Source organism: Streptomyces sp. NPDC006487 (assembly GCF_042870555.1).
Lineage (GTDB): Bacteria > Actinomycetota > Actinomycetes > Streptomycetales > Streptomycetaceae > Streptomyces.
Map to the genome: position 1 here is coordinate 1 of NZ_JBIAHN010000018.1, position 57671 is coordinate 57671.

General features: G+C 70.5%; 47 protein-coding genes and 1 pseudogene (1 of these 48 running past the window's edge). 30 read left to right on the forward strand and 18 right to left on the reverse strand.

Going from position 1 to position 57671, the window contains the following annotated elements; all coding sequences use genetic code 11:
- Nucleotides 1–126 precede the first annotated feature (126 nt).
- Nucleotides 127–936, reverse strand: a complete 810-nt coding sequence (locus tag ACFYM0_RS29245) for a GNAT family N-acetyltransferase (RefSeq protein ID WP_388506815.1) — start codon at nt 934–936, stop codon at nt 127–129.
- A gap of 108 nt (nt 937–1044) precedes the next feature.
- Here ACFYM0_RS29245 and ACFYM0_RS29250 point away from each other — a divergent pair, with 108 nt between their 5' ends.
- The 6 genes from ACFYM0_RS29250 (at nt 1045) to ACFYM0_RS29275 (ending at nt 8772) form a co-directional block, all read left to right on the forward strand.
- The gene (locus ACFYM0_RS29250) at nt 1045–1536 is read left to right on the forward strand and encodes a signal peptidase I (RefSeq protein ID WP_388506817.1); all 492 of its coding nucleotides are present in this window, start codon (nt 1045–1047) and stop codon (nt 1534–1536) included.
- Between the two features lie 200 nt (nt 1537–1736).
- Nucleotides 1737–3986, forward strand: coding sequence for an MMPL family transporter (locus tag ACFYM0_RS29255; protein ID WP_388506555.1), 2250 nt, complete (start codon nt 1737–1739; stop codon nt 3984–3986).
- 39 nt (nt 3987–4025) lie between these two features.
- Nucleotides 4026–4580 (forward strand): GNAT family N-acetyltransferase, encoded by a 555-nt coding sequence (locus ACFYM0_RS29260; RefSeq protein ID WP_388506557.1) that lies wholly within the window; start codon nt 4026–4028, stop codon nt 4578–4580.
- Between the two features lie 125 nt (nt 4581–4705).
- Complete coding sequence (locus ACFYM0_RS29265; protein WP_388506558.1) at nt 4706–5287, forward strand: hypothetical protein; 582 nt, start codon at nt 4706–4708, stop codon at nt 5285–5287.
- A 185-nt stretch (nt 5288–5472) separates the two neighbouring features.
- On the forward strand, nt 5473–5640 hold the full coding sequence (locus ACFYM0_RS29270) for a hypothetical protein (RefSeq protein ID WP_388506559.1): 168 nt from the start codon (nt 5473–5475) through the stop codon (nt 5638–5640).
- Nucleotides 5641–5721: 81 nt separating this feature from the next.
- Nucleotides 5722–8772 carry an AAA family ATPase gene (locus tag ACFYM0_RS29275; protein WP_388506819.1) on the forward strand — a complete coding sequence of 1017 codons (3051 nt, stop codon included), beginning with the start codon at nt 5722–5724 and terminating at the stop codon, nt 8770–8772.
- A 32-nt stretch (nt 8773–8804) separates the two neighbouring features.
- Here the strand turns inward: ACFYM0_RS29275 and ACFYM0_RS29280 are convergent, their stop codons facing one another.
- The 3 genes from ACFYM0_RS29280 to ACFYM0_RS29290 form a co-directional block, all read right to left on the reverse strand.
- Entirely contained in the window at nt 8805–8987 is a 183-nt protein-coding gene (locus ACFYM0_RS29280) for a DUF6191 domain-containing protein (RefSeq protein WP_388506561.1), read from the reverse strand.
- A gap of 33 nt (nt 8988–9020) precedes the next feature.
- Nucleotides 9021–10184 carry a PQQ-dependent sugar dehydrogenase gene (locus ACFYM0_RS29285; protein WP_388506821.1) on the reverse strand — a complete coding sequence of 388 codons (1164 nt, stop codon included), beginning with the start codon at nt 10182–10184 and terminating at the stop codon, nt 9021–9023.
- Nucleotides 10185–10510: 326 nt separating this feature from the next.
- Nucleotides 10511–11512, reverse strand: a complete 1002-nt coding sequence (locus ACFYM0_RS29290; RefSeq protein ID WP_388506563.1) for an aldo/keto reductase — start codon at nt 11510–11512, stop codon at nt 10511–10513.
- 79 nt (nt 11513–11591) lie between these two features.
- On the opposite strand from ACFYM0_RS29290, the gene ACFYM0_RS29295 reads away from it, so the two are divergent.
- The 6 genes from ACFYM0_RS29295 to serA all read left to right on the forward strand — a co-directional run bounded on the left by ACFYM0_RS29295 (nt 11592) and on the right by serA (nt 21399).
- Complete coding sequence (locus ACFYM0_RS29295; RefSeq protein ID WP_388506565.1) at nt 11592–12548, forward strand: 2-hydroxyacid dehydrogenase; 957 nt, start codon at nt 11592–11594, stop codon at nt 12546–12548.
- A 282-nt stretch (nt 12549–12830) separates the two neighbouring features.
- Complete coding sequence (locus tag ACFYM0_RS29300) at nt 12831–15719, forward strand: putative bifunctional diguanylate cyclase/phosphodiesterase (RefSeq protein WP_388506566.1); 2889 nt, start codon at nt 12831–12833, stop codon at nt 15717–15719.
- A gap of 215 nt (nt 15720–15934) precedes the next feature.
- Nucleotides 15935–17824 (forward strand): acetolactate synthase large subunit, encoded by a 1890-nt coding sequence (locus ACFYM0_RS29305; protein ID WP_327255089.1) that lies wholly within the window; start codon nt 15935–15937, stop codon nt 17822–17824.
- A gap of 31 nt (nt 17825–17855) precedes the next feature.
- Nucleotides 17856–18380 carry an acetolactate synthase small subunit gene (ilvN, locus tag ACFYM0_RS29310; RefSeq protein ID WP_266904165.1) on the forward strand — a complete coding sequence of 175 codons (525 nt, stop codon included), beginning with the start codon at nt 17856–17858 and terminating at the stop codon, nt 18378–18380.
- A gap of 141 nt (nt 18381–18521) precedes the next feature.
- Nucleotides 18522–19523: a ketol-acid reductoisomerase gene (gene ilvC, locus ACFYM0_RS29315; RefSeq protein ID WP_243337812.1), complete on the forward strand. Its 1002-nt coding sequence runs from the start codon at nt 18522–18524 to the stop codon at nt 19521–19523.
- A gap of 286 nt (nt 19524–19809) precedes the next feature.
- Nucleotides 19810–21399: a phosphoglycerate dehydrogenase gene (gene serA / locus ACFYM0_RS29320; protein ID WP_388506568.1), complete on the forward strand. Its 1590-nt coding sequence runs from the start codon at nt 19810–19812 to the stop codon at nt 21397–21399.
- Nucleotides 21400–21476: 77 nt separating this feature from the next.
- On the opposite strand, the gene ACFYM0_RS29325 is transcribed toward serA, so the two are convergent.
- Nucleotides 21477–23027: an MFS transporter gene (locus tag ACFYM0_RS29325; protein ID WP_388506569.1), complete on the reverse strand. Its 1551-nt coding sequence runs from the start codon at nt 23025–23027 to the stop codon at nt 21477–21479.
- Nucleotides 23028–23130: 103 nt separating this feature from the next.
- On the opposite strand from ACFYM0_RS29325, the gene ACFYM0_RS29330 reads away from it, so the two are divergent.
- The 4 genes from ACFYM0_RS29330 to ACFYM0_RS29345 all read left to right on the forward strand — a co-directional run bounded on the left by ACFYM0_RS29330 (nt 23131) and on the right by ACFYM0_RS29345 (nt 25582).
- A complete protein-coding gene (locus ACFYM0_RS29330; protein WP_388506571.1) occupies nt 23131–23745 on the forward strand; it encodes a TetR/AcrR family transcriptional regulator in 615 nt (204 codons plus the stop codon).
- An 85-nt stretch (nt 23746–23830) separates the two neighbouring features.
- Nucleotides 23831–24052, forward strand: a complete 222-nt coding sequence (locus tag ACFYM0_RS29335; RefSeq protein ID WP_388506573.1) for a hypothetical protein — start codon at nt 23831–23833, stop codon at nt 24050–24052.
- Between the two features lie 44 nt (nt 24053–24096).
- Complete coding sequence (locus tag ACFYM0_RS29340; protein WP_388506575.1) at nt 24097–24363, forward strand: hypothetical protein; 267 nt, start codon at nt 24097–24099, stop codon at nt 24361–24363.
- A gap of 412 nt (nt 24364–24775) precedes the next feature.
- On the forward strand, nt 24776–25582 hold the full coding sequence (locus ACFYM0_RS29345; protein WP_388506577.1) for a type II toxin-antitoxin system Phd/YefM family antitoxin: 807 nt from the start codon (nt 24776–24778) through the stop codon (nt 25580–25582).
- A gap of 460 nt (nt 25583–26042) precedes the next feature.
- Here ACFYM0_RS29345 and ACFYM0_RS29350 read toward each other — a convergent pair whose 3' ends face one another.
- Both ACFYM0_RS29350 and ACFYM0_RS29355 read right to left on the reverse strand, forming a co-directional pair.
- The gene (locus ACFYM0_RS29350; protein WP_388506578.1) at nt 26043–26504 is read right to left on the reverse strand and encodes a hypothetical protein; all 462 of its coding nucleotides are present in this window, start codon (nt 26502–26504) and stop codon (nt 26043–26045) included.
- A 172-nt stretch (nt 26505–26676) separates the two neighbouring features.
- Nucleotides 26677–27360 (reverse strand): hypothetical protein, encoded by a 684-nt coding sequence (locus tag ACFYM0_RS29355; RefSeq protein ID WP_388506580.1) that lies wholly within the window; start codon nt 27358–27360, stop codon nt 26677–26679.
- 139 nt (nt 27361–27499) lie between these two features.
- On the opposite strand from ACFYM0_RS29355, the pseudogene ACFYM0_RS29360 reads away from it, so the two are divergent.
- Nucleotides 27500–28056 (forward strand): annotated as a pseudogene (locus tag ACFYM0_RS29360) (DUF4240 domain-containing protein).
- 258 nt (nt 28057–28314) lie between these two features.
- Here ACFYM0_RS29360 and ACFYM0_RS29365 read toward each other — a convergent pair.
- From ACFYM0_RS29365 to ACFYM0_RS29385, 5 genes are all read right to left on the reverse strand, one after another.
- On the reverse strand, nt 28315–30657 hold the full coding sequence (locus ACFYM0_RS29365) for a TniQ family protein (protein ID WP_388506582.1): 2343 nt from the start codon (nt 30655–30657) through the stop codon (nt 28315–28317).
- Nucleotides 30654–31724 (reverse strand): ATP-binding protein, encoded by a 1071-nt coding sequence (locus ACFYM0_RS29370; RefSeq protein ID WP_388506583.1) that lies wholly within the window; start codon nt 31722–31724, stop codon nt 30654–30656. The genes ACFYM0_RS29365 and ACFYM0_RS29370 overlap by 4 nt, the downstream gene beginning before the upstream one ends.
- Nucleotides 31721–33904, reverse strand: a complete 2184-nt coding sequence (locus tag ACFYM0_RS29375; protein WP_388506584.1) for an integrase — start codon at nt 33902–33904, stop codon at nt 31721–31723. Before ACFYM0_RS29375 ends, ACFYM0_RS29370 begins: the two co-directional genes overlap by 4 nt.
- Nucleotides 33901–34605: a TnsA-like heteromeric transposase endonuclease subunit gene (locus tag ACFYM0_RS29380; protein WP_388506586.1), complete on the reverse strand. Its 705-nt coding sequence runs from the start codon at nt 34603–34605 to the stop codon at nt 33901–33903. The genes ACFYM0_RS29375 and ACFYM0_RS29380 overlap by 4 nt, the downstream gene beginning before the upstream one ends.
- A 209-nt stretch (nt 34606–34814) precedes the next feature.
- Nucleotides 34815–36053 carry a PucR family transcriptional regulator gene (locus ACFYM0_RS29385; RefSeq protein WP_388506587.1) on the reverse strand — a complete coding sequence of 413 codons (1239 nt, stop codon included), beginning with the start codon at nt 36051–36053 and terminating at the stop codon, nt 34815–34817.
- A 201-nt stretch (nt 36054–36254) separates the two neighbouring features.
- Between ACFYM0_RS29385 and ACFYM0_RS29390 the strand changes: the two genes are divergently transcribed.
- Together ACFYM0_RS29390 and pruA are read left to right on the forward strand one after the other, a co-directional pair.
- The gene (locus ACFYM0_RS29390) at nt 36255–37181 is read left to right on the forward strand and encodes a proline dehydrogenase family protein (RefSeq protein ID WP_388506589.1); all 927 of its coding nucleotides are present in this window, start codon (nt 36255–36257) and stop codon (nt 37179–37181) included.
- A 33-nt stretch (nt 37182–37214) separates the two neighbouring features.
- Complete coding sequence (gene pruA / locus ACFYM0_RS29395; protein ID WP_388506591.1) at nt 37215–38846, forward strand: L-glutamate gamma-semialdehyde dehydrogenase; 1632 nt, start codon at nt 37215–37217, stop codon at nt 38844–38846.
- Nucleotides 38847–38937: 91 nt separating this feature from the next.
- On the opposite strand, the gene ACFYM0_RS29400 is transcribed toward pruA, so the two are convergent.
- Complete coding sequence (locus ACFYM0_RS29400) at nt 38938–39639, reverse strand: nitroreductase family protein (protein ID WP_388506592.1); 702 nt, start codon at nt 39637–39639, stop codon at nt 38938–38940.
- 129 nt (nt 39640–39768) lie between these two features.
- On the opposite strand from ACFYM0_RS29400, the gene ACFYM0_RS29405 reads away from it, so the two are divergent.
- Entirely contained in the window at nt 39769–40338 is a 570-nt protein-coding gene (locus ACFYM0_RS29405) for a GNAT family N-acetyltransferase (RefSeq protein ID WP_388506594.1), read from the forward strand.
- Here ACFYM0_RS29405 and ACFYM0_RS29410 read toward each other — a convergent pair.
- Nucleotides 40335–42365, reverse strand: a complete 2031-nt coding sequence (locus ACFYM0_RS29410; RefSeq protein ID WP_388506596.1) for a phosphocholine-specific phospholipase C — start codon at nt 42363–42365, stop codon at nt 40335–40337. The genes ACFYM0_RS29405 and ACFYM0_RS29410 overlap by 4 nt on opposite strands.
- 119 nt (nt 42366–42484) lie before the next feature.
- The gene (locus ACFYM0_RS29415) at nt 42485–43516 is read right to left on the reverse strand and encodes an NADP-dependent oxidoreductase (protein WP_388506598.1); all 1032 of its coding nucleotides are present in this window, start codon (nt 43514–43516) and stop codon (nt 42485–42487) included.
- 100 nt (nt 43517–43616) lie between these two features.
- Between ACFYM0_RS29415 and ACFYM0_RS29420 the strand changes: the two genes are divergently transcribed.
- The 4 genes from ACFYM0_RS29420 to ACFYM0_RS29435 all read left to right on the forward strand — a co-directional run bounded on the left by ACFYM0_RS29420 (nt 43617) and on the right by ACFYM0_RS29435 (nt 47392).
- Nucleotides 43617–44498 (forward strand): LysR family transcriptional regulator, encoded by an 882-nt coding sequence (locus ACFYM0_RS29420; RefSeq protein ID WP_388506600.1) that lies wholly within the window; start codon nt 43617–43619, stop codon nt 44496–44498.
- Between the two features lie 260 nt (nt 44499–44758).
- On the forward strand, nt 44759–44893 hold the full coding sequence (locus tag ACFYM0_RS29425; RefSeq protein ID WP_388506602.1) for a hypothetical protein: 135 nt from the start codon (nt 44759–44761) through the stop codon (nt 44891–44893).
- A 138-nt stretch (nt 44894–45031) separates the two neighbouring features.
- On the forward strand, nt 45032–46072 hold the full coding sequence (locus tag ACFYM0_RS29430) for a 3-isopropylmalate dehydrogenase (protein WP_250742445.1): 1041 nt from the start codon (nt 45032–45034) through the stop codon (nt 46070–46072).
- Between the two features lie 231 nt (nt 46073–46303).
- The gene (locus ACFYM0_RS29435) at nt 46304–47392 is read left to right on the forward strand and encodes a branched-chain amino acid aminotransferase (protein ID WP_388506604.1); all 1089 of its coding nucleotides are present in this window, start codon (nt 46304–46306) and stop codon (nt 47390–47392) included.
- Nucleotides 47393–47484: 92 nt separating this feature from the next.
- Here ACFYM0_RS29435 and ACFYM0_RS29440 read toward each other — a convergent pair whose 3' ends face one another.
- Both ACFYM0_RS29440 and ACFYM0_RS29445 read right to left on the reverse strand, forming a co-directional pair.
- Nucleotides 47485–47637 (reverse strand): hypothetical protein, encoded by a 153-nt coding sequence (locus tag ACFYM0_RS29440; RefSeq protein ID WP_388506606.1) that lies wholly within the window; start codon nt 47635–47637, stop codon nt 47485–47487.
- Between the two features lie 93 nt (nt 47638–47730).
- Nucleotides 47731–49152: a cytosine permease gene (locus tag ACFYM0_RS29445; RefSeq protein ID WP_388506608.1), complete on the reverse strand. Its 1422-nt coding sequence runs from the start codon at nt 49150–49152 to the stop codon at nt 47731–47733.
- 165 nt (nt 49153–49317) lie between these two features.
- On the opposite strand from ACFYM0_RS29445, the gene ureA reads away from it, so the two are divergent.
- The 6 genes from ureA (at nt 49318) to ACFYM0_RS29475 (ending at nt 57061) form a co-directional block, all read left to right on the forward strand.
- Entirely contained in the window at nt 49318–50043 is a 726-nt protein-coding gene (gene ureA / locus ACFYM0_RS29450; RefSeq protein ID WP_388506610.1) for an urease subunit gamma, read from the forward strand.
- A complete protein-coding gene (locus ACFYM0_RS29455) occupies nt 50040–51782 on the forward strand; it encodes an urease subunit alpha (RefSeq protein ID WP_388506612.1) in 1743 nt (580 codons plus the stop codon). The genes ureA and ACFYM0_RS29455 overlap by 4 nt, the downstream gene beginning before the upstream one ends.
- 47 nt (nt 51783–51829) lie before the next feature.
- Entirely contained in the window at nt 51830–52870 is a 1041-nt protein-coding gene (locus tag ACFYM0_RS29460) for an agmatine/peptidylarginine deiminase (protein WP_388506614.1), read from the forward strand.
- A 32-nt stretch (nt 52871–52902) separates the two neighbouring features.
- Nucleotides 52903–53523 (forward strand): TetR/AcrR family transcriptional regulator, encoded by a 621-nt coding sequence (locus ACFYM0_RS29465; protein ID WP_327255114.1) that lies wholly within the window; start codon nt 52903–52905, stop codon nt 53521–53523.
- Nucleotides 53524–53885: 362 nt separating this feature from the next.
- Complete coding sequence (cimA, locus tag ACFYM0_RS29470; protein WP_327255115.1) at nt 53886–55523, forward strand: citramalate synthase; 1638 nt, start codon at nt 53886–53888, stop codon at nt 55521–55523.
- 158 nt (nt 55524–55681) lie between these two features.
- Nucleotides 55682–57061 carry a hypothetical protein gene (locus tag ACFYM0_RS29475; protein ID WP_388506617.1) on the forward strand — a complete coding sequence of 460 codons (1380 nt, stop codon included), beginning with the start codon at nt 55682–55684 and terminating at the stop codon, nt 57059–57061.
- A 31-nt stretch (nt 57062–57092) separates the two neighbouring features.
- Here the strand turns inward: ACFYM0_RS29475 and ACFYM0_RS29480 are convergent, their stop codons facing one another.
- Nucleotides 57093–57671, reverse strand: partial view of a YceI family protein gene (locus tag ACFYM0_RS29480; protein ID WP_388506619.1) — the 3' portion only. The gene runs 39 nt beyond the window's last position; 579 of the gene's 618 nt are visible here — the last part of the coding sequence; its start codon lies off the right edge, out of view; it ends in the stop codon at nt 57093–57095.

Genomic DNA, 57671 nt, shown 5'->3' on the forward strand with positions numbered 1-57671 from the left:
ACGCCGAAAGAACACTGGACTACCGGGACGCCCCCCGAACCCCTGTCAAAGCCACCACCCCACCCGCAGCACAAGCCGGCCCACCCCCACACCCCACCTCCTCCTTGCTCCCCGCACCCCCTACCCCTATCCCTCCCAAACCCAAGGCACCGTCACCCCCAACACACCGAAGCCCAGCCGTTCCAGGATCGGGCGGCTGTCCTCCGATGCGTCGACCTGGAGGTAGCGGATGCCTCGGTCCGCCGCCACGCGGGCGCGGTGAGCCACCAGGAGGCGGTAGATGCCGTGGCCTCGCCATTCCGGGACCGTGCCGCCGCCCCACAGGCCTGCGAAGGGGCTCCCCGGGCGCATCTCCATCCGGGCCGCGCTCACCGGGGTGTCGCCCGCCATCGCGACGACGGCTTCGATCGTGTCCGGCTCGTCCCGCAGTAGGTTCAGCATCAGGTCTTTGATGCGCGGGCGATCCGCGCCGAAGGCGCGGCGGTGGGCCTCCATCATCAGGTCCACGCCCGCCTCATCGGTCACCACCCGCAGCGTGATGCCCTCCGGCGGTTCCACCGACAGGGTGGCGAGGTCCGTCACCCGTCCCACCAGCAGTGTTTCCGCGGGCTCCGCCACGAAGCCCGCCGCGCGCAGCCGGTCCCCGAGGTCGGCGGGGTGGTCGTGGCCGTACAGCTTCCACTCGAACTCCGCCGACGGGATCTCGCCCCGATCGGCCAGCTTGGTGAAGAACGCCACCTGCTCCGCGATCGCCGCGTCCGCCGTGTGCTCGTCGAGGTCCGACCAGAGCACCATGTTCCCTCCGGTGCCGGGCACGATCTGCCGTACGACCGCGCCCACCCGTTCCACGCGCGCGTCACTGGTGTCGGGCCGGGCCTCCCGTCGCATCACGGAGTCGAACTCGGCGCGCACCTTCAGCAGGTCGTCTGGATCCATAGTCATCCGGCCAGCTCACCAGCCGCCGACGGGTCCGACAACTGCATTAGCCTCACCCCCGTGAGCGACCCCACCAACCCCACCAAGCCCACCAACCCCACCCACCCGATCCATCCCACCCACCCGTCCACCCACCCCTCCGTCTACACCGGCAAGGCCACCCCCGATGCCGCCGCCGACCGGGGCTGGCTGCTGGGGCACTTCAAGGAGCCCGGGGATCCCCGTCACAGCGAGGACGTGGAGATCAAGTGGGGCGTCCACCCCAAGGGTGAGGAGCGGGCGCAGTGGGTGCGGGGGGAGTCCCGTACGGCCTTGCAGGTGCTGATCAGCGGCCGGTTCCGGCTGGAGTTCCCCGGCCGAAGCGTCGTCCTGGCCGACCAAGGGGACTACGTCGTGTGGGGGCGCGGAGTCGACCACTCCTGGTGCGCGGAGGAGGACTCGGTGGTGCTCACCGTGCGCTGGCCCTCGCTGCCCGGCTACCGCACCGACGCAACACCTGATGGCCACCCCGATAGTCAGTCCGACGATCACCCAGACGGCCACCTCGCCAACCACCCAGACGACCAGTCCGGCCGGACCTCCGCTCCGAACCCCGTGTGACCATGGTCCCGCGTCTGCCCGCACGCCTGTGACGCTGCCCACGATGGCCGCCAACGATCACGCGGCGCTGCGATCGTGGAGGTGTAGACCAACCGCCGCACCAAAATTCCAGACGCCCAGCGTTCAGTTTTCAGTGTTCACGCGTTCTTTCCGACGGGCCGTTCCCCGGTAAAGATCCGAACCACCAGGGAGCCCGTCCGTTGTCAGCCCTCGCACGCTGGTGCATGCGGCACCGACTCGTTGCCGTCCTGCTCTGGCTCCTCGCCCTCGGCGGGACCGCCGCTGCCGCGGTCGGCGCCGGGGCGGCGTTCTCCAATGACTACGAGGTACCCGGCACCGAGTCCGCCAAGGCGCACGCCCTGCTGCGGGAAGGCTTCCACGGGCAGGGCGGCGATACCGACACCATCGTGTGGCGGGCCCCGGACGGGCAGAGCGTGCGGACGCCGGCCGTGCAGCAGCGCATGACGCGGGCCCTCGACTCCATAGCCGGGCTGCCCGGTGTCGGTTCGGTTGCCGGTCCCTATGGTCCCGGGCCCGACAGCGGGGCCCGGATCAGCCCCGACGGGCGTACCGCCTACGCCGTGGTCACCTTCGACCGGCAGGCCGACTCGGTGCCGAAGGGCGAGGCGAAGGCCGTCGTCGACGCGGCGAGGAACCCGGCGACCCAGGCGGACGGCCTTCAGGTCGAGCTCGGCGGGCGTGCCATCGGCCTCACCGAAGCTCCCTCCGCGCACCTCGCCGAGGTCATCGGGGTGGCCATCGCCGCGCTGGTGCTGTTCCTGGCCTTCGGGTCGCTGGCCGCCAGCCTGCTGCCCATCGCCACCGCCCTGGTCAGCGTGGGCACCGCCTATTTCGGCATCACCCTGCTCGGCCACGCGATGCCGGTCGCCGACTTCGCTCCGATGCTCGGCACCCTCGTGGGCCTCGGGGTGGGCATCGACTACGCCCTGTTCATCGTCACCCGCCACCGCAAGGGCCTCAAACGCGGACTCCCGGTCGAGGAAGCCGCCGAGAGCGCCGTCGCCACCACCGGCCGGGCCGTGGTCTTCGCCGGGGCCACGGTCTGCATCGCACTGCTCGGCATGCTGGTGCTCCGGCTGAACTTCCTCAACGGCGTCGCCATCGCCGCCTCCCTCACCGTGGTCCTGACCGTAGCCGCCTCGGTGACCCTGCTGCCCGCGCTCCTCTCGTACATCGGCATGCGCGCGCTGTCCCGCCGCGAGCGCCGCAAGCTGGCCGCCGAGGGTCCGCAGCCCGACGCGGTCACCGGCTTCGCCGCCCGCTGGTCGGCCTTCGTCGAGCGCCACCCCAAGCTGCTCGGCCTGGTCGCCACCGCGGTCATGGTGGTGCTGGCACTGCCCACGCTCTCCCTCCACCTCGGCACCTCCGACCAGGGCAACAATCCGGCCGCGTCCACCACGCGCAAGGCCTATGACCTGCTCGCGGAGGGCTTCGGCCCGGGAATGAACGGCCCGCTGACCGTGGTGGCCCGCCTCGGCGGGGCCGGCGACCGGGTCGCGGTGGACGCGCTGGCCGAGTCGCTCCGTACGACCAGGGGCGTGGCCGCGGCCGGGCCGGCGGTCTTCAACCGCAGCGGCGACACCGCCGTCCTCACCGTCGTACCGGACTCCTCTCCGCAGTCCCGGGCCACGAGCGAGCTGGTCGACAGGCTGCGCGAGGACGTCATCCCGCGCGCCGGCCACGACAACTCCATGCAGGTGCACGTCGGCGGCGTGACCGCCGGGTACGACGACTTCGCCGAGGTCATCGTCGGCAAACTGCCGCTCTTCGTCGGGGTGGTCATCGCGCTCGGCTGCCTGCTCCTGCTGCTGGCCTTCCGCTCCATAGGCATCCCGGTCAAGGCGGCCGCCATGAACGTCGCCGCCGTCGCCTCCTCCTTCGGAGTCGTCGTCGCGATCTTCCAGTGGGGCTGGGGCAGCGAACCGCTGGGGCTGGGCAGCGCGGGGCCGATCGAGCCCTTCCTCCCGGTGATCATGGTCTCGGTGCTCTTCGGGCTGTCCATGGACTACCAGGTTTTCCTCGTCAGCCGGATGTACGAGGAGTGGCTGGAGACGGGGGACAACAAGCGGGCGGTGCGCGTCGGCCTCGCCGAGACCAGCCGGGTCATCAACTCGGCGGCCGTCATCATGATCTCCGTCTTCCTGGCCTTCGTACTCAGCGGCGACCGGATCATCGCCATGTTCGGCATCGCGCTCGCCGCTGCCGTCGCCCTCGACGCCTTCGTCCTGCGGACCCTCCTCGTCCCGGCCCTGATGCACCTGCTCGGCGGAGCCAACTGGTGGCTGCCCGCCTGGCTGGACCGCAGGCTCCCGAAGATCAGCATCGAGCCCCCGGAGCGCCGTCCGCATGCGAAACTTCCCCTGCAGCGGCCCGGCGCGGACCACGCCACGAGCGAGGACGCGGCCGAGCCCGCGACCAGCTCCCGGTGATCCGGCCACCCGCCGCTCGATAGCCAAGGAAGAACGCGCATGTTCTCGATAGACCTCGCCGACGACGCCCAGCTGTTCCCGCTGGAAGCCCGGCACGCGGAGGAGTTCTTCGCCCACATCGAACGCGGCCGCGAGTTCATCGGCCGGTACGTCGGCTTCCCCGACCGGTCCGCCGACCTGGAGTCCGCCCGGGCCCTGCTGGCCAAGTACGCGGTCACGGCCGGGGAGGACGGCGCGCGGTTCTTCGGGATCAGGCTCGACGGCACCCTCGTGGGCGGGGTCCTCTTCCCGGCGTTCGACGCGGGGACGGGCAACTGCGAGATCGGCTGCTGGCTGGAGCCCGCCGCGGCCGGCCGCGGCCTGGTGACGAAGGCCTGCCGCGTCCTGATCGACTACGCCTTCGGCGAGCGCGGCATGCACCGCGTCGAGTGGCACGCCGCCTCCGGCAACAAGAAGAGCCTCGCCGTGGCCGAGCGCCTGGGCATGACCCGTGAAGGCGTCATGCGCGAGAACCACCTCCACCGGGGCGTCCGCCAGGACACCGAGATCTGGGCGCTCCTCGCCCACGAGTGGTCCGCGGCCCGCCCCGCGTAACCACCCCCCGCGGCCGCCCGCCCCCGCCCCGCCCCGGCTCTCCCCGGGGGACCGGGACGGGGCGCTGCCCGCTGCCCGGCCGGATTCTCAGGAACCTCTCAGAAAAGCCGCCTACGGTGCCCCGCATGGACACCACCAAGACCCCCGCCCCGACCGCTCCCGAGGCGGACTCCCCGGCCGACCTGAAGAAGGCCGCCACCGACGAGACGACCGCCCCGGCCGCCGCGGACGCCGCCTCCACCGAGGAGGTCCAGGGCGAGGAGCTCGCCACCGACCTCGACGACGAGTTCGACGCCGCGGCCGACGAGGAGCAGAGCAGTGGTGTCGCCTCCGGAGCCTCCGCGATCGTCGCCGCCGGTCTCGGCCTGATCGCCCTCAGCGGCAGCTGGACCTCCCGCGTCATAGGCGAGCGGGAAACCCTCAAGGGCCAGATCAGCTCCGCGACCGCCACCTCCACCGAGGACAAGATCGAGGCGCTGTACGGCAACGCCTGGCACATGACCGCCCTGGTCAACGGCGTCCTGTCGACGATCGCGCTGCTCATCGCCGTCTTCGTGCTGGCCCGCCCGGCCTTCGGCGCCTCCGGCCGCACCCTCCCGGCCTGGGTCCGCTCCGTGTCCTGGGCCGCCGTGGTCGTCGCCGTCATCGGCGTGATCGCCTTCCTGTTCATGTACCTGCTCGCCCTCCCGGTGGCCCCCGCCGCCTAGGCCGCGGCCGCCCGGCGGCCCGTCTAGGTACTGCCTTAGGCCACCTCAGGGACCCCGGGTCCCGGCCTAAGGCCCCACGGCTCCCGCAGATGCGGCATGCTCCCGATGTGCCGGCACCCCCTGGGGCGCGAATCTTGGATCACACCGAACGAGGTGTCCGAGAAAAGCGAACCAGGGAGCACGAGATGTTCGAGTACGAGATCGCCACCGCCCGCCGCGCCGACCTCATCCGCGAGGCCGACGCCTACCGTCTGGTCCGGGAAGCGAAGAAGGCCCGCCGCGTCTTCTCCCGGAGCCAGGAACCGGAGGGGTCGGTGAGAGGGCAGCGCGGCCGGTTCACCCGCGCCGCGTAACCCGCGTCGCGAGACCGTGCGAACCCCCACGTGATGAGAAGCGCACCAATATCCAGTGCCGGTGAGCAGGGCCTCTGTGCGATGCTCGGCGGCGTGGAGACCAGATCTGTCAGCCCGGTGTTCGTCGGCCGAGCCGACGAACTGGCCGTACTCACCGACGCCCTGACGCGCGCCGCCGGCCAGGAGCCGCAGGCACTGCTCATAGGCGGCGAGGCCGGGGTCGGCAAGACCCGCCTCACCGAGGAGTTCCTCTGCGAGGCCGACCGCCGCGGCGCGGTCGTAGCCGTCGGAGGCTGTGTGGAGATCGGGGCGGAGGGACTTCCCTTCGCCCCGTTTTCGACGGCGCTGCGCACCCTGCACCGCCTGCTCCCCGACGAGCTGGCCGCGGCCGCCGTCGGCCAGGAGGACGAACTCGCACGCATCCTCCCCGAACTGGGCGAGACCCCCCGCGGCCCGCACGACGAGGAAAGCACCGCCCGGCTCTTCGAACTGACGGCCCGGATGCTGGAACGCCTCGCCGCCGACCGCACCGTCGTCCTCGTCCTGGAGGACCTGCACTGGGCGGACACCTCCACCCGGCACCTGCTCTCCTACCTCTTCCGCGCGCTCGGCAGCGGCCGGCTCGTCGTGGTGGCCACCTACCGCGCCGACGACGTCCACCGCCGCCACCCGCTGCGCCCGCTCCTCGCGGAGCTCGACCGGCTGCGCACCGTCCAGCGCATCGAGCTGTCCCGTTTCAACCGGGCCGAAGTGCGCCGCCAGCTCGCCGGGATCCTCGCCTCGCAGCCCGACGAGGAGTTCGTCGAATCGGTCTTCGACCGCTCCGACGGCAACGCCTTCTTCGTCGAGGAACTCGTCGCCTCCCGCGCCAGCGGCTGTCTCACCGGCCTCACCGAATCCCTGCGCGACCTCCTCCTGGTGCGCGTCGAAGTCCTCCCGGACGCCGCGCAGCGCGTCGTGCGCATCGTCGCCGAGGGCGGCTCCACCGTGGAGTACGACCTGCTGCGCGCCGTCACCCGGCTCACCGAGGACGAACTGATCGAGGCCCTGCGCTCCGCGGTCGGCGCCAACATCCTCATCGCCACCTCCGACGGCGACGGCTACCGCTTCCGGCACTCCCTGGTCCGCGAGGCCGTCTCCGACGACCTGTTGCCCGGGGAGCGCGCCCGCGTCAACCGCCGCTACGCGGAGGCGCTCGAAGAGGACGACTCGCTGATCCGCGCGGAGGAGCGGGTCATCCGGCTCGCCACCTACTGGTACTACGCAAACGACGTGGTCAAGGCCCTGCCCGCCGTCCTCGCCGCGTCGGTGGCCGCCCGGCGCCGGCACGCCTACTCCGAGCAGCTGCGACTGCTGGAGCGGGCCATGGAGCTGTGGGAGGCCGTGCCGGAAGACGTGCGCGGAGCGCTGCGCCCGGCGGACTACACGGAGGTCTACCCGCCCTGCGGCTGTGACCCCGAGACCACTCCGCTGCAACGCCTCGACCTGCTGGCCGAAGCGACCGTCGCGGCCCGCTTCGGCGGGGAACGCGAGCGTGCACTGAAGCTCACCAAAACGGCCCTGCGGTCGCTGGACGACGGCCACGACCCGCTGCGCGCCGCCTGGTTCTGGACCGAACGCTCCCGGCTGATCACCGGCCTCGGCCGCGGTGACGGCTGGGAAGAGCTCGCCAGGGCACAGGAACTCGTCCGCGGGCTGCCCCCGTCCCAGGTGCACGCCGACGTCCTGGTCCGGGCCGCGAGCTGGGGCATGCTCCACACGCCGGGACCCGACAACCTGGTCGCCGCCGAACGCGCCGTGGAGTACGCGCGGATGGTCGGCGCCGAGGACACCGAGCTCAACGCCCGGATCACCGTCGGCAGCCTGCTCGTCGACACGGGCGCCCCCGAGCGCGGACTCGCCGAGATGTACGTGGTCAAGGACAGGGCCGCAGAACTCGGACTCGGCATGCTGGTGGGACGGGCACACATCAACCTCACCTCTCATCTGGAAAGCCTGGGCCGGTCCCGCGAAGCCGTGGAACTGGCCGAACAAGGTGTCGCACTGGTCAAGAAGTCCCAGCTGATGGACTCCGAGGCCTGGGTCCGCGGGAACATGGCGGAAAGCCTGTACAGCCTCGGCCGCTGGGACGAGGCCGCGGCGGAGGCCCGGCGCACCCTGGCCCTCGTCAGCAGCGGAGCCGCCCCGCGCGCCGCCGCGGCCGGACGGCTGGCCTACCTGGCCCTGGCCCGCGGCGAGCTCGCAGAGGCCGCCGCCCAGCTCACCGCCGCCCGCGCCCACTTCGGATCCCACGACGGCCAGCCCCAGCACCAGATCCCGCTGTCCCGGCTCGCGATCGGGGTGGCCGCGGGGGAGGGGCGGATAGCCGACGTCCGCACCGAGGTCGCCGCAGCCGTCGACTTCGGCTTCCCGCTCGGCAACCACCGCTACGCCTGGCCGCTGCTGCTCGCCGCCGCCTCGGCCGAAGCCGACGCCCGGGGCCTGCCGGTCGCCGAGGCCGGCCGGGAGGAGGCGCTGAGGGTGCTGCGCGCCGCCGCCCGGACCCTGGCCACCCCGGTCCCGCTGTGGACCGCCCACTCCGAGTTCCTCAGGGCCGAGCTGCTGCGGGCCGAGGCCCGGGACACCGTCGCCGACTGGACGGCCGTGGAAGCGGCCGTACGCGCCCTGGAGCGGCCCTACCTGCTGGCCAGGGCCCGGCACCGGCTCGTGGAGGCCCTGCTGGCGGCCGGCGGGGACCGCGAGGCCGCCGCCGGGCTGCTCCACGAGGCCTACGCCACTTCCGAGCAGCTCGGTGCCCGCAGGCTCCGCGAGGACCTGGCCCTGCTCGCGCAGCGCGCCAGGCTCCCGCTCGTCCCCGCGGGCGCCGCCGAGGCCCTGCTCGCTCCGGAGGCCGACCCGGTCGAGGCGCTGGGCCTGACCAGCCGCGAACGGGACGTGCTGCGCTTGGTCGCGGCCGGCCACACCAACCGCCAGATCGCCGAGGAGCTCTTCATCTCCCCGAAGACGGCCAGCGTGCACGTCTCGAACATCCTGGCGAAGCTCGGCGTCGCGGGCCGCGGCGAAGCCGCCGCCCTGGCGCACCGGCTACGGCTCTTCGGCCCCGTCGCCCAGCAGTCGGCCGGGACGCGGTGAAGGCGACGTCCTCCCCCTAGGGGCACCAGCCCCTAGGCCGCCGGGTCCTCCTTCGGCCGTATGAGCACCTTGCCGGAGTCCAGGTCTATCGGGCCCTTTCCCGGGTCGCCGTCACTGACGTCGGTCCGGGAAAGCTCCAGCCGCTTCTTCTCCTCGTCCGTGTGCTTGCGCCCCGGGCTGAACAGCTCCTCGATCATGTTGAACACCGCGTCCACCGCACCTTTCGTCCCCACGCCGGGGCCCGCCGGTCATCGCACCGTCAGTGTCAGGATCCTGTCGTCGCCGGCTTCCGGCGACCCGCGCCCGTCCGTCTCGCTCGTGACCAGCAGCAACCTGTCCCCACCGAGGGGCACCACGGTGCGCAGCCGGCCGTACTCGCCCGCCAGGAACGCCTCGGGCTCCGCCACCGGCTCCGTCCCGGCCAGCGGGATCCGCCAGAGGCGCTGCCCCCTCAGCCCGGCCATCCAGACGGAGCCCTGTGCCCAGGCGATCCCGCTCGGCGAGGCCTCGTCGGTCTTCCACACCGCCACCGGATCGCGCATCCCCGGCTTGCCGGCCTTGCCCTCGGCCTCAGGCCAGCCGTAGTTCGCGCCGGGCTCGATCAGATTCAGCTCGTCCCAGGTGTTCTGCCCGAACTCGGCCGCCCACAGCCGTTTGTCCTTGTCCCAGGCGAGGCCCTGCACATTGCGGTGCCCGTACGAGTACACGACCGAGTCTGCCTCCGGGTTGCCGTGCACCGGCTCCCCGTCCGGGGTCATCCGCAGGATCTTCCCGCCGAGCGACTTCTTGTCCTGGGCCAGCCCGGTCTCCCCGGTCTCGCCCGTCCCGGCGTAGAGCATCTTGTCCGGGCCGAAGGCGATCCGTCCGCCGTTGTGGATGAGCCCCTTGGGGATCCCCCTGAACACCGTGTCGGGTGCGCCCAGTTGATCGCCGGCCGGTCTCTTCTCGTCATAGCGCAGCCGGGCGATGCGGTTGTCGGACTCGGTGGTGAAGTAGACGTACACCATGAGGTCCGAGGCGAAGGCGGGGGACAGGGCCAGGCCCAGCAGCCCGCCCTCGCCGCCCGGGGCGACCCCGGGCACCTTGCCGACCGGCGTCACGGCGCCGGTGCCGACGTCGACCCTACTGATCGTGCCCTTGTCCCGCGAGGCGACCAGCAGGTTCCCGTCGGGCAGCGGAGCCACCCCCCACGGGGACTCGAGACCCTGGGCGGCCACGCCGGTCACCGTCACCCCGCCCTTGGGCGGCGGTACGGAGGCCGAGGCGGAGGGGCCGCCCGAGGCCCCCGGCGGCGCGGAGCCCGCCGTCGTGCCCGGTGGCGCATCGCCGGGCCCGGCTCCGGCGCCGTCCGGCGGGGAGCACCCCGCCGCCAGCAGCGCCCCGCATCCCGCCAGGGCGAACGCCGCCAGCACCCCGCGGGCCCGGCCGCGCGGGCCGCCGTACGCCCGCGGCGCAACCCCCGCCCGACCCTGCACCCCCGCCCGATCCTGCACCCGGTCCCGGTCCGGCCCCTGGGCCTGCCCCGGCCCCTGCGGCAGGCCGTGTCCCGGCCCGTGTCCCGGCCGTTGTCCACGCTCGTGTCCGTATCGCATCGCCGTACTCCCCTCCGGTCCTCCGATCGTGCCCTCACACGACTCAACAGCGTCGACCCTGCTCCAAGTTCCGCCATTCGTACACTCGATCGAGTGGTTCGGGACCTGGTGCGGGCGGCGCTTCGGGCGGCGCTTCGGGCGCTGTCTCAGGCGCCCATCGGCGCCGGCAGCTCCGACAGCTCCACCAGGTCCTCGGCGGTCAGGCGCACCTCCGCCGCCCGCGCGTTCTCCGCGGCCCGGTGCGCCTGCCCGGTCCCGGGCACCGGAACCACCTGGGGCCCCTGCGCCAGCACCCACGCCAGGGCCACCTGCGCCGCCGTGACCTCGTCCCCGTGCCGCCGGGCGACCCGCCGCAGCCCCGCCACCAGCACCTGGTTCGCCGCCATCGCGTACGCCGTGAACCGCGGATGCCTGGCCCGCACGTCCTCCGGCTCGAATCCCTCACCCGGGACCAGCGTGCCGGTCAGGAACCCGCTCCCCAGCGGCATCGCCGCCAGGAACCCCACCCCCCGCGCCGCGCACCACGGCAGCAGCCGCCACGCCGCCTGCGGGGACCACACCGACAGCTCCGCCTGCACCGCGCTCACCGGGAACACCTGCTGGGCCCGCTCCAGGTGCCGCACGGTCGTCTCGTACGCCCGGTCCCCGCGCCGCCCCGCGCCCGGCCCGGTGCCCGCCCCCAGCGCGCAGAAGCCCAGCGCCCGCACCTTCCCCGCGCCCACCAGCTCCGCCATCGCCCCCCAGGACTCCTCGACCGGCACGTCCGGGTCCACCCGGTGCAGCTGGTACAGGTCTATGACGTCGGTGCGCAGCCGCCGCAGCGAGGCGTCGCAGGCCCGCCGCAGGTACCCGGGGCGCCCGTCGGCCACCGTGTGCACCCCGTCGGCCCGCAGCCCCGCCTTCGCGGACACGAAGGCGTCGGGCCGGCGCTCGCGCAGCACCCGGCCGAGCAGCAGCTCATTGGTGTAGGGGCCGTACAGATCGGCGGTGTCGAGCAGGTTCGCCCCCAGGTCGAGGGCCGTGTGCACGGTGAGCAGCGAGTCCTCGCGCCGTCTGCGCGAGGGCGCGTACGCCCCGCTCATCGGCATGCAGCCGAGGCCGACGGCTCCCACCGTCATCGCCCCCGACCCGATCGACCTGCGCTCCACCGTGCGTCCCCCTGGTCCCCCCGGTTCCGGCACACAAACTAACGGGTCGATCCGGATCCCCTGGCATAGCCTCCTGATCATGACTGCAGAGAACCGCGAGCCCCTCGACGTATGGCTCCCCTTTCCCGCCGAGGAGATCGAGGGCCTGCCCGACTCCTTCCGCTACCGCCACTGGGACGGCGAGGAGACCTTCCCGGCCGATCCGGCCGCCTGCGTCTTCTACGTCACCCCGTACATGAAGTCCCCGGCCGTCACCCTGCGCCCGCTGCCCGCGATGCCCCGCCTGCGGATCGTCCAGACCCTGACCGCCGGGGTCGATCACGTCCTGGGCGGCCTCGGCGATCTGGCCCCCGGCGTACGGCTGTGCAACGCCAAGGGCGTCCACGACGCGAGCACCGCCGAGCTCGCGCTCACCCTGATCCTGGCGTCCCTGCGCGGGATCCCCGGCATGGTGCGCGGCCAGGACCTCGAGGAGTGGCGGTTCGGGTTCTACGAGGCCCTCGCGGACAAGTCCGTACTGATCATCGGCTACGGAGCGGTCGGCGCGGCCATCGAGGACCGGCTGGCCCCCTTCGAGTGCGAGCGGATCGTCCGGGTCGCGCGCACGGCGCGCACCACGGCGCGCGGGCCGGTGCACGCCCTCGCCGAGCTGCCCCAACTCCTGCCCCGGGCCGACGTGGTGATCCTTGCCACGCCGCTCACGGAGGAGACGAGGGGGCTCGCGGGCGCCGAGTTCCTCGGCCGCATGAAGGACGGCGCGCTGCTCGTGAACGTGGCCCGCGGACCCGTCGTCGACACCAAGTCCCTTCTGGCGGAGGTGGAGTCGGGCCGGCTGCGCGCCGCGCTGGACGTCACCGATCCGGAACCACTGCCTTCAGGCCATCCGCTCTGGCATGCTCCGGGTGTCCTGATCACGCCCCATGTGGGCGGCAGCAGCTCCGCGTTCGAGCCGCGGGCCAAGCGTCTGGTGGCCCGTCAGCTCCGCCGGTTCGCCGCCGGGGAGCCCGTGGAGAACACGGTGTTGATCACGGAATGACGTGCGGCGCGCACGCTCCGCGTTCGTCCGGATGCGCTCGGTGGGCACAACTCCCTTGTTGGTGACGGAGCGTAGAGAAACTATGTCCCTGAGTGACGAAAGTGGTGTATCGTCCGGAACAAGGGGCTGCGCCACGAACGTCTGGCGCTGGGGAGTGATCGGACACTTTGGGGGGCGACGGGCGATGCACGGCCAATGGACGAAGGATCCGATGCGGCGAAGCCGCCGGAGGCGACGGTGCCGGGACTGGGCCGCGCCGGAACCAGCCAGCGAGGGGGACCGGTGAGCACCCCGGGGGCGGCGCTGCTGACCCGCCAGCCCCTCGCAGGCGGCGGTGGCAGAGGCGCCAGGGGGCTGGCGATGCAGCTCCTCCTCGCGGTGGTCAGCAGCGGGTACGGCGTGGGCGCCGCACTCGGCTGGGGCTCCGAGGAACTCGCCGAGATCATGGGCGACTTCGGGCTCAGCGCGGCCGGCCTGCTCGCCGCGGTCTCCTGTTTCACCTACGCCCGCGCCATTGACAGCCGGGAGCGCCCGGCCTGGCTGCTGTTCGCGTTCTCCTCGCTCATGGGCTGCTGCGGAAACGCGGTCTGGGGCTGGTACGAGGTGGTCCTCGGCGAGGACGTGCCGAAGCCCTCCCTCGCCGACTTCGCCTTCCTCTGCTTCGCGCCGCCCGCCATCGTGGGCCTGCTCGTCCTCGCGAAGCGCCCGGTCACCCGAGCCGGCTGGGTCTGCCTGGGCCTCGACTCCTGGCTCATCGGCGGCTCCCTGCTCACCCTCTCCTGGAGCCTTGCCCTCGCGCACGCCGCGCGCACCGCCCAGTCCGGCGCCCCCGGCAGCGTCCCGCGCGCCGCCCTCTCGCTGGCCTACCCGCTCCTGGACATCGCGCTCGTCTCGATGGTGCTGGTGCTGCACTTCCGCCGCTCCGAGACCAACCGCTCCGCCGTGAACACGGCCATCGCGGCCCTCGCCCTGACCGTGCTGAGCGACGCGCTGTTCACCTCGCCGCTGCTCAGCGCCGAGTACCAGTCCGGCCAGCTCCTCGACGCCGGCTGGTTCGCCGGATCACTCCTCCTCGCCTACGCGCCCTGGGGCGCCCGCCGGCTGCACCCGGGTCCCGACCCCGTCGCCCAGGCGCGCGCCGAGCGCCCGCACAGCCGCCCCATCACCGGCTCCCTGCCCGCCCTCACCCCGTACCTCGCGGCGGCCGTCTGCACGCTGGGCATCCTCTACAACGTGGTGGACGGCCGTAAGGTCGACCGGGTCGTCGTCTTCACGGGCTGCACGGTCGTGCTCGCCCTGGTCATCCGCCAGGGCATCATGCTGCTCGACAACATCGCCCTGACCCAGGAACTGGCCCAGAAGGAGAACCACTTCCGCTCCCTGGTCCAGGGCTCCAGCGACGTCATCATGATCGCCGCGCCCACCGGCACCCTGCGCTACGTCAGCCCCGCCGCCGCCGGGGTCTACGGCCGCGAGGCGGAAGAGCTGGTCGGTACCGAGCTGGCCACCCTGATCCACCCGGAGGACCTGGGCCGCGTCGTGCACGAGGTGCGCCGCTTCCTGGCCGCGCCGCCCACCGAGGAACCGACCACCCGCATCGAGTGCCGGTTCAGATCGGGCGCCGGCGAGTGGCTCAATGTGGAGTCCACCGTCAACCGCCACCAGGGCGGCCTCATCCTGAACAGCCGCGACGTCACCGAGCGGGTCCGGCTCCAGGCGCAGCTCCAGCACAGCGCCGAGCACGACCCGCTCACCGACCTCCCCAACCGGGCCCTGTTCACCCGCCGGGTCCGCCAGGCCCTCACCGGCCGGCGTGCCGGGGACCACAGCACCGCCGTGCTCTTCATCGACCTCGACGGCTTCAAGGCGGTCAACGACACCATCGGCCACCAGGCCGGTGACGAGCTGCTCATCGAGGCGGCCCGCCGGCTCCAGGACTCGGTCCGGGCGGGGGACACCGCGGCCCGCCTGGGCGGCGACGAGTTCGCCGCGCTGATCCTGGGCGACGGCAACCGCGACCGCAGCGCCCGCGAGTACCAGGTCCACGAGATCGCCGACCGGCTGCGCACCACCCTTGCCCAGCCCTACCGGATCGCCGGGAGCGAGGTCCGGGTCGCCGCCAGCATCGGCGTGGCCTTCGCGGACCCCGGCATCACCCCTTCGGACCTGATGCGCAACGCGGATCTCGCGATGTACCGGGCCAAGGCGGGCGGCAAGGACCGGGTCGAGATGTACGCGCCCCAGATGCAGGCGGAGGTCGTCCGCAAGGCCGAGCTCGCGGGGCGGCTGCGCACCGCGCTGCACGAGGGAGAGTTCGCCCTGCTGCACCAGCCCGTGGTCTCCCTGGCCTCGGGGGAGATCTCGGCCGTGGTGGCCCAGGCCCGGTGGCGTTCCGCCCAGGGGATCCTGTTCACCCCCGCCGAGTTCCTGAGGGTCGCCGAGTACAGCGAGGGCGGGCATCCGGCCGTGCCGGACGCGTCGCGCACCGCCGAGCTGGGGCGCTGGCTGCTGGAAGAGGCCGTCGGGCAGGCGGCCGAGCGCCACCGGGCCGGGCACGACGTCCCCGTGGCCGTACGGATGACCGCACAGCGGCTGCTGGACCGGTCGATGCCGCTGGGCTCGGTGGAAGCCCTGCTGACCCGCAACGGGCTGCCGTCGGGCGCGCTCGTCCTGGAGCTCGCCGTCTCCGACCCCAGGGTGCCCTTCGACGACCTGGAGCGCCGCTTGGCGGCGCTGCGCCGGCTCGGGGTCCTGATCGCCCTGGACGGCTTCGGCAGCGGTTACGCGGCCATCAGTGCGCTGCGCCGGCTCCCCGTGGACATGCTCAAGCTCGACCGCGGCCTGGTCGAGGGGGTCGTGGAATCCCCCCGGCTCCACAAGATCACCGCAGGTCTGTTGCGGATCGCAAACGACCTCGGCATGCAGTCGGTGGCGGAGGGCGTCGACCTCCCGGAGCAGGTCATGGCACTGCGTGCGATGGGCTGCAGCCACGGGCAGGGAATGGCCTTCTCCGGCCCTCTGGACGAGTACAGGCTGCGGCGAGCGCTCGTGCGCGGTACGTTCCCAGTACCGGGCGGTTCGGCCCAACCCGCGTTGGCCGGTGGTTCGCCAGGTGGCTCGATGGTTATCCACAGAGGCTCACATAATGAGACGCCCGTCCCACCCGCTTGACATCACCCTCCCGCCAGAGGGAGGGTCAATGCCATGCGCACCCGAATTCTCGTACTTGGAAAGCGCGTCGGCTGAAGCTGGGACCAGCATGTCCCCGCTCAACGCACCCGACGCGCTCCCCTCGCTTGCCTCCCGGCACGAGGGGTTTTTTGTTGCACTGGCAACGTCGAATCTCGTAAAACCCTCCTCGTAAAACCCTCAGCTTCGAGAAGAGAATGCCGATGACCGAGCAGGCCACCGGGGCCCACCATCCGCAGCCGCGGGCCCGTACCGGCGGACACCAGACCGCCGCAGTTGAGCACGTCACGGGTGCGCAGTCCCTCATCCGCTCTCTCGAAGAGGTGGGGTGCGACACCGTCTTCGGTATTCCGGGCGGCTGCATCCTCCCGGCCTACGACCCGATGATGGACAGCACGAAGGTCCGCCACATCCTGGTCCGCCACGAGCAGGGGGCCGGCCACGCCGCCACCGGCTACGCCCAGGCGACCGGCAAGGTCGGCGTCTGCATGGCCACCTCCGGCCCCGGCGCCACCAACCTGGTCACCCCGATCGCCGACGCGCACATGGACTCCGTGCCGCTGGTCGCGATCACCGGCCAGGTCTCCTCCAAGGCCATCGGCACCGACGCCTTCCAGGAGGCGGACATCGTCGGCATCACCATGCCGATCACCAAGCACAACTTCCTGGTGACCAGGGCCGAGGACATCTCGAGGACCATCGCCGAGGCCTTCCACATCGCCTCGACCGGCCGCCCCGGACCGGTCCTGGTCGACATCGCCAAGGACGCCCTGCAGGCGCGGACCACCTTCTCGTGGCCGCCGAGCCAGGACCTCCCCGGCTACCGGCCGGTGACCAAGCCCCACGCCAAGCAGATCCGCGAGGCCGCCAAGATGATCGCCGCCGCCAAGCGGCCGGTCCTCTACGTCGGCGGCGGCGTCATGAAGGCCGGCGCGACCGCCGAGCTGAAGGTCCTCGCCGAGCTCACCGGCGTCCCGGTCGTCACCACCCTGATGGCCCTGGGCTCCATCCCGGACAGCCACCCGCAGAACGTCGGCATGCCCGGCATGCACGGTGCCGTCACCGCCGTGACCGCGCTCCAGAAGTCGGACCTGCTGATCGCGCTCGGTACCCGCTTCGACGACCGCGTCACCGGCAAGCTGGACAGCTTCGCCCCCTTCGCCAAGGTCATCCACGCGGACATCGACCCGGCCGAGATCGGCAAGAACCGCGCCGTGGACGTCCCGATCGTCGGTGACGCCCGCGAGGTCATCGCCGACCTGATCCAGGCCGTCCAGGCCGAGGCCAACGACGGCAACGCCGGCGACTACACCGCCTGGTGGAAGGACCTCAACCGCTGGCGCGACACCTACCCGCTGGGCTACGACCTGCCCGAGGACGGCACGCTCTCCCCCCAGCAGGTCATCGAGCGGATCGGCCAGCTGGCACCGAAGGGCACCATCTACACGGCCGGCGTCGGCCAGCACCAGATGTGGGCCTCGCACTTCGTGAACTACGAGGAGCCCCGCACCTGGCTGAACTCCGGCGGCGCCGGAACCATGGGCTACGCGGTCCCGGCCGCGATGGGCGCCAAGGTCGGCATGCCGGAGCGCACCGTCTGGGCGATCGACGGCGACGGCTGTTTCCAGATGACCAATCAGGAACTGGCCACCTGCGCCCTGAACAACATCCCGATCAAGGTCGCGATCATCAACAACGGTGCGCTGGGCATGGTCCGCCAGTGGCAGACCCTGTTCTACAACCAGCGGTACTCGAACACCGTCCTGCACGCGGGCGAGACGGGCACCGACACGGCCGTCGGCTCCCAGCTCGGCGAGTCGGCCGCCCCCCGCATGGGCACCCGCGTCCCGGACTTCGTCAAACTGTCCGAGGCCATGGGCTGCGTGGCACTGCGCTGCGAGGACCCGGCCGACCTGGACAAGGTCATCGCCGAGGCCAACGCGATCAACGACCGCCCGGTCGTCATCGACTTCATCGTCCACGAGGACGCCATGGTGTGGCCGATGGTCGCCGCCGGCACCTCGAACGACGAGGTCATGGCCGCACGGGGCGTCCGCCCCGACTTCGGCGACAACGAAGACGACTGAGCCGAGAGAGCCGAGAGAGAGAACGACTCACATGTCCAAGCACACGCTCTCCGTCCTGGTCGAGAACACGCCCGGCATCCTCGCCCGGATCGCCGCGCTGTTCTCCCGACGCGGGTTCAACATCGACTCCCTCGCGGTCGGTGTCACCGAGCACCCCGACATCTCGCGCATCACCATCGTCGTGAACGTCGAGGACCTCCCGCTGGAGCAGGTGACCAAGCAGCTCAACAAGCTGGTCAACGTGCTCAAGATCGTCGAGCTGGAGCACGTTAACGCCATCGAGCGCGAACTCGTTCTGGTGAAGGTCCGCGCCGACAACGAAACGCGCTCGCAGATCGTCGAGATCGTCCAGCTGTTCCGCGCCAAGACCGTCGACGTCTCCCCGGAGGCCGTCACCATCGAGGCCACCGGCGGCACCGACAAGCTGGGCGCGATGCTCAAGATGCTGGAGCCCTTCGGCATCAAGGAGCTCGTCCAGTCCGGGACGATCGCCATAGGGCGCGGCGGCCGGTCCATCACGGACCGCAGCCTGCGCGCGCTCGACCGCAGCGCCTGAGCCCGCCCGGGCCGGTGTCACCGGCCCGGTCGTGCCCCGCCCGTTCGTTTCTCGCTCGCTCGTATGGCGAGACCGAGAACCACGTATTCCGTTCCCCGCCGTACGGTGGGAGCAACACCAGCGCACCAAGGAGATATCCCAGTGGCCGAGCTGTTCTACGAGAACGACGCCGACCTGTCCATCATCCAGGGCCGCAAGGTCGCGGTCATCGGTTACGGCAGCCAGGGCCACGCCCACGCGCTGTCGCTCCGTGACTCCGGCGTCGACGTCGTCGTCGGCCTGCACGAGGGCTCGAAGTCCAAGGCCAAGGCCGAGGAGCAGGGCCTGAAGGTCCTGCCCGTCGCCGAGGCCGCGGCCTGGGCGAACGTCATCATGATCCTGACCCCGGACCCGCTCCAGGCCGAGATCTACGCCGCCTCCATCGAGTCGCACCTGGAAGAGGGCGACGCGCTCTTCTTCGGCCACGGCTTCAACGTCCGCTACGGCTTCATCAAGCCCCCCACCAACGTGGACGTCGCCCTGGTCGCCCCGAAGGGCCCGGGTCACCTGGTTCGCCGTCAGTACGAGGAAGGCCGCGGCGTGCCCTGCATCGCCGCCGTCGAGCAGGACTTCACCGGTTCCGCCTTCCAGCTCGCGCTGTCGTACGCGGCGGGCATCGGCGGCACGCGCGCCGGCGTCATCAAGACCACGTTCACCGAGGAGACCGAGACCGACCTGTTCGGTGAGCAGGCCGTTCTCTGTGGTGGCGCCTCCGCGCTGGTGAAGGCCGGTTTCGAGACGCTGACCGAGGCCGGTTACCAGCCCGAGATCGCGTACTTCGAGTGCCTGCACGAGCTGAAGCTCATCGTGGACCTCATGTACGAGGGTGGCCTGGAGAAGATGCGCTGGTCGGTCTCCGAGACCGCCGAGTGGGGCGACTACATCACCGGTCCCCGCATCATCACGGACGCCACCAAGGCCGAGATGAAGAAGGTCCTCGCGGAGATCCAGAGCGGCGAGTTCGCCAACACCTGGATGGCCGAGTACAAGGCCGGCCTGCCGAAGTACAACGAGTACAAGAGCGCCGACGAGGCGCACCTGCTCGAGACCACCGGCAAGAAGCTCCGCAAGCTGATGAGCTGGGTCGACAACGACGAGAGCTGATCCGCTCGCCGCGGGGCCGGGACGGTGCGTCCCGGCCCCGCGGCACATCGGTGGAACCACCCGTACGGCGGGCCCCGAGGGGCCTCCGGGGGGACCGCTTGTCCACCCTGGCCAATCTCGTGCGGGTGATCCTTCCGTACAGGCGGAATTCCGTTCCTGATCCGCCACTACACTGCTCAACACAACGCGTCAGGCCCACAGTGTCGTGCGTCTTCCACGCGGCTACCCCCCTCCACCGCCTGCGGCCGTCGGGACGGCCGTCCGCACTGGACTTGTGAGGACCCACGTGAGCTCGAAACCTGTCGTACTCATTGCCGAAGAGCTGTCGCCCGCCACTGTCGAGGCGCTCGGCCCGGACTTCGAGATCCGTCACTGCAACGGTGCCGACCGCGCGGAGCTGCTCCCCGCGATCGTGGACGTCGACGCGATCCTGGTCCGCTCCGCGACCAAGGTCGACGCCGAGGCCATCGCCGCCGCCAAGAAGCTGAAGGTCGTCGCCCGTGCGGGCGTCGGTCTCGACAACGTCGACGTCTCGTCCGCCACCAAGGCCGGCGTGATGGTCGTGAACGCTCCGACCTCCAACATCGTCACCGCCGCCGAACTGGCCTGTGGCCTGCTCGTCGCGACGGCCCGCAACATTCCGCAGGCCAACACCGCCCTGAAGAACGGCGAGTGGAAGCGGAACAAGTACACGGGTGTCGAGCTCAGCGAGAAGACCCTCGGTGTCGTCGGCCTCGGCCGCATCGGCGTCCTGGTCGCCCAGCGCATGTCGGCCTTCGGCATGAAGATCGTCGCGTACGACCCCTACGTGCAGCCCGCGCGCGCCGCCCAGATGGGCGTCAAGATGCTGACGCTGGACGAGCTCCTCGAGGTCGCCGACTTCATCACCGTGCACCTGCCCAAGACCCCCGAGACCCTCGGCCTCATCGGGGACGAGGCCCTGCACAAGGTCAAGCCGTCCGTCCGCATCGTCAACGCCGCCCGCGGCGGGATCGTGGACGAGGCCGCGCTGTACTCGGCCATCAAGGAAGGCCGCGTGGCCGGCGCCGGCCTCGACGTGTACGCGAAGGAGCCCTGCACGGACTCCCCGCTGTTCGAGCTCGACCAGGTCGTCTGCACCCCGCACCTCGGCGCGTCCACGGACGAGGCCCAGGAGAAGGCCGGTGTCTCGGTCGCCAAGTCGGTGCGCCTCGCGCTCGCCGGTGAGCTCGTGCCCGACGCGGTCAACGTCCAGGGCGGCGTCATCGCCGAGGACGTCCGTCCGGGCCTGCCGCTCGCCGAGAAGCTCGGCCGCATCTTCACCGCCCTCGCGGGCGAGGTCGCGGTCCGCCTCGACGTCGAGGTCTGCGGCGAGATCACCCAGCACGACGTCAAGGTGCTCGAACTCTCCGCGCTCAAGGGTGTCTTCGAGGACGTCGTCGACGAGACGGTCTCCTACGTCAACGCCCCGCTGTTCGCGCAGGAGCGCGGGGTCGAGGTCCGCCTGACCACCTCCTCGGAGTCCCCGGACCACCGCAACGTGGTGACCGTCCGCGGCACCCTGTCGGACGGCCAGGAGGTCTCGGTCTCCGGCACGCTCGTGGGCCCGAAGCACCTGCAGAAGATCGTCGGCATCGGCGAGTACGACGTGGACCTGGCGCTCGCCGACCACATGGTCGTCCTGCGCTACGCCGACCGTCCGGGCGTGGTCGGCGCCGTCGGCCGCATCCTCGGCGAGGCCGGCCTGAACATCGCGGGCATGCAGGTCGCCCGCGCCGAGGAGGGCGGCGAGGCCCTCGCGGTCCTCACGGTCGACGCGGAGGCCCCGGTGAACGTCCTCGCGGACATCGCCACCGAGATCGGCGCCGTCTCGGCCCGTACGGTCAGCCTCGGCTGACGCTTCGGCAGCAGACTGACGCGAAGGGCCCGGGGGAGACCCCGGGCCCTTTCGTGTGTCCCGCCCCGCTACGCCGCTCAGCGCGCGAGCGCTTCGCCGGCCGGGGCCGGCTCCGCCGGGGCCGGCTCCGCCGGGGCCGGGGCCGGGGCTCCGCGTCCCCGGAGCAGGGCCGCGGCGAGCACCGCCGCCGCGAGGAGCAGGACCGTACCGCCCCAGGCCGCGTACTGCATTCCGTGGACGAAGGCCTCCCGGGCCGCCGTCAGGACCTGCCCGCCGGCCGCGCCGCCGAGCTCCTGGGCGGTGGCCGCGGCCCCGCCCAGGGTCTCCCGTACGGCGGGCTCGGACCCGGCCAGGTCGGAGTGGTAGACGGCCGTGCCCAGGCTGCCCAGGACGGCCATCCCGAGGGCGCCGCCGAACTCCTGGCCGGTCTCCAGGAGGGAGGCGGCCGAGCCGGCCTTCTCGGCGGGGGCGGAGCCGAGCGCCATGTCCGCGACCAGGGACATCACGGTGACGATGCCGGAGGCGAGGATCCCGGCGCCGGCCAGCAGCAGCCACAGTGAGTCGGTGTCCACCAGACTGATCAGGGCGAACCCGGCGGCGGCGAGGACGAAGCCGCCCGAGACGACGTAGGCCCGGTCGGTCTTCTGGGCGAGGGCCGCGCCGACGGGGGCGGCGGCGCCGATGACGACCGAGGGGGCGAGGCTCCAGAGGGCGGCTTCCAGGGTGCCCATGCCGAGCACCGACTGCAGGTACTGGGTGGTGAAGTAGGCCGAGCCCATCATGGCGAAGGCGGCGATCGTGTTCAGGCCGATGCCGGCGCCGAAGCCGCGTTCCCGGAAGAGGGCCCGGGAGACCATGGCGCCGTCACGGGTGCGCTGGCGGCGGACGAAGAGCCACCCGAAGGCCAGGCCGGCGGCGAGGCAGCCGGCGTGGAACGGGGTGAGGCCCCCGGCGGCGATCTCCTTGAGGCCGTAGACCACCGGGAGCACGGCGGCCATCGACAGCGGCACGCTCAGCAGGTCGAAGCGGCCGGGCGCCGGGTCCTTGAACTCGGGGACCAGTACGGGGACCAGGACCAGCAGGAGCAGCATCGCGGGCACGTTGATCAGGAAGACGGAGCCCCACCAGAAGTGGTTCAGCATCACGCCGCTCATGACCGAGCCGAGGGCGATGCCGCCGGTCATGGCACCGGACCAGATCGCGATGGCCTTGCCGCGCTGCCGCTCGTCCTGGAAGAGGTTGCGCACGAGGGCGAGCGTGGAAGGCATCAGGGTCGCGCCGCCGATTCCGAGCAGCACCCGGGCCGCGATGAGCATTTCGGCGCTGGAGGCGTAGGCGGCGGCGACGGAGGCGAGCCCGAAGGCGGCCGCGCCGGTCAGCAGCAGCTTGCGGCGGCCGATCCGGTCGCCGAGCGAGCCCATCGTGATGAGCAGGCCCGAGAGGGCGAAGGCGTAGCTGTCGAAGATCCAGAGCTGCTGGGTGGCGCTGGGGTCCAGCTCCCGGGTGATGGCCGGGATGGCGAAGTAGAGGACGGAGACGTCCATCGAGACCAGGAGCAGGGGGAGCAGGAGAACGGTGAGGGCGGTCCATTCCCGGCGACCGGCGAGGCGTGCTGCGGGGTTCGTCATGAGCAGCAATGTACAAGCGTCATAAACATCTGTCTAGTACGTCTGTATAGAACGGCCGTGTAGGACGTTTGTCTTGGACGGGTGTCTTGGCTACCGTGACGGCATGGGACATCGCGAAGACTTGCTGGAAGGCGCCAAGAAGTGCCTGCTCGAGAAGGGTTTCGTGGGCACGACCGCCCGCGACATCGTCAAGGCCTCGGGCGCGAACCTGGCCTCGATCGGCTACCACTACGGCTCCAAGGACGCCCTCATGACGGAGGCGTTCGTCGCCGTCGTCCAGGAGTGGGGTGACCGCTTCACGGGCGAGGTGGAGGGCGAGGGCGGCTCGCTGGAACGCTTCCGTTCCGTGTGGGACGGGGTGCACGCCGGGCACGAGGAGTCCGGTCCGATCTGGTCGGCCAGCATGGAGATCGCCCTCGCCGGGGGCCGGATGCAGGAACTGCGCACGATGCTCGCCGCCTCGCAGGGGGAGGGGCGCAGGGGGCTGGTCTCGATGTTCACCGGCGTACCCGAGGAGGACCTGACCGAGGAGGACCTGCGGACCGCCGGCGCCTTCTACCAGGCCCTACTGAACGGGTTCATGCTCCAGTGGCTCTTCGACCCCGCGTCGGCCGCGACCCCGGCGGAACTGACGGAGGGGATGCGGCGGGCGGCGGCCGCGATGGCGAAGACGGCGGCCGTGTCCGACGGCGCTCCCGGCGCCGTGTCCCAGGCCTGAGCGGAGCCGGAACCGACGCCGGAGCCGGAGCCGGAGCCGGAACCGGAACCGGAACCGGAGCCGGAACTGCCATCCGCCCGGCCGCTTGAGCGCGGCCGCGACGTACGAGAAGCTCACCGGTAAGACCCCGGCGGGGGAACACCCGTTGACCGTCACGGGCGCCCGCCCCGGCGAGCTGACCCTGAACACCAGCCGCGGCCCGGCCCGGGTGCCGGTGTGGTTCTTCGGCCTGGAGGGGTACGAGGAACCCCTCGCCCTGGTCGCCCTGGCCGACGCCGGCCGGCCGAGCCGCCGATCGGGCCCCTGAGGCCCGTCGGCGAGGGCGCCGCCGAACTGTTCGGCCACGGAGCCGTGGACGGCGCCGGCACGGCGTTCACCGTGGACGCCGGGCACGGGGCGTGCGACGGCGGAGTGGCCGTCGAGGTCCTGGAAGGGGCCGACACGGTGGTGCGCGGCGGCCGCATCCTGCCCGGCGCGACGCTTCGCGGGGGCGAGGCCTGCCCCGCGATCATGCTCAAGGCGACGGTCCCCGTCACGCTGACCCGGCCGCTCGGGAACCGCGTCCTGATCGACGCGGTCTCGGGCGCCGCGCTCGGCCACGGGGGCCGCACCCGGTGAGCCGGCCGACACGCACCGGCGGCGGCCGGGCCGTCAGCTGTAGGGTCCGCGAATCCATGGGCAGTGATTCCTGCAAGAAGGCGTGAATCCGGACTCGTTGAGCACCCGCAGCGGCGTGGCTGTTGAGCAGCGGGCAGCCACGCGGGCCGGTGAGGGCTCACCGAGAGCGAGGATTGGCCTCACCGGCTCAGAGGCGACCGTGGGACCTCGCATCTGCAGGCCATTTGCCGTCCACCCGCACCGCAGCCCGCGACACGCCCCACATCACCTGCTCGTAGGGTCTAACGAGTTGCTCCCGTGAGCGGTGGCCCAGGCCCGACCGTGACTTGACCACCCTTCTGAGCCCAGCCACATCGCTGCGAACTAAAATCCTCCTTCAGCGTGAGGACTTGCAGGACCGGGGAGGACACCTGTGGATTGGGAACGACTTGAGGCCAAGGCGAAGACGGCCAAGATGCGTGCGGAAAATGTCTACCGCACCGAGATAGTGCCGAACACCGGGGGACTCACTCGGCAACAGCTCGACGCGAATGCAGAAGCCGCGTACAACATGTTGAGAACGGCCTCAAACCTCCTACATTCGGGCGGTTCCCCATTCTTCACGGCACAGCAGGTTTATGTAATATCTCACGCGTCGTTCAATGCGGTGAAGGTCGGCGTTGGTTCGAGCGGGCGTATTACTGCCCACGTGAACCGTGGCTGGGTCCTTGAACATGTCACGTCCGCCACTCTTGTTGCCCGAGAGATAGAGCAAACTGTCCTCAGGCGGGTGAGATCCGCGGGTGTAGCCCAGGGCGTTACTTCGGAGGAAATGATTCAGGGAGGTTCCACAGAGACCATGGATGGGTCTCAGATCTCTGCAGCCGAAGTTTGGGCGATGGTGCAGGAGGAACATCACCGATTCGCCACGCTTCTCGTCGAAAGCTTGGGGGGTGGAGAGGAGGCCCCGGAGATAATTTCGAGTCTGGATGACACGCTCGAACTCCCCGGCGTAGGGCGGAAACTCCCCGAGCTGCTTGACCGGGCGGCTGCTGGCATGTCCACCGTATTGACGAGAGAAGGGAATCCGATCGCGGCAATAGTTTCAATGGAGGACTATCGCGCTCTTCAGGCGGCCGCTGATGAGTTCCTCGCACGAGAGGCAGTAGAGCACCAAGGCGACAAAACGACCAAGATGGTCGATATTCTTGCCAGTTTGATGGAAGGGAGGGGTGTGTGAGTTACAGTTTCTCTTACGCGTACCCTTATAATTTTCGCCCTTACTATCTCGGGCGGCGGCTCAATCACCGTTTCATCATGACGGACAATGCGCGAAGTCGGCTGGCGGATATTCCAGAAAATGACGCCATCGATCTCCTCAATAAGCTACTGAGTCGCGACCAGAACCCTCGCTTTAACGGTGTCGATAGTCAACGCTTCCCGGGCCGGGAAAACTTGCACAGGCTAAGGTTCGGCCCCTATCGACTCGTGTACTGGTGCACGGGGAATACCGTGGTCCTGGCGGGGGTCCTGGACGATAGGCGCCGGTGGTCGCCTCGTCAGGCAGAGAGTCAACTGGCAGAGGAGGCCGAGTGACATCGGCCCGGGCGCTGGGTTGGGCCAACGAACAGCACGGCTGGGCAAAGAGCCTGCGTACTGCCGGATCGAAGTCCGCCAGCCAGATGTGGTGGGTTGAGCCGTCAGATGTGGGCCCTGATCTGACGGACAGGGTGCCCGAGCGCGTCAGCAAGGGCGGTTAGCTCCCTGTTGCTGAACTGGATACGCTCGGGATTCCAGATGGCGATCTCAAAACGGGCGAAGCCGCAGGGCCAGTCGTATTCCAGCGTCTCGAGTGAGGTCTCGGCGCGGCAACAGGGGACGCGGACTGCAAGCGTTGCGAAGCCGTCTTCACCGTGGGTCTCCAGCAGATCTGCCCACCACTCGGTGTCGATCGACGCTCCGCAGTGGGGACAGCCGATCCTTTCCAGGTTCTCGCCGCAGTCAACCACTGTGAGTGTGTCGTGCCAGGTGACCTCGACCTCGACGTCGTCGGGGGCTCCGGGCTCAAGGTCCGTGACGATCGCGGCAGCGCGGTCCGCTGCGGCCTGGTCGGGCTGCCAGTACGGGTCGGTCGGAATGACCGAGAGCACGTCGTCGCTCATGGACTCACTCGATTCGTCAGGCTCGGTGCCTCATCCGAGCAATGCGATGCTATCGAGATTTCGTTCGAAGGAACGGTCGTCGCACTGGGCAGACGCCAGGGGCCGGGCCGGCAAAAGTGAGGCGCCTGACTCGGTGCGGTCACCTTGGGACAGGCTGGTCGGGCTGCGGCGCCTACCGATGAGAAGGCTTGTAGTGGTTGACGTAGGCACGTTGCTCGTCGTCGAGTGATGATTCGGCGCCGCCGTCGAGGGTCTCACTGATGCAGTTCTCGATCCAGAAGCGGTAAGCCCACGTCTCGAAGGTGGGAGCGCAGTACTGGAGAGCCTCCATCTGCTCGTCCAAGTCTTCGATGTCACTGTTCCCGTTGAACTCGCCGCCGCTGTCGTGGGCCTCGTACTCGTACTCGTACTCAAGGTGAGAGTGCACCACGAAGGCCGAGTGGCCGGGTCGCAGGTAGAGGTACCAAAGGACGCAGTCCTGCTGGTCGCGGAAGAAGCGGACGAGGAAGGCGCCGGGCTCGACCGGACTGGGTATCGGCTTGGAGAGGCTGCTCCAGCAGCAAGTCAGCGACTGGTCGCCCAAGATGTCTGGAAGGTTCGCCGAAGTGAAGTAAGTGGAGAAGTCCTGGGGGAGCGAAAGCCCCGTCCGGTCCAGTTCCTCGGTCACTGTTCGAAGCTCGGTGACGCGGTCCGCAGAGGTTCCGGTGTCCTCACCGAGCCATTCGAAGGCCCCCTTGAACCTTCGTTCGTCCAACGGCGGCAAGGAATCGTGGGGGTAGTAGTCGTAGGTGTTGGGGCAGGAACGATGGCCACCCAGATCGCTTCCGCACCAGCTGGCCTCGAAGCGGACGCTCATCTGCGTGATTCCTTCCGTGACTCGCCGACCTGTTGTCGCCGAGCGAGAGATCCGTTCATCGTACTGACCGCGGTGACTTGGCTTGGCTGTCAGACCCGCCTGTCATAGTGCCGCTGTGGACGACGAGACCTTCTGGAACATGATCGAGAGCTGCCGGCGGCAGTCCCCGGACCCGGACGAGCGCCTCGCGTGGCTGCGTGGGCAGCTGGCCCATCGGCCTGAGTTGGACGCCGTGTGGTTCCAGATATGTCTTGACCGCTTTCTCACCCCGACTTTCACGTGGGACCTGTGGGCGGCCGCGGATCGGATCTTGGGCTGGTGTTCAGACGACAGTTTCTTCTATTACCGGCTCTGCTGGTGGGGCTTGGCCGGGACATGTTCGAGCGAGTTGCCCGCCATCCGGATGCGTTGGCCGAGGCGCCAGAGGTCCGATGCCTTGCAGGCCGGTCGCCGAGGTCCTGGGCGGACAACGAGTGGCCCGAATGGGAGGAGCTCGACTACGTCGCCGGGCGTGCGTTCGAGGATGCGACCGGCAAGGCCCACGACGAATTCCATGCCGCTATTGATGCTCAGGTCATCGATGATCCCGAACCGCGCCATCCGGCTGGCGAACAATGGGATGTGAAGCAGGAGAAGGAGGCGGATCTTCGTCTCCCTCGTCTCGCCGCCCTGTTTCCCGTTGCCCAGGCTGCGTAGGGACGGTCGGTGCTTGACCGGCAAGCTTGAGGATTTCTGTCGCTTCGCGTATGAATTCTGCCCCGCGCTGGGTGGGGGTGAGGGGCAGGGAGTCGCGGTCGATGATCTGGAACCCTGCGTCTCTTTCGATGTAGATGAGTCGCTGCCGCAGAGCACTATCACGGCCGCCGTAGATGTCTCGGGCCGCGGCAGCGAAGCTGGTGTAGCCCGGGATCTGAACGATGGCTCGCAGGCGGTCCAGCGCCCTGCTGCACATGGTCACGGCTCGGATGGCCGGGGAGGGCGTCCAGGGCAGGGCGAGGTGGCCGATGGCGTTGTATCGGGTACCAGGGCTGCGGATAGGAAGGCCCCAGCCCCTGGCCATTTGGTGAGGTGATAGTGGGTGACGCCACGTTCACGGGCGAGGTTGGCCATGTCGCGTCGGCGTTCGATGTACTCGTGGTGCAGCCACTCGCGGGTGATGTCGGGGCGCTGGGGGAGACGACCCGGTCGGGGGCGGAGAAGGACCCCGTCTCGATGCAGAAGCCGGCGCACCGTTTCGGGACGGCAGGATGCCAGGTTGGCGATGTGCGAGAGCTCCATAAGCTTGTTCTCGTAGAGGTGACGCAGCTCGGTCGGGGCCAGAACTCCTTCGCGGATCTTTACCTTCGGCACCGTGCGCTTGGTGTGGTGCTTGCCGATTACGGGGCTGGGTGTGGTCGTGCTGATCTCCGTGAGGTCGCAGTAGAGCCGGATGTGCTCCGAGGTCAGGCCAAGAGCGTCGGCGGCTTCGTGAACGGATCCGACCGCTCCCAGGAGATTGCGAAATTCGCCCTGCACGATGCTTGCGGGGGAGACGCCGGGCCATGACACGTCGGTCACCCAGGATTCAGGGGGTTCCCAGGTGACGGGTTCGCTGATCGTGTGCTGCTCGAGGTTGATCTCAGCTTGTTGACGCAGGAATGCGCGGAGGGCGACGGGTGCACGGAATCGGAACTCCGTGCAGTGCCATCCGAATCGGAAGGATGCGTCAGGGGGTGGGGGATGGGCCTCGCCGGTCAGGAGCGTCAGCAGATACCAGCGCATGAGGGAGACGCGGTGCTGTCGGCCGGTGCTCCAGCCCTGCTGAGCACATAGCCGGGCGTATGCGTTGAGATCGAGGGTGACTAAGGTGTTGGTGAAGGTCGCTCGGCGTCTTGCGTAGTCGATCGGGGAACCGTACTCGTCCAGAGCGCGGGCGAGTTGGGCCAGCACGGAAGCCAGCGGCGTCAGATCGTGCTCAAGGTAGAGGCGTCGTTCGACGCTGTCGCGGTCGCTGTTGATTTCGTGGTTGCCCAGGAGCGGGCCGACGCGTTCGAAGTTCAGCTGCGGTGGCCCGCCAGGAAGAAGGAGGAAGCTGCTGCAGCCACGTCGGAATGTACCGGCGCGGGGGTCGTACTCGTCCTTCGGCCGCGGGAGCAGGCGCATGGTCCACCCTGGCCAGAGCATCGCCGGCGTCATTGCCGCCCGACGGGTGATGGAAGCAGCCGTGAGTTCGGGCCAGCGTGGCCGCGGGCTGGCGCTGCCGTAGCGGAGCCGGGCATGAAGTGTGGCGTCGGGATCGAGCTTGGTCAGCACGCGCTCCACCAGTTCGGGGCCGCTCCAGCTCCACCGGCCGGCCATCGCACCCATGTTGTTCTTCTGCCTCTTCAGCAGCGAACGATCGGCCTCGAGAATCCAATCGAAGAGTGCCTCGTGGTCCGTGTGGCCGGGGTGGAGAGCGATGCGGGCCAGCGCGGTGCCGATGGCGGCATTGTGGGCGTCGTGCCCGACATCCTCGCTGGTCAGCTGTGGCAGAACCCCGCCGCACTCGGCCAACACAGTGCGTACGGCTTCCGGCGCCCGGTCGGCGACCGTGTGCAGACCCCGAAGAATGCGCCAGGCCAGGGCATAGAGCTGCTTGAACTCGGCCAAGGCTGCCGGCCGTGAGGGTGCCTCGGCGGCCAGCAGGGTGGTGATGTGCCGCTGAGCGGCCAGAATCAGTCCGGCGGCAGGCAGCGGGGTGACCGGCGCCTGCGTGAGGTCGGCTCCGCAGGCAGCCCTGAAGCCGACGTTGCTGCCGTCGCGCGTGCAGGCACCCGTTTCCCGGGGACCGAGCCGCCTCGCCTTCCACGGGTTCGGAGCCCGGTGGCAGTCGGGGCAGAAGTCCAACAGCAGGGTTCGGTGCGTGGTGCAGGCGAAGGCCCACGGAAGCCGCCAGAAGACCGGGCCCCGGCCGGCGTTCTCGCCCAGGCACGCGGGGCAGTAGCGCGCTCGGCTTCCGCTGAATCTCCAGGCCGGAGGCCTGGAGAGTTTGCGTCGGTCGGGCAGGATCGCCACCGCCAGCCCGTCGTAGGGTTCGAGCGTCATGCCAGTGAGCACTTGCCGGCCGACGCCGGTGGCCTGTTCAAGCGCGGCGATCTCGGCCGCCGTGAGTCGTAACGCCAGGTGTGACGCGCGCGTGCCGGCCAGCCCAACGGCTGTGAGGAAGTCGTTGTTGGTGACCCGAAGGCGCCGGGCATAGGCGCCAATCCAGCTCTCGAGTGCCTCGCCGGGTATCGGTGCCACCGCGATGGGAATGCGATCGGGAGTCCAGAGCGTCACGCAGACCTCGTCTGAAGCGGTGGGCGCGAGGCCGGTCGGGTGGTCAAGAGCCCGGCCTTGATCGCAGCCTCGAGTTCCTGGCGGGCGCCCTCCGCCGCAGCGTCGTTCTTGACCTGGTTCATCAGATCTTCGTCGAGGCGCTCATGGCCGCGGCGGATCGCCCGAAGGCAGCCACGGTTGATCAGCGACATCAGTGAGGCGAAGTGGCCGGTCGAGCGCGCGTAGAGGTAGTCCGAGAGCTCCTCCGCCAGCATCCCAGGAGACTTTTCCGCCAGGACCAGCTGCCGTTCGATCGTCTTCAGCAGTGTCCGCCACTCCAGGCGCCCCTCCTCGCTCTCGACCTCGAAAGGACGCAGGGTCAGCGGGGTGGTGCGACGCCCGAACTGGGCGAGGAGAGTCTCCTCGCGAGCGAAGCCCTCCCGGAGGATGCCACGCTGCTGGACCCCGACGCCCACGTAGATCAGCGTGACGGGGAAGACGTTCGACAGGTACTTCAGCTGGTTGGCCATCCGCACCGCATTGCTCTTCGAACCGCGCTCGGCCAGCGTGTCGGCGTCCCCGGTGACCGGCAGACCGTAGAAGCGGCAGATCGAGGCGTTCAGCCCGCGAATCTGCGTGTTGCCACTCAGCGCGATGTAGATGACCGGGACCCTGCGGTCCCCTGCGGGAGTGGTCTCCCCGCGCAGGGTGACCTGCTTGCGGTAGAGGCGGCGGCCGTAGGCCCTCACCGCCGTACTCTTTCCGAGCCCGGGGTAGGCGTCCACCAGCGCGGCAGGCTTGGTCTTGTCCCCATCGTGCCGGTTCGACTCGACGATCTCTGCCAGGTCCTCGTGCAAGGTGATCAGCTGAGGCGTATGGATCGGCCCGATGTTGGCGTGCCACACCTCACGGCCGTCGTTGTGGATCAACAGCTCTCGCGGCGACAGCTGGGCCAGCTCAGCCCGGGTGAGATGCTCGGGTTCGACACGCTCAGGGCGGTTGACCTCCTGCAACCAGCCCGCAAGGCGGGTGGGTGAGTACTGGAGGTCATCGCCCTCGAACGGCTCAATGCCGTCCCCCGCGCTCAACGGCTCTCCCAGACATCGGAGTAGTAGTCGTCCTCGCCGACCGGGGCGACGGCCTCATCTCCGGGGAAGGCAGCCTCGCACTCCTCGTCCTCATCGTCGTCCCCGCCCAGGTCGTCTCCCGCGGGCCCAACGACGCGGAGTTCCATGCCGCCCGGGCTTTCACCACCGCCGTCCCCCGGGGTATTCAAGGCAGCCAGGCGCCGGAGCGACGGCAACGACGCGATCTCGTCCTCTTCGGTCTGTGGCGCGTCGTCGCCCACCAGCCGCAGCCGCTCTTGCGAGAGTCGCACCGCCATGCGCCGCTCGACACGGTCAGCGGTCATCCCCGCACCCCACCGCTCGAGCAGTTCGACGAGCGCCCGCTTGGTGTCCGGGAACCGGTGCGTCGTGGCCGCGAGCCGGCGCGCGTAGACCAGCGCCTCACGGCTGACCGGGCCGTTGAGGGCGGCCGCATGTTCCCAGTCGAGCGTGTGCCACCGCCGGGTCGCAGGGTCCTGGAAGTAGGCCTTGGTGATGTCGCCAAGGTCCACGGCGATCGGCCACTTGCCCGCATTCACCCCACGATACGGACTGATTTGGTTGCGGTAGCCGTTGAGGCCGTCCCCGTTGTAACGCAGGCCCTCGAGCTCCACTCCGTAGTGCTGGATGGTCGTGCGTTCCTCCTCCAGGAACTCCAGTGCCAGATGGGGCCGGGCCGGGATGCGTAGCGGTCCGGCCCGGGTGACGCCGTGCTCGAACATCTCCAGCGGACTCAGCTTCAGCCCCGGGACCTCTGGAACAGACAGCCCGCGGTGGTGGCGACGGTGATAGATCCTCGTGATCCACTCGCGGATGACCGCCTCGAGCTCGTCGAGGAAGAAGACCGCCTCCTGTTCGACCCTCTCGCCGCGACTGTGGACGTCCGAGCCCTTGTAACCCGGCAGCGCGGCCAGAAGCCCCTGGTTGAGGGTCTTGAACCAGCGCTCCACCGGCTTGTCGGTCGGCGTCTTCGGACGGGCCGGCTGCAGTGAGATGTCCAGCTTCGCGCAGACGCTCTGGATGTGGTTCGACAGATAGATCTTGCCGTGGTCGAAGATGATCGTCTCCGCCGCGACCGTAGGCAGCAGGGGCTGCCCGTCCCGGTCGACGAGTTTGTCCGCGTCCACCACGACCGTGGACGGCACTCCGCAGTAGGGAAGCGGCTCGCCTCCATCCGCAGGCACCTCCCGAGGGCGGACCGTCTCGAACAGCACCCCCGCCACGTCCACCGACTTCGTCGACACCGGCGTCAGTCGCAGTCCGGTGATGCATCGGCTGTAGAGATCCATCGCAACGGTGAGCTCGCACCGCACCCACCGGCACGTGACCGGCTCCATCGCGAAGACGTCCAGGCTATTGGTATCCAGCACCACGTACTCGCCCGGTCGGGTGGCCAGCAACCGGCCGTAGGTCCCCTGCGGGGCGTTCGCAATCGACCGCTTGCCTTTCGTGCTGCCCTCGAACGCGTTGGTTCCCTTGGACAGCTCCCGCAGCACTTCGTATCCCGTCGTGCGGGCCGGCAGCGGGACCGTGCCGGGCCCGTACTCCTTGGCCAGACGTTCCTGGATCTCGATCAGGACCAGATTCCGGACCGGCCGACTCGACTTGATCCGTCCCTCCAATACCGACCGGGCTATCTCCACCCAGCGTGGATCCACCCGGTCCACCACACTGCGCGCCGGACGCTCATTGACCAGACCAGCCGGACCGCACCTCTTCAGCGCTGAGACCCATCGGCGCAGCGTGCTGGCGCCGACGCCGAGTTCGGCAGCCTTGGCTGCATAGCGATGCAGCATGGGGACTCCGGGCGCGTAGTCAGCACGGGGCTCGCCTTCCAGCGCGAGATCCACGTGGCCCAGCTGGTAGCCGGTGAGGACTTCCTGAACATGTCGGACCCGCCTCGTCAGCGCGTCGTCCTCGGCCTCCTCCAGACCGCTCAGCACTGCCGCGATCGCGGGTTCCTCATCGGGCGCCGGTACCAAGACCTCGGTGGTGGGGTGCGAGAGTAACACCGAGATGTCGACCTGCCTCCACTGCGGCACGCCTGCGACGGCGGCCTGTTCGAGAAGAACCCGACGGCCCTCGATTTCGGCGACCGTGAACTGCTCGCCATCGAACCTGATCGGCAGCCCTGGCCGCAGCGTCGTCGTCCAGGCGCTCACGCGCACCTCCGCAGCACTGATTCACCCGATAGCGGGCGGGACAGGTCTGTGGTCAGCCGACCGGACCACAGCAGTGCCATCAGGGGTGGCCGGGCTTCGTGAACAGGCCGATCACCGGCGAGCCGCCGTTCGGCGACGGCCATCGGATCACCATCTGCGACCTGTTGCCAGGCATCCTCGACATCGGATTCGGGGACGATGCCGGGCCGCCGGTATGCGGCAAGGAACCGTACGTTCTCCAGGAGAACCCGGTCTGCCCCGGACCAGATCTCGTACTCCCAGCCGTGCCGCTCGACCAACCGTCCCGGCCATTCCAGGGCTTCCGCGATCTTCGGATCCTGCAGACGGACAGCCGGTTTGACATTGACCACCCGCACTGTGCCCGAGCCCATGACGAGCAGGAAGTCGGGCACGTGACGTCGTACCCGATCTCCGATTCGGGCCACCAAGCGGCACGGCTGGGCGAAGATCCCGCGTACCGCCGGATCGAAGTCGGCCAGCAGCAGACGGGCGAGCTCGAGGCGGCTCTCATAGACCACATGGCCACCCGTCGTCGCCGACGCGTAGCTGCCCGAGTAGTGAGCCTGTCCGTGTACCGACCTGACCTGCCGCCACGGCGCAGACTCAGTGAAGTCAGCCAACCGGAGCTCAGAGAAGGGCACTTCACGCATCGATCCGCCTTCGTGCCGGATCGATGCCATGGGCACCCTGCGTTCCCTGTGAACCTTGCTCGTGCCGTGTACCGCCATACCCTGGACGGTACGGAGCACCCTCGCAGCCCAGGCTCGGACGACCGGAAGAATCCAACAAGTGGCAGCTACTGAACGTCACCGATGCTCATGATCACCCGAATTTGCTCGGACAGTGCCCATGATCCGCCGACAGTGCTCACGAAACTGCGGATCCTAGATCAGCCGTGCAGGCGGGCTGCCTTGAGGGCCATGTGGAGGAGCAGGCGGTCCTCGCCCTCGTCCAGGTCGAGGCCGGTCAGCTGCTCCACCCGGGACAGGCGGTAGTACAGGGTCTGGCGGTGGATGCCCAGGGCCGCCGCAGCGCGGCCCGCCTGGCCGGCGCAGTCCAGGAACACCTCGGCCGTACGCGCCAGTTCGGGATTGGCCGGGCCCCGCAGGGCGCGGGCCACCGGGTCGTCGAGGGCTTCCTCGGCGACGGAGGCCAGCATGCGGTAGGGCCCGATCGCGGACCACTGCGCGACCGGGCCGAGCCGCGGCCCCGCGGCGGCGGCCCGGGCGGCGGCGGTGGCCTGCTGCCAGGCGGCGGGCAGTGCCGTGAGCGCCCGCACGGGGTCGGACACCCCGGCGGTCACTCCGGTAGTCACTCCGGTGGCCGCCGCGGGGGTGGCGGGCTTGGCGCCGGCCGCGCCACCCGTCCCGCCGGCCGTGCGGGGCATCAGGCGGGAGATCGCCGTGAGCGCCGGAGCCAGCGGGTCCGTGCCGCGCAGGCGGATCAGGACCGCGAGGGACTGCCCCGCCGGGCCGCCGCCGTCCGGGTGGGGTTCCTGCTCGCCGGCCCCCCGCCAGGGCACCACGCACACGGCAGCCGCTCCAGGGACCGAAGTCGGGGCCTCGCCGGACCACGGGCTCACGCAGACCGCGGCGTGCGGCCCTTCGCCGCCCGGACCGAGTGCCACCCGTAGCGCGGCCACCGCCATGTCCTGGTGCCGGCCGCGCCCGGCGGTGAGCACCGCGAGGAACTCCCGGGACAGGTCGGCCCCCGCCCGGGCCTCCTCCGCGAGCAGCAGCCCGATCCGCTGGGCCACCTCCATGGCGGCGGCCAGGGACTCCGCGTCGGGTCCGGGTTCCTGGTCGAGGAGCCATACGTAGCCCTGGACGATCCCGCGGTGGCGCACCGGCAGGCAGATCCGCCCCCGGAAGACGCCGGCGTCCGGGGCGGCCGGGATCCTGACCGGGCCGGTGGCGCGGGCGATGCCGAAGCCCTCGAACCAGGACCGGACGGCCGCCGTCGACTGGCGGGTCAGGATCGAGCGGGTCCGTACGGGATCCATGACCAGATCGTCATCGCTGTCGTGCGCGCCGAAGGCGATCAGGCGGAAGTCGCGGTTCTCCAGCGTCGCCGGAGCGCCGAGCAGCGCCGAGATCTCGTCCACCAGGTCCTGGTAATCGCCCTTCACCCGCACATTCTCCCACCCCCGCGGCCCCTCTTCAGACAGATGTATGAGATCCGGGCCACGGATGCGTGACAGCTGTCGATGGCAGAGGATCGGGGAGATCCCTAGGTTTCACGGTGGTTTTACTTGCGTTTTCCTTATGGCCTCCGTCGTCCCGGCGCGGGCTGAATGTCTCCTTCTGCCCGCCCCCGTTGGAGGTACCCCGTGCTGGGTCCCGCGATCCTCGCCGCCTCGCGCAGCGACAAGATGCGCCGAATCGTCTCTGCCGCCCCGGTGACCAAGCCCGTGGTGAACCGGTTCATCCCCGGTGAGACGGTCGACCAGGTCATCCCGATCGTCGAGGACCTGACGGGCAAGGGCCTGGAGGTGACCCTCGACGTCGTCGGCGAGGACATCACCACCGTCGAGCAGTCCCACGCCGCGCGCGACGCCTACCTCGAGCTCATCGAGCAGCTCACCCACCTGGGCCTCGGCGAGACCGTCGAGATGTCGGTGAAGCTGTCCATGTTCGGGCAAGCGCTGGAAGGCGGGCACGAGCTCGCCCTCGCCAACGTCCGCCCGGTCGTCGAGGCCGCCGCCGCCATCGGCACCACCGTGACCCTGGACGCCGAGGACCACACCACCCTCGACTCGATGTTCGCCATCCATGAGGAGCTGCGCCGCGAGTTCCCGCAGACCGGCTGCGTGATCCAGGCGTACCTGTTCCGCACCGAGGCCGACGCCCGCCGCCTGGCCGCCGCCGGCAGCCGCGTACGCATCGTGAAGGGCGCCTACAAGGAGCCCGCCGAGGTCGCCTACCAGGACAAGGCCGAGATCGACAAGGCGTACGTCCGCATCCTGAAGATCCTGATGGAGGGCGAGGGCTACCCGATGATCGGGTCCCACGACCCGCGCCTGATCGCCATCGGCCAGGAGCTCGCCCGCCAGGCGGGCCGCAAGCTGGACGAGTACGAGTTCCAGATGCTGTACGGCATCCGCGGCGAGGAGCACCTGCGGCTGGCCGCCGAAGGTCACCGGATGCGCGTCTACACCGCGTACGGGACCGACTGGTACGGCTACTTCATGCGGCGCCTCGCGGAGAAGCCGGCCAACCTGCTCTTCTTCCTCCGCTCGATGATCACCAAGAACTAGGCCCTCCCACTAGCTCAAGGAGCACCCCGCATCATGGACGCTGTAACCCAGGTCCCCGTGCCGGTCAACGAGCCGGTCCACTCGTACGCCCCCGGCACCCCGGAGCGCGCGCGTCTCGAAACGCAGCTGAAGCAGCTGTCCGAGAACCCGATCGACCTCCCGATGACGATCAACGGCGTCAAGCGGATGGGCGGCGGCGAGCGCTTCGACGTCGTGCAGCCGCACGACCACAAGTCCGTCATCGGTACGTACGCGAACGCCACCCGGGACGACGCCCAGGAGGCCGTCGACGCCGCCCTCGCGGCCGCCCCGGCCTGGCGCTCGATGTCCTTCGACGACCGCGCCGCGATCATCCTGCGCGCCGCCGAGCTGCTGTCGGGCCCGTGGCGCGAGAAGCTGGCCGCGTCCACGATGCTGGGCCAGTCGAAGACCGCGCAGCAGGCCGAGATCGACACCCCGTGCGAGCTCGTCGACTTCTGGCGCTTCAACGTCCACTTCGCCCGCCAGATCCTGGCCGAGCAGCCGGTCGCGAACTCCGCCGGCGTGTGGAACCGCAGCGACCACCGCCCGCTCGAGGGCTTCGTCTACGCGATCACCCCCTTCAACTTCACGGCCATCGCGGGCAACCTGCCGACCGCCCCGGCCCTGATGGGCAACGTGGTCGTGTGGAAGCCGTCCCCGACGCAGACCCACTCCGCGGTCCTCCTGATGGAGCTGCTGGAGGAGGCCGGCCTGCCGAAGGGCGTCATCAACCTCGTGACGGGCGACGGCATCGCCGTCTCCGACGTGGCGCTGACCCACCCCGAGCTGGCGGGCATCCACTTCACCGGTTCGACCAAGACCTTCCAGTACCTGTGGAAGACGGTCGGCACCAACATCGAGACGTACAAGTCCTACCCGCGCCTGGTCGGCGAGACCGGCGGCAAGGACTTCGTCGTCGCGCACCCGTCCGCGGACCGCGCGATCCTGAAGACCGCCCTGACCCGCGGCTCCTTCGAGTACCAGGGCCAGAAGTGCTCGGCGTCCTCGCGCGCCTACGTCCCGGCCTCGATCTGGAACGACGGCTTCAAGGAGGCCTTCGCGGCCGAGGTCGACGGCATCACCATGGGCGACGTCCGCGACCTGACGAACTTCATCGGCGCCGTCATCGACGAGCGTTCCTTCGCGAAGAACAAGGCCGCGATCGACCGCGCCATCGCGGATCCGACCTGCGAGATCGTCGCCGGCGGCACGTACGACGACTCGGAGGGCTACTTCGTCCGCCCGACCGTCATCGCGTGCACCGACCCGTCGAACGAGGTCTTCACGACCGAGTACTTCGGCCCGATCCTGGCGGTCCACGTCTACGAGGACGCCGAGTTCGACGCGATGCTCGCGCAGATGGAGTCCGTCTCGGCGTACGCCCTGACCGGCGCCGTCATCGCCCAGGACCGCTACGCGGCGGCCGACGCGATGGAGAAGCTCCGCTTCGCGGCGGGCAACTTCTACATCAACGACAAGTCGACCGGCGCCGTCGTCGGCCAGCAGCCCTTCGGCGGCGGCCGCGCCTCGGGCACGAACGACAAGGCCGGCGCGGCGTCGAACCTGATGCGCTGGACCTCGACCCGCTCCATCAAGGAGACCCTGGTCGCGCCGACCGAGTACGGCTACCCCCACATGGGCTGACCTCCGCCCCGCTGAACCCCGCCCCCGTTCCGGTACCCCCAAGTCCGGAGCGGGGGCGGTTTCCATTTCGCGGTGCGGCAACCGGTGCTGGCTAGACCTCGACGATGACCTGGTCCAGGGATTTGCGGACCAGGTCCGGGACCTCGCACTCGTCCGACGGGTAGCCGACCGGGATGACCGCGAAGGCCTTCTCGTTCTCCGGTCGGTTCAGGACGTGGGAGAGGAAGCGCATCGGGCTCGGCGTGTGGATCAGGGCGGCCAGGCCGGAGAGGTGCAGGGCCGACAGGAGCATGCCGACCGCGATGCCGACCGACTCGTCGACGTAGTAGTGCTTGTGCTTCGTGCCGTCCTCGCCGAGCCAGTAGCGCTGCTGGAAGACCACGATCAGGGCCGGGGCGTCGGTGAGGTGGGTCTTCACGGCGTCCGTGCCGATGGGGCGAAGGGCCGCCAGCCACTCGTCGCCGAGCCGGCCGTCGTAGGACAGCTGCTCCTCCTGCTCGGCGGCCGCGCGGATCTGTTCCCGTACGGCCGGGTCCTTGACGAGGACGAAGGTCCACGGCTGCTGGTGCGCACCGGAGGGCGCGGTCGCGGCGCACGCGATGGCGTCCCGGACCACCTGCTCGGGCACCGGGTCGGGGGAGAAGTGGCGCACGGTCCTGCGCTCGTCCATCCGCTCACGCAACTCGGCGGCGCGCGCGAGGGATTCCCCGGTCGGCATCCGCTCGGGGCGGTAGGAGGCGGGGCGGTACGGCTGGCCGTGGATCGGGGTCCACTGCTGGGTATCGGGAGACATGGGGCGAGTCTGCCGAGCCAATGGTCCAGACCGCCAGAGTCGTGGAGGCCCCATTCGGCCGGTGGGCGATATTTCATGTCCGCATAGCGGATACGAGTGGTGGGGGAGCCCGCTTGGTACGGTCCCGGGATGGGTGACGAGGGCAGGGAAACCGGACGGGACGTCTCGCTGCGGCACACCGCGCAGCTCGCCGGGGAGGAGCTGCGGCGGGTGCGGGAGCTGCTCGACGGGGCCTTCGAGGGGGACTTCGGGGACGAGGACTTCGAGCACGCGCTGGGCGGGATGCACGTACTGGTGCGCGAGGGCGGAGAGCTCGTCGCGCACGGGAGCGTCGTACAGCGGCGGGTGCTCCATCAGGGGCGGGCGCTGCGCACCGGGTACGTCGAGGCCGTGGCGGTGCGGGCCGACCGGCGCCGGCGCGGGCTCGGCGGCACGGTGATGGAGGCGCTCGAGGGGGTCGTCGAGCGGGCCTACGCGCTCGGGGCGCTCAGCGCCTCCGCCGACGGAGCCGGGCTGTACGCGGGCCGTGGCTGGCCGGTGTGGGGCGGGGAGATCGGAGTGCTCGGGCCCGGCGGGCCCGAGCGGCTGCCCGAGGAGGAGGGATCCACGTACGTGTGGACGCCGCCCGGCGGTGGGGTGCTGCTCGACCCCACCGCCGGGCCGCTGCACTTCGACTGGCGCGACGGCGACGTTCTCTAGCTGCCGCTGATGCTCGGGGCGCCCGTCTCGATGTGGCCCGTGTAGCGACGGGACCAGGTGCCGTCGGAGTCGGCGAGGACCGTGAAGTCGTACCAGCCGTTGTTGTAGGCGACGGCGTTGAAGTAGTCCTCGCGGGAGGAGTTCGCCGGCACCGTGTACGTCCACGGGCCGTCCGTGCGGTAGGCGTTCGCGCGGATGGTGAAGGTGACCGGCGAGGCCGAGGCGTTGGTCATCTTGAGGTAGAGCGCCGTCTTGCCGGTGCCCGGCTCCACCGCGAAGCGGGAGGCGACCTCGATCGACTTGCCCGCCTTCGACGCGTCGCCGATGAAGCGCCGCAGGAAGCGGTTCGGCCCGTACATCGAGATGTCGTACTTGCCGGATCCGGAGCCCGTGCCGATGTTGAAGTAGTCCGTCGACGTGGCGCCGGCGTCCACCGTGTACTGCCAGGCGGCCGTGTCCCGGTACTGGTGCGGGTGGATCGAGAAGTGCGCCGCCTGCTTCGCCTCGGTGCCCGCGTTCGTCATCGAGAACCAGGCCAGGATCTTGCCGGCGGACCCGAACTCGAAGCGGTCCAGGTTCCCGTTGACCTGGTACGGAAGGGCTCGCGCGGGCCGGGTCCCGGCCTCCTGTGCCGGCTGCGCGTTGTCCTGCGGCACCGGGTTGGAGAGCGGGCCGCAGGTGGCCTGGCCGATGACCTTGGCCGTGGAGGGGAGGCCGGCGGGAACCCCGTAGACCGGGTGCGCGAAGTCGAAGACGCCCGTCAGGTCGCCGGTGACCTTGCGCCGCCACGCGCTGATGTTCGGACAGTTCGCGGGGGTGCCGAGCGCCGCCGTCCACTTCTCCATGAAGCGCAGCACGGACGTGTGGTCGAAGACCTCGGAGCTCACCCAGCCGCCGCGGGTCCACGGGGACATCACGATCATCGGGACGCGGAAGCCGAGCCCGATCGGGACGCCGTCGATGTACTCGCCGGCGGTGCCGGGCGGGGCGACGGGCGGCGGGACGTGGTCGAAGAAGCCGTCGTTCTCGTCGTAGTTGAGGAAGAGGACGGTGGAGTCGAAGACCTCCGGGTTCGCCGAGAGCGCGCGGTAGACCAGGTCCACGAAGTGCGCGCCGTCGCCGGGCGGGGCGTACGGGTGCTCGGAGAAGGCCTCGTTCGCCACGACCCAGGAGACCTGGGGGAGGGTGCCGGCGACGACGTCCGCGCGGATGGCGGCGGCGATGTCGTCGGGGGTGGAGCCGGTGACCTTGGGGACGGAGCCCATGCCGCGGTCCCAGAGCGGGTTGCCGGGGGCGGCGTCGGTGAACTTCTTGAAGTAGGCGAGCCCGTTGTCCCCGTAGTTGTCCTGGGCGTTCTGGTAGACCTTCCAGCTCATCCCGGCCCGCTGGAGGGCCTCCGCGTACGTCTCCCAGGTCAGCCCGGACTCGTCGCCGCCGTCCTTGCTGCCCGCGTCGACCTTGCCGCTCCACAGGAAGGTGCGGTTGGGGCCGGTCGCGCTGAGGGTGGAGCAGAAGTAGGCGTCGCAGATCGTGTAGTTGTCGGCGAGGCCGTAGTGGAACGGGATGTCGCCGCGGTCGAGGTACCCGAGGGTGCGGGTGTTGCCGACGCCGGTGACGAAGTTGTCCATGCGGCCCTTGTTCCAGGCCGCGTGCTGCGAGGTCCAGCTGTGCGGGAGGTCGCCGTTGCACTGGGCGAGGGTTTCGCCGTCGACGCCGCCCACCGGCGGGGTGGAGCTGAGCTTCCACGGGTACTGCCGGCCGCCCCAGTTGGGCTGGTTGAACATGCCCCAGCCGCCGGGGATGTTGCCGGCCGCGCGGTCGCCGAAACCCCGTACACCCTTCAGCTTGCCGAAGTAGTGGTCGAAGCTGCGGTTCTCCTGCATCAGGATCACCACGTGCTTCACGTCGGTGATCGTGCCGGACGCGGTGGCCGCGGCCGCCGAGCTCGGCGCGATCGCGGGCAGGGTCGCCCCTGCCATCAGCCCGGCGCCGATTCCCACGAATCCTCTGCGGCTGATAGGTGTCACTGGCTGCTCGCCTCCAACTCAAGTGCCCCGCTGGCACATTGACGGCAAGAGTGGCGGTAGCCGCGCCAAAGGTCTACATCCGTGCGGTAAGAAGTCGGTGAACATCCGGGTGGCTGGATTCAGACATCGATGCGTACGAGCATTTTTCCCAGATTGTCGCCCCGGAGCATGCCCCGGAAGGCATCCACCGTGTGATCAAACCCCTGGACAACGGTGGTGTCGGTACCGATCCGGCCGCTGCGCAGATGAGGGACGAGGAAGTCCTCCAGCTCGTCCTGCAGATTGGTGTGATTGCGAACCAATACCCCTTCCAGACGAAGAGACTTGTGTACGACCTCGAAGAGGTTGCGGGGCGCGGCGGGGGAGCGGTCGCCGTTGTACATCGAGATCCCGCCGACCCAGGCGATCCGCCCGTACTCGCGCAGCACGTCGATGGCCCCCTCCAGGTGGTCCCCGCCGACGTTGTCCACGTAGACGTCGATGCCGCCCCCGGTGGCCGCCGCGGCCTGCGCGAGCTGCTCGCCGACCGGCCCGTCGTGGTAGTCGAAGGCCGCGTCGAAGCCGAGGACCCCGGTGAGGTGGCGGACCTTCGCCGCAGAACCGGCGCTGCCGATGATCCGGCGGGCGCCGAGCAGCCGGGCGATGTGCCCGGTGGCCGTGCCGACCCCGCCCGCCGCGGCCGAGACGAAGAGGTCCTCGCCCTCGCGCAGGGCCGCGGTGCGGGTCAGGGCGGCGTACGCGGTCAGGCCGGTGCCGCCGAGGATGGAGAGGTACGCCTCCAGCGGGACGCCCTCGTGGCCGCGCAGCTTGCGGGTGCCGCCCGTGCCCAGGGTGACGAGGGCGTGGGTGCGCCAGCCCTCGCGGTGGAAGACCAGGTCGCCCTCCGCGAGGCCCGGGTCGCGCGAGGCGATGACCCGGCCCACCGAGCGCCCTTCCAGCGGGGTGCCGAGTGCGAAGCCGTCCTCGCCGCCGTCCATCAGTCCGCGGTGGTACGGGTCCACCGAGAGCAGCAGGTTCTCCACCAGGGCCGTGCCGGGCCGCGGCGCGGGGACGGGGCTCCGGACGTAGGCGAAGTCGGAGGCGGCGGGGAAGCCGGCCGGCCGGGCGATCTGGTGGACGGCGCAAGCGGTGCCGGTGCTGTTCGTGGTCATGGCGAGGACGCTAGGAGGGAATCGCCGGGCCGGGCAGGGGGTTTGGCTCATGGAAGCCCCACGTCCATGAATGACGCTCATAGAACGAGGTGAGGCCCCCGTGGCCGAGCTCCTCCCGCAGGAACTGCGGGTGCTGGTGGCCGTCGCCGAGAGCGGCGGCTTCTCCTCCGCGGCCGCCTCGCTCGGCCTCACCCAGTCGGCCGTCTCGCACTCGGTGCGCGGCAGCGAGGCCAAGCTCGGCGCGGTGCTCTTCGAGCGCGGCCGGAACGGCGCCTCGCCCACCCCGGCGGGGGAGCGGGCCGTCGGGCACGCCCGCCGGATCCTGAGGCTCTACGAGGTCATGGGCTCGGAGGCGCGCGGTGCGGGCCGGGCCGGGGGCCCGGCAGCACTGGACGGCGTGCTGCGGATCGCCGCGTTCCGCAGCGCGGCCCTGCACCTGCTGCCCCCCGCCCTGGAGCGACTCACCGCCCGCCACCCGGGCCTGCGCCCCGAGGTCCGGGTGGTGCGCGAGCTCGGTGCCGGTGCGGCCGGGGAGGTGGCCGCGGGCCGTGCGGACCTCGGCATCGCGACGCTGGGCGTCGCGCGGGGCCTGCCGCCGGGTCTGCTGAGCGGGGTGCTCGTCGAGGAGGCGTACGCCTTGGTGCACCCGGCGGGACACCCCGATCCCAGGGCGCTGCCCCTGATGGACTGGGACGAGAACTGCGGCTCCCACACCCGCACGTGGTGGCTGGCGCAGGACTGGATCCCGCGAGCGACCGTCAAGGCGGAGGACGACGCGATGGTGCTGACCATGGTCGGCCGGGGGCTCGGCATGGCGATCATGCCCGAGCTGTCCCTCCGGGAGGTGACCGGAGCCGTCGAGGTCACCGGTTTGGGTCCGGAGGGGCCGGTGAGGCGCGTGGGATACGTCACCACACCGGAATCTGCCGCCACTCTCGCCGTACGGGCTCTGATCAGGGAACTTCGTGCCGTAAGCGGCTGAAACCGGAGCCTCGAAAGGAGACCTCCGGGGGGTTTCGCGTCTCAGATAGTAGGAAGTCCGAGTAATTGCGGAGACATACAGCGGGAGCTGGCTTACGTTGTAGAAGCCGAACGTCTCGCCGATCCGGCGAATGGCGGTCGAGAGCGCGCGCCCCATGGCAGGCAACCCCTGCCGCGCACCGCTCCCCGCCTCTTCCGGCGCCTTGAAGGAACCCCTCATCCGTGGCCCCGCCACGCCGTGATCTCAAGGAGTCGATCACCATGACGCACACCCCCTCCACCACCGCCCGCCGTGTCCGCCGCTCCGCTGCCGCCGAGGCGGACCGCAAGAACGCCGCCGCCGCCCTCCAGCGCGCGCTGGACCGCCGCGACAACGGCGGCTCGACCGGTCACTGACCGCTGTGGACCAGCTCGCCGGCCCCCTCCGCACCGGGCCCCTGACCTGCCACTGAGCGCTGCCCGGCCCGAGACATATTGCGTCCACATCGTGGACGCAATATGTCTGAGGGATGGGACAAGGAGTACGGTTCCACCATGTCGACCAGCATCAATCTCGCAGTGATCCCCGGTGATGGCATCGGCCAGGAAGTCGTGGCTCAGGGCCTCAAGGTCCTTACCGCGGTCCTGCCCCAGGATGTGAAGCTGGAGACCAAGGAATACGACCTCGGCGCCCAGCGCTGGCACCGCACCGGTGAAACCCTCCCGGACGCGGAGCTCGAGGCCCTCAAGCACCACGACGCGATCCTGCTGGGCGCCATCGGCGACCCCTCGGTCCCGTCGGGCGTCCTGGAGCGCGGTCTGCTGCTGAAGCTCCGCTTCGCCTTCGACCACTTCATCAACCTGCGCCCGTCGAAGCTCTTCCCCAACACGGCCACCCCGCTCGCCGGCCGTCCGGAGATCGACTTCGTCGTGGTCCGCGAGGGCACCGAAGGCCCGTACACCGGCAACGGCGGCAGCCTGCGCACCGGCACCCCGGCCGAGGTGGCCACCGAGGTCAGCCTCAACACGGCCTACGGCGTCGAGCGCGTGGTCCGCGACGCGTACGAGCGCGCCAACGGCCGCCCGCGCAAGAAGCTGACCCTGGTCCACAAGAACAACGTCCTCGTCTACGCCGGCCACCTGTGGAAGAACATCTTCGACAAGGTCGGCCAGGAGTACCCCGAGGTCACCACCGACTACCTGCACGTCGACGCCGCGACGATCTTCTTCGTCACCCAGCCGGAGCGCTTCGACGTCATCGTCACGGACAACCTCTTCGGTGACATCCTCACCGACCTGGCCGCCGCCGTGACCGGCGGAATCGGCCTGGCCGCCTCGGGCAACATCAACCCGACCGGCGCCTTCCCGTCCATGTTCGAGCCCGTCCACGGCTCCGCGCCGGACATCGCCGGCACCGGCAAGGCCGACCCGACCGCGACGATCCTCTCGGTCGCCCTCCTGCTGCGCCACCTCGGCTACGAGGCCCAGGCCGCCCGCATCGAGGACGCGGTCTCCGCCGACCTCGCCGAGCGCGACGGCACCTTCCGCTCCACCGACGCCATCGGCGACGCCCTCGCCGCGCGAGTAGCCGGCTGACCCGGTAGCCCCACCTTCAGGAAGCCGCCGGGTCGCGCCCACCGCACCCGGCGGCTTTTCCTGTGCGGCCCCGGGTGCCACCATCTCCCCTGGGCCGCATTCACCCCGTTTCACCGAAGCCTCCTCCCGCGCGATAATCGAACGCGAGGCCGCGGAATACGGGGAAGCTCGGACGTCCTAGTACGTCGTGAGCGCGGTCCGCCCTACAAAACCGGTGAAGGACAAGCACTCATGACGACGACGCCCACGATCGAGCTGAAGCCCTCCTCGAACCCCCTGTCCGCCGCGGAGCGCGACGCGATCCTGACGAGCCCCGGCTTCGGCCGCCACTTCACCGACCACATGGTGACGGTCAAGTGGACCGAGGGCCGCGGCTGGCACGACGCCGAGCTGGTCCCGTACGCGCCGCTGTCGATGGACCCGGCGAACATGACCCTGCACTACGCGCAGACGATCTTCGAGGGGCTCAAGGCGTACAAGCAGCCCGACGGCACCGTCGCCACCTTCCGTCCCCAGGCCAACGCCGAGCGCTTCCAGTCCTCCGCCCGCCGGATGGCGATGCCGGAGCTGCCGACCGAGCTGTTCATCGCCGCCTGTGACGCGCTGATCAAGCAGGACCGCGCCTGGGTGCCGGACTCCGGCGAGGCCTCGCTCTACCTGCGGCCCTTCATGTTCGCCACCGAGGTCGGTCTCGGTGTCCGCCCGGCGAACGAGTTCCTCTTCATCGTGATCGCCTCGCCCGCCGGCGCCTACTTCCCCGGGGGCGTCAAGCCCGTCTCCGTCTGGCTCTCCGAGGAGTACGTCCGCGCCGCCAAGGGCGGCACCGGCGCGGCCAAGACCGGCGGCAACTACGCGGCGTCGCTCGTCGCGCAGGCCCAGGCCGCCGAGCACGGCTGCGACCAGGTGGTCTGGCTCGACGCCGTCGAGCACCGCTGGATCGAGGAGATGGGCGGGATGAACCTGTACTTCGTGTACGGCGACCGGATCGTCACCCCCGAGCTCACCGGCTCGCTCCTCCCCGGCATCACCCGCGATTCCCTCCTCACCATCGCCCGCGACCTCGGCTACACGGCCGAGGAGGGCCGCATCACCACCGAGGACTGGAAGCGCGACAACGAGAACGGCACCCTGACCGAGGTCTTCGCCTGCGGTACGGCCGCCGTGATCACCCCGGTCGGCTCCGTCAAGTCGGAGCGCGCCAACTGGACCCAGGGCGACGGTGAGCCCGGCGAGGTCACCATGAAGCTCCGCAAGGCCCTCCTGGACCTCCAGACCGGCCACAAGGCCGACACCCACGGCTGGATGCACCCGCTGGGCTAGTCCGTCCTGCCCGAAACACCGGAAGGCCCCCCGCGCGATACGCGGGGGGCCTTCCGGTGTTTCTGATCCGAGGGGCGGCGGGAGGGGCGTGGTCAGCGCTCCTCGTCCGCCTCGCCCTCGTGCTTCTTCTTGCGCTCCTGGGCCGTCCCGTCCGGGCCGAGGCCCACCAGGGCCTCACCGAAGACGTAGGCCAGGCCCGCGACTCCCTTGACGAGCCTGCCCGCCACGTATGCGAGTTCTTCCACGACGTCTCTCCGTGTCGCTCGTGGCGGCCGTGTCCTGTTCGGCCGCCGCTGTATGGGTAGACGCCACCGAGGGCCGAACGGTTGATCGCCGTCTCAGGCGGCCACCGGCTCCTCGACGGCCTCCGCGGCCGGGGCGGGGGCCGTGCGGGCGGTCAGGGCCGCGTACACCAGGCCGCCGGTCAGGCCGGACAGGACGAAGGAGCAGTCCACGCCGCCGGTCAGGGCCAGCAGCGGGCCCTCGTAGAACGGGGTGGTCACGGCGAGCAGGCCGACGCCCGCGCCGACGGCCCAGGAGAGGGTGGCCGGGATGTTCCAGCCGCCGCGGAACCAGTAGACGCCGCCCTTGGCGCGGCGGTTGAAGACCTGGAGGGCCTCGGCGTCGTAGTGGCCGCGGCAGCGGACGTAGCCGATGAGGGTGATCACGGCCCACGGGGTGCCGATCGCGGTCAGCAGCAGCACGAACGAGGTCATCGCGGCCTGGACGTCCCACTCGAAGGAGCCGACGAACACGAACGCGGTGGCCACGGCGGCGGCGATCACGGTGGCCGTGGTGCGGGTGGCCTTGGGGACGATGGCGTCGAGGTCGAGGCCCATGGAGTAGAGCATCAGCCCGGCGTTGCCGACCGACCCGGCCCCCGCGGCGGCCAGCAGCGGAACCAGGTACCAGAACGGCGCGGCGTCGACCAGCGGACCTGCGTACTCGGCGCCCGCCCGGGCGGCGAGCGCGGTGTAGGTGCCGAAGAGCTGCGGGATCAGCAGCCCGATGAGCAGGCCGAGCCCGGTGGACCAGAGCACCTTGCGGGAGCTGTGCCTGCGCGGGGAGATGTAGCGGGTGTAGTCGCCGAGCAGGGTGATGAAGGCGACGGGCCCGCTGAGCCCGGCCGCGACGGCGGCGAGCAGCCAGGTCGGCCAGAAGGAGCCGAGCAGGTACGCGGTGTCGGGCGGGGCGGCGGTGGTGAAGTCGGGGGCGTAGGCGAACACGCCGACGGCCAGCAGCAGCACCATGCCGATGGAGAGCACCTTGCTCATGCGCAGCAGCAGCCGGTAGCCGAAGACGGCCGCCACGACGGTGCACGCGGCGAGCACGCCGTACATCACGGCCCGGGAGAGGCCGGTGTCCGGCAGCCCGGTGAGCCGGGACAGGGCGCCGACCATCACGTCGCCGCCTATCCACAGGGTCAGCGCGGTGTAGCCGAGGGAGAGCAGCAGGCCGACCACCGAGCCGACGAGCCGGCCGCGGACACCGAACTGGGCGCCGCTGGAGGTGGACAGGTTGGTCCCCGTGCGCAGGGAGACGAGCGCCAGCGGCGCGGTGAAGGCGATGCCGACGAGGGTGCCGGTCACGATGGCGGTGACCGACGGCCACAGACCCAGTCCGAAGGACGGGGGCAGCCAGCCGAAGACGATCACACCGAGGCAGAGATTGGAGCCGAGGAGGATCGACATCAGGTCACGGGGACCGCTGGTCCGTTCCTCCTCCGGGATGGTGTCGACTCCGCGCTGTTCGATGGGCATGGGGGGACTCCCTTGGCAGGGCGGGGGGTGGCAATGCGGCGTGTGGAATGTTTGAGCGACACTCAATGTGACCTAAGCCCTGGTCCCAGGTCAATGCTTCATTGCAGGGAAATGAAGAGTTAGAGTGATGCTCTAACCCATCGACTCAAAGGGTGGTGGATCGGCGTGCGGCTGACCCCTACGGAGCGCGACCGGCTGCTTCTGCGTGGCGCTGCGGAACTGGCCAGGGCCCGACGGGCCCGCGGACTCAAACTCAACGTCCCCGAGGCCACCGCGCTCATCGCGGACACGGTCTGCGAGGCCGCGCGTGACGGCAAGCGGCTGGCGGAGGCCATCGAGGAGGCCCGCTCCGTGCTCGGCCCCGCCGACGTGCTGCCCGGCGTCAGCGACGTGGTCACCGAGGTGCACGTGGAGGCCGTCTTCGACGACGGATCCCGCCTCGCGGTGGTCTCGTCCCCGATCCGCGGCGCCGTCGGCCTGGGCGAGGACGCCCCGGGCGCGGTCGTACCCGGCCCCGGAGCCCCCCAGCCGGAACCCGCGGTCCACCTGCACGTGCGCAACACCGCCACGGTGCCGGTCAGCGTCACCTCCCACTTCCACTTCTTCGAGGCCAACCCGCGCCTCGACTTCGACCGCGCGGCGGCGTACGGCATGCGGCTGTGCGTGCCCGCGGGCTCCTCCGTCCGCTTCGACCCCGGCGGCGAGGCCGAGGTCGCCCTGGTCCCGATCGGCGGCGCACGCATCGCCATCGGCTTCGCCGGACTGGTCGACGGCCCGCTGGACGCTCCCGGAGCCAAGGAGCTGGCGCTGACCCGCGCCGAAGCCTGCGGTTATCTCGGCGCGACCGCCGCCCCCGACGCCAACGACCGCCCGGAAGGGACGACCGCATGAGCCGGCAGACACCCCACGCGGACCACAGCGCGCACTGCGCGCCCGGCAGCCGGCACATCGACCCGCACGAGTACGCCTCCGTCTTCGGCCCCAGGGCCGGGGACCGGGTCCGGCTCGGCGACTCCGGGCTGACCGTCCGCGTGGAGTCCGACTCGCAGAAGCCCGGGGACGAGTTCCTGGCCGGCTTCGGCAAGACGGCCCGCGACGGGCTGCACCTGAAGGCCGCCGCCGTCCGCGACACCTGCGACGTGGTGATCAGCAACGTGCTGGTCATCGACGCCGTCCTCGGCATCCGCAAGGTCTCCATCGGCATCCGCGAGGGCCGCATCCACGCGATCGGCCGGGCCGGCAACCCCGACACCCTCGACGGGGTCGACGTCGTGGTCGGCACCGGGACCAGCATCGTCTCCGGCGAGGGCATGATCGCCACCGCCGGAGCCGTCGACACCCACGTGCACCTGCTCTCCCCGCGCATCATGGAGGCCTCGCTCGCCGCGGGCGTCACCACGATCATCGGCCAGGAGTTCGGCCCGGTCTGGGGCGTCGGGGTCAACTCGCCGTGGGCCCTCAAGCACGCCTTCAACGCCTTCGACGCCTGGCCCGTCAACATCGGCTTCCTGGCCCGCGGTTCCTCCTCGGACCCGGCCCCGCTGATCGAGGCCCTCGCCGAGGGCGGGGCTTCCGGCTTCAAGGTCCACGAGGACATGGGCGCGCACACCCGCGCCCTGGACACGGCCCTGCGCGTCGCCGAGGAGCACGACGTCCAGGTCGCCCTGCACAGCGACGGCCTCAACGAGTGCCTCTCCGTCGAGGACACCCTGCGGGTGCTCGACGGCCGGACCATCCACGCCTTCCACATCGAGGGCTGCGGCGGCGGGCACGTCCCCAACGTCCTGAAGATGGCCGGCGTCCCGAACGTCATCGGCTCCTCCACCAACCCGACCCTGCCCTTCGGCCGGGACGCGGTCGCCGAGCACTACGGGATGATCGTCTCCGTCCACGACCTCAAGCCGGACCTCCCCGGCGACGCCGCCATGGCCCGCGACCGGATCCGCGCCGGAACGATGGGGGCCGAGGACGTCCTGCACGACCTCGGCGCGATCGGCATCACCTCCTCCGACGCCCAGGGCATGGGCCGCGCGGGCGAGACCATCCGCCGTACCTTCGCCATGGCCGCGAAGATGAAGGGCGAGCTGGGACCGCTGGCCGGCGACGGCGAGGGCGACGACAACGCCCGCGTGCTGCGCTACATGGCCAAGCTGACCATCAACCCGGCCATCGCCCACGGCCTGGCCCACGAGATCGGCTCCATCGAGGTCGGCAAGCTCGCCGACATCGTGCTGTGGCGCCCCCAGTTCTTCGGCGCCAAGCCGCAGCTGGTCCTCAAGTCCGGCTTCCCGGCCTACGGGGTCACCGGCGACCCCAACGCCGCCACCGACACCTGCGAACCGCTGGTCCTCGGCCCGCAGTTCGGCTCGTACGGGGCCACCGCGGCCGACATCTCCGTCGCCTTCGTCTCGGCCGCCGCGGCGGCGCTGGGCAGCGACGAGATGCCGACCCGCAGGCGCAGGGTCGCCGTCCGCGGCACCCGGGGCATCGGCCCCGGGAACCTGCTCCTCAACTCCCGGGTGGGCGCGGTCGATGTGGACGCGCGCAGCGGACTCGTCTCCCTCGACGGGGAACCGCTGCGCTCCGAAGCCGCCGAATCGGTCTCCCTCAACCGCCTTTACTTCCTTTAGACCAGCACTGTCTGTAAGCCAGCACAGCCCTTAAGGACCTCCCTGCCATGACCGACACCACCCCCGTGAACGCCGGATTCCGGATGCCCGCCGAGTGGACGCCCCACGAGCGCACCTGGATGGCCTGGCCCAGCCCCAACCCCACCTTCACCAACGAGCAGGAGCTCGCCGAAGCCCGCGAGGCCTGGGGCGCCGTGGCCCGCGCGGTGCACTCGTACGAGCCGGTGACCCTCGTCGTCTCGCCCGGTGACGCGGAGAGCGCCCGCGCCGTCGTGGGCGACGGCATCGAGCTGGTCGAGCGCGAGCTCGACGACGCCTGGATGCGCGACATCGGCCCGACCTTCGTCACCAACGACGCCGGCGAGCTGGCGGCCGTCGACTGGACCTTCAACGGCTGGGGCGCCCAGGACTGGGCCCGCTGGGACCACGACTCGAAGATCGCCCGGGAGATCTCCGGCCTCGTCGGGACCCGCACCTACAGCACCGCGCTGGTCAACGAGGGCGGCGCCATCCACGTGGACGGCGAGGGCACCGTGCTCCTCACCGACACCGTGCAGCTCGGCAAGGGCCGCAACCCCGACTGGACCCGCGAGCAGGTCGAGGCCGAGATCCACGCCCACCTGGGCACCACCAAGGCGATCTGGCTCCCGTACGGCCTGGCGGGCGACTACGGCACCTACGGCACCCAGGGCCACGTGGACATCGTCGCCGCCTTCGCCCGCCCCGGCGTGGTCATGGTCCACAGCCAGCCCGACCCGGCCCACCCGGACCACGAGCGCGGCAAGACCATCGCCGCCATCCTGCGCGCGTCCACCGACGCCCGGGGGCGACAGCTCCAGGTCGTGGAGATCCCGGCGCCGACCGTGCTGGAAGAGGACGGGGAGTGGGTCGACTACTCCTACATCAACCACTACCTGTGCAACGGCGGCGTGGTCCTCTGCGCCTTCGACGACCCGCGCGACGAGGAGGCGGCGGAGATCTTCCGCGGTCTGTTCCCCGAGCGGACCGTGACGCTCGTCGACGCACGTACGATTTTCGCCGGGGGTGGCGGTATCCACTGCATCACCCAGCAGCAGCCGAAGGTCTGACCCGAGAGGGCGGCCGGGACGAGGAGTGGGCCATGGTGGCGGGTGAGGTACGTGCCGCGCGCAAGAACGCGCCGCCGCGCGAGGACGTACTGGTCGCCGCCATGGCCACCATCGCCGAACGCGGCCTGGACGGTCTGACCATGGCCGGCCTGGGCCGCCAGGTCGGCATGAGCAGCGGCCACCTCCTCTACTACTTCCGCACCAAGGACGAGCTCCTGCTGCAGACCCTGGAGTGGAGCGAGGCGGCGCTCGGCACCCGGCGCCGCGCCCTGCTGTCCCGCCGCGGCCCGGCGCGCGAGCGCCTGCAGGCGTACGTGGACCTGTACGTGCCCGAGGGTGCCCGGGATCCGCACTGGACGCTGTGGCTGGAGGTCTGGAACCGCTCGCAGAACGCGGGACCGGGGGAGCGGGAGCGCCAGGGGGCCATCGAGGGCGCCTGGCACCGCGACCTGGTGGCCCTGCTCGCCGAGGGCATCTCGCGCGGAGAGTTCCGCCCGGTCGACCCGGACCGCTTCGCGGCCCGGCTGCGGGCCCTGCTCGACGGGTTCAGCATCCAGGTCGCCGTCGGCCTGCCCGGAATAGACCGGGGCGACATCCTCGACCACGTCGGCGAGTTCCTCAGCGAGGCGCTGACCCCTGGAGCCGGCGCCTGAGCGGGCCGCCCCGCCCCGCTCCTGCGCCCCGCCCCTCCGCCCATCGGACGGGAGTGCCCGCATGGTGAGATCCCCGTCCATGCGCGGCATGCGGTATGGCAGACTGCCGACGTGCCTGCTCAGCTCATGATTATGGACAGCAGCGCGCCGGTCCCCAGTGGCCGCTGAGCCGCGGAAGAACTTCGCGGAGGCGGCCACCGTGCCCCAGACCCGCGCGCAGACCTCTCGCACCCGCGAGAGGTTTTTTCGTTTTCCGGCCCGAACAGACCGGAATCGGGCAGCGCGCGATGATGGGGGCAGTGGCGTCGGCCTGCCCGAGGGCGGGCATCCGGAACCACCCATCCGACAGGAGTCAGATCAGCATGACGACGACAGAGGCCACCGAGCCGACTGCGCCGGCTTCGGGCCCCGGCCCCGATGACGGGTTCCACGTCTTCGACACGACCCTGCGCGACGGTGCCCAGCGTGAGGGCATCAACCTCACGGTCGCGGACAAGCTGACGATCGCCCGGCACCTGGACGACTTCGGGGTGGGCTTCATCGAGGGCGGCTGGCCCGGCGCCAACCCCCGCGACACGGAGTTCTTCTCCCGTGCCCGCGCGGAGATCGACTTCAAGCACGCCCAGCTCGTCGCCTTCGGTGCGACCCGCCGGGCGGGCGGCTCGGCCGCCACCGACCCGCAGGTCCGCGCCCTGCTGGAATCCGGCGCCCCGGTGATCACCCTGGTCGCCAAGTCCCACGACCGGCACGTCGAGCTCGCCCTGCGCACCACGCTCGACGAGAACCTGGAGATGGTCCGCGACACCGTCGCCCACCTGGTCTCCCAGGGCCGCCGGGTCTTCGTCGACTGCGAGCACTTCTTCGACGGCTACCGGGCCAACGCCGAGTACGCGAAGTCCGTCGTACGGGCCGCGCACGAGGCGGGCGCCGACGTCGTGGTCCTCTGCGACACCAACGGCGGCATGCTGCCCGCGCAGATCACCGCGACCGTGGCGACCGTGCTGGCCGACACCGGCGCCCGTCTGGGCATCCACGCCCAGGACGACACCGGCTGCGCCGTCGCCAACACGCTGGCCGCCGTGGACGCGGGCGCCACGCACGTGCAGTGCACCGCGAACGGCTACGGCGAGCGGGTCGGCAACGCCAACCTCTTCCCGGTCGTCGCCGCGCTGGAGATCAAGTACGGCCGTACGGTCCTCCCGGCGGGCGCCCTCGCCGAGATGACCCGGATCTCGCACGCCATCGCCGAGGTCGTCAACCTCACCCCCTCCACGCACCAGCCCTACGTCGGCGTCTCCGCCTTCGCGCACAAGGCGGGCCTGCACGCCTCGGCCATCAAGGTCGACCCGGACCTGTACCAGCACATCGACCCCGCGCGCGTCGGCAACACCATGCGGATGCTCGTCTCGGACATGGCCGGCCGGGCCTCCATCGAGCTCAAGGGCAAGGAGCTCGGCGTCGACCTCGGCGGGGACCGCGCGCTGGTCTCCCGGGTGGTGGAGCGGGTCAAGGAGCGCGAGCTCCAGGGCTACACCTACGAAGCCGCCGATGCCTCCTTCGAGCTGCTGCTGCGCGCCGAGGCCGAGGGCCGGGCGCGCAAGTACTTCCGCATCGAGTCCTGGCGGGCCATCGTCGAGGACCGCCCCGACGGCACGCACGCCAACGAGGCCACGGTGAAGCTGTGGGCCAAGGGGGAGCGGATCGTCGCGACGGCGGAGGGCAACGGCCCGGTCAACGCGCTGGACCGCGCCCTGCGCGTCGCCCTGGAGCGCTTCTACCCCCAGCTGGCGAAGTTCGAGCTGACCGACTACAAGGTCCGCATCCTGGAGGGCGCACACGGCACGTCCTCCACGACCCGGGTCCTGGTCACCACGACGGACGGCGCCCGCGAGTGGAACACGGTCGGCGTTGCCCCGAACGTCATCGCCGCGTCCTGGCAGGCCCTGGAAGACGCCTTCACCTACGGCCTCCTGCACGCGGGCGTGGAGCCGGCGGAGTAGTCCGCGGACGCCGTCTCACCGTGCTCCGGCAGGGTGAGACGGCGAGGTGCGACCAAGGGGTGCGACCAAGGGGTGCGACCGAGAGACGCGACGGGCGGCCCGGTGGGCCTTATGTCCTACTCACACAGGATTGCACCCGTTCGGGTAGCGTCATGGATATGAGGACCAGGCTTATATCCGCACCTTTTGGATCGCTGCTGGCCGCTCTGCTGCTGGCGCTGTCCGCGACCGCGCTGCTGGTCGCCCCGCAGGCATCGGCGGCCGACGGGACCACCGCCGTGGCCCAGGCCCTCAAGAAGGGCCCGGTCTACGTGGACCCCCGCGCCGAGGCCCAGCTGCCGCCCGCGCAGGCGGAGGCGCTCGCCAAGAAGATCAAGGACGCCGGAAAGCCGGTGTTCGTGGCCGTGCTGCCGGCCACCGCCGAGTTCCCCGCCGCCAGCGTGCTCAAGACGGTCCGTACCGAGACCGGCATCACCGGGCTCTACGCGATCCGGCTCGGGGACGGCTTCAACGCCGGCGCCGACCGGGCCGTCATGCCGGGCAACGCGGTCCGCAACCTGGTCGACGCCGTCAAGGCGGGCGGACCCGCCGACGCGACCGCGAGCACCGAGCTCAACAACTTCGTGGACCAGGCCCTCACCCAGGCCAAGGGCAAGGCCCCTGCCTCCTGGGGCACCGCGAGCACCGACGGCGGGGCCCCGGTGGGCGCCCTGATCGGGCTCGGCGTGGTGGCCGCCGTCGGCGGTGGCGGGGCGTACGCGCTGGTCAAGCGCAACCGCAAGAAGAAGGAAGAGCTCCGGCGCGAGTCCATCGCCCGGCTGAGCGTGGTCGTCGACGAGGACATCACGGCCTTCGGCGAGGAACTGGAGCGGCTCGACTTCCACCCCGGTGAGGCCGGCGCCGACGACGCGATGCGCGCGGACTACGAGCAGGGCCTCGACTCGTACGAGAAGGCCAAGCGGATCATGGCTTCCGTGCAGCACCCGGAGGAGGTCAAGGGAGTCACCCAGGCTCTGGAGGACGGCCGGTTCGCACTGGCCCGCCTCGACGCGCGCCGACAGGGCCGTCCGCTGCCCGAGCGCCGCGCACCCTGCTTCTTCGACCCGCGCCACGGACCGAGCACCGAGGACGCGGCCTGGGCACCGGCGGGCGGGGCGGCCCGTACGGTCCCGGTCTGCGCGGCGGACGCCGTCCGGCTGCGCGACGGCCGGGACCCGGTGGTCCGCACGGTCGACACCGAGCACGGTCCGCGCCCCTACTACGACGCCGGCCCGGCGTACGGTCCCTGGGCCGGCGGCTACTTCGGCGGCGGCATCCTGCCCGGCCTGCTCATGGGCACGATGCTCGGCTCGATGATGTCCAGTCCGGCCTACGCCTCCGACTTCGGCGGCGGCAACGGATTCGACGGAGGCGGCGGAGGCTTCGACGGGGGTGACGTGTCCGGGGCCGACTTCAACCCGTCCGACTTCGGCGGCGGGGACTTCGGCGGCGGAGGGGGCTTCGACGGCGGAGGCGGGTTCGGCGGGGGCGACTTCTAGCCGCCCCCCGGCCCGCGGCTCGCGACGGGGATCAGGCCTGCTTGATCGCCGAGATGTCGAAGGTCAGCTTCACCTTGTCGCTGACCATGACGCCGCCGGTCTCCAGCGCCGCGTTCCAGGTCAGGCCCCAGTCGGAGCGCAGGATCTCGGCCGAGCCCTCGAAGCCGACGCGCTCGTTGCCGTAGACGTCGGTGGCCGCGCCGCCGAACTCCATGTCGATGGCGAGCGGGCGCGTGACGTCCTTGATGGTCAGCTCGCCGGTGATGCGGTACTTGTCGCCGCCGAGCTGCTGCGCCTCGGTGGAGCGGAAGGTCATCAGCGGGAAGGTCTCGGCATCGAAGAAGTCGCCGGAACGCAGGTGGCCGTCGCGGTCGCCGATGCCGGTGTCGACGGAGGCGATCTTCACGTCGATGGAGGCGGTGGAGCGGGACGGGTCGGCGCCGTCCAGGTGCAGGGCGCCCTCGTGGTCGGCGAAGGAGCCGCGCACGTTGGTGACCATCGCGTGGCGGACGGTGAAGCCGATGCTGCTGTGGGAGGCGTCGATGACGTAGTCACCGGTGAGCGCGGCGAGGGCCGGGTCCACGTCGAGGGTGGCGACGGCGGCCGAGGT

Coding starts and splice junctions, on each gene's coding strand:
- ACFYM0_RS29245 (WP_388506815.1), bottom strand. CDS start 936: ATGGATCCAGACGACCTGCTGAAGGTGCGCGCCGAGTTCGACTCCGTG.
- ACFYM0_RS29425 (WP_388506602.1), top strand. CDS start 44,759: ATGACGCACACCCCCTCCACCACCGCCCGCCGTGTCCGCCGCTCCGCT.
- ACFYM0_RS29260 (WP_388506557.1), top strand. CDS start 4,026: ATGTTCTCGATAGACCTCGCCGACGACGCCCAGCTGTTCCCGCTGGAA.
- ACFYM0_RS29430 (WP_250742445.1), top strand. CDS start 45,032: ATGTCGACCAGCATCAATCTCGCAGTGATCCCCGGTGATGGCATCGGC.
- ACFYM0_RS29435 (WP_388506604.1), top strand. CDS start 46,304: ATGACGACGACGCCCACGATCGAGCTGAAGCCCTCCTCGAACCCCCTG.
- ACFYM0_RS29265 (WP_388506558.1), top strand. CDS start 4,706: ATGGACACCACCAAGACCCCCGCCCCGACCGCTCCCGAGGCGGACTCC.
- ACFYM0_RS29305 (WP_327255089.1), top strand. CDS start 15,935: ATGCCGATGACCGAGCAGGCCACCGGGGCCCACCATCCGCAGCCGCGG.
- ACFYM0_RS29475 (WP_388506617.1), top strand. CDS start 55,682: ATGAGGACCAGGCTTATATCCGCACCTTTTGGATCGCTGCTGGCCGCT.
- ACFYM0_RS29400 (WP_388506592.1), bottom strand. CDS start 39,639: ATGTCTCCCGATACCCAGCAGTGGACCCCGATCCACGGCCAGCCGTAC.
- ACFYM0_RS29350 (WP_388506578.1), bottom strand. CDS start 26,504: ATGAGCGACGACGTGCTCTCGGTCATTCCGACCGACCCGTACTGGCAG.
- ACFYM0_RS29465 (WP_327255114.1), top strand. CDS start 52,903: ATGGTGGCGGGTGAGGTACGTGCCGCGCGCAAGAACGCGCCGCCGCGC.
- pruA (WP_388506591.1), top strand. CDS start 37,215: ATGGACGCTGTAACCCAGGTCCCCGTGCCGGTCAACGAGCCGGTCCAC.
- ACFYM0_RS29295 (WP_388506565.1), top strand. CDS start 11,592: ATGACTGCAGAGAACCGCGAGCCCCTCGACGTATGGCTCCCCTTTCCC.
- cimA (WP_327255115.1), top strand. CDS start 53,886: ATGACGACGACAGAGGCCACCGAGCCGACTGCGCCGGCTTCGGGCCCC.
- ACFYM0_RS29380 (WP_388506586.1), bottom strand. CDS start 34,605: ATGGCATCGATCCGGCACGAAGGCGGATCGATGCGTGAAGTGCCCTTC.
- ACFYM0_RS29415 (WP_388506598.1), bottom strand. CDS start 43,516: ATGACCACGAACAGCACCGGCACCGCTTGCGCCGTCCACCAGATCGCC.
- ACFYM0_RS29275 (WP_388506819.1), top strand. CDS start 5,722: ATGCTCGGCGGCGTGGAGACCAGATCTGTCAGCCCGGTGTTCGTCGGC.
- ilvN (WP_266904165.1), top strand. CDS start 17,856: ATGTCCAAGCACACGCTCTCCGTCCTGGTCGAGAACACGCCCGGCATC.
- ACFYM0_RS29405 (WP_388506594.1), top strand. CDS start 39,769: ATGGGTGACGAGGGCAGGGAAACCGGACGGGACGTCTCGCTGCGGCAC.
- ACFYM0_RS29330 (WP_388506571.1), top strand. CDS start 23,131: ATGGGACATCGCGAAGACTTGCTGGAAGGCGCCAAGAAGTGCCTGCTC.
- ACFYM0_RS29460 (WP_388506614.1), top strand. CDS start 51,830: ATGACCGACACCACCCCCGTGAACGCCGGATTCCGGATGCCCGCCGAG.
- ACFYM0_RS29355 (WP_388506580.1), bottom strand. CDS start 27,360: ATGAGCGTCCGCTTCGAGGCCAGCTGGTGCGGAAGCGATCTGGGTGGC.
- ACFYM0_RS29270 (WP_388506559.1), top strand. CDS start 5,473: ATGTTCGAGTACGAGATCGCCACCGCCCGCCGCGCCGACCTCATCCGC.
- ACFYM0_RS29455 (WP_388506612.1), top strand. CDS start 50,040: ATGAGCCGGCAGACACCCCACGCGGACCACAGCGCGCACTGCGCGCCC.
- ACFYM0_RS29325 (WP_388506569.1), bottom strand. CDS start 23,027: ATGACGAACCCCGCAGCACGCCTCGCCGGTCGCCGGGAATGGACCGCC.
- ACFYM0_RS29445 (WP_388506608.1), bottom strand. CDS start 49,152: ATGCCCATCGAACAGCGCGGAGTCGACACCATCCCGGAGGAGGAACGG.